Origin of the sequence: Actinomycetospora sp. CA-084318, assembly GCF_050955885.1 — a bacterium.
GTDB lineage: Bacteria > Actinomycetota > Actinomycetes > Mycobacteriales > Pseudonocardiaceae > Actinomycetospora.
This window is the reverse complement of record NZ_CP192098.1, coordinates 1-57233: the sequence shown is the minus strand read 5'-3', so window position 1 is coordinate 57233 and position 57233 is coordinate 1. Positions and strand designations below refer to the sequence as shown.

Here is a 57233-nt window from a genome sequence, read left to right as displayed (position 1 = left end):
GTTCGTCGAGCAGGAGTTCGGGGCCTGGTACGTCCCCGGTGGGCTGCGGCGCATCGTGGAGACCGTGCACGAGCGGTGCCGGGCGCTGGGCGTCGCGGTGCACCTGTCGTCGCCGGTGGACGAGGTGCTCGTCGAGGGCGGCCGCGCGGTGGGGGTGCGGGTGGGCGGCCGCGAGCACCGCGCCGACGCCGTCGTGTGCAACGCCGACGCCACGGTGCTGCACGAGCGGCTGCTGCCGCGCGGGGTGGCCGGGCGGGCGCGCCGACGGCTGCGGCGGATCCCGCCGTCGAGCGCGGGGTTCGTCCTGCTGCTCGGACTGGACGGCCGGTCGGGCGCGGCCGCCCACCGCGTGTTCTTCCCGGCCGACTACGACGCCGAGTTCGACGCCGTCTTCGGCCGTCGGCCCCGGCCCGTCGAGGACCCGACCGTCTACGTCCACGCCCCCGACGACCCGGCGTTGCGTCCCGACGACGCGTCCGAGGGCTGGTTCGTGCTGGTCAACGCGCCGGTGCACGACCCCGCGCGCGGCGTCGACTGGGACGCCCCGGGGCTGCGCGAGGCCTACGCGGAGCGGGTGCTCGACGTGCTCGCCGCCCGGGGCGTCGACGTGCGGCCCCGGCTGCGGTTCGTCGAGGTGCTGACGCCCGCCGACCTGGAGCGCCGCACCGGCTCGCCCGGCGGGGCGATCTACGGCACCGCCTCGCACGGCCCGCGCGCGGCGCTGCGCCGACCCGCCAACGCGGGCCCGCTGCCCGGCCTCCACCTGGTCGGCGGCTCGGCGCACCCCGGCGGCGGCATCCCGCTGGTGCTGATGTCCGCCGAGATCGTCGCGGGGCTCATCGGTCCGGCGGGAACTCCGCCGGGATCGAGCGCCACGTCCCGACGGCGAGCTGCACCAGCCCCACCAGCGCCAGCGCCGCCCACGTCGTCAGGAACGTCGTCCCCCAGCTCCAGCCCGGTCCCGGCACCGTCGGGGCGAGCGCGGCCCCCAGCGCCGGGAGGGCCACCACGATGATCCGCGTCGGCCGCTCGGCCACCGTCACCGCGCCCGCGCCGGGCATGCCCACGGCCTGCGCCCGGGCCCGGGCGTACTCGTGCAGCAGGGTCACCGCCGCGACCGCCGCCGCCCCCGCGACCGGAGCGCCCAGCACGACGAGCACCGCGACCAGCAGGAGGTCCCCGATCCGGTCGCACACCGCGTCGACCACCGCACCCAGCGGGCGGGCCCGCCCGGTCGCGAGCGCCACCGCGCCGTCGAGCCCGTCGAGCACCCCGCCCAGCACCGCCAGCACCCCGGCCAGGGCGACCCAGGGTGCACCTGCCGTCGCGACGAGGAGGGCCCCGGCGAGCACCGCGACCCCGGCGACCGAGAGGACGTCCGGCGGGACCCGCCGGACCGGGCGCACGCACGCCCGGACCAGCCACAGCCAGCCGCGCACCACCGTCGACGGCTCCAGGCCGCCGTGGCGCGCCGACCAGCCGGCGTCCTCCGGGCGCAGCTCCCGTCGACCGGGTCGAGCTCCGCTGCGCTCCGTCTCCCGTCCCTCCCCCATCCGGCCAGCCTGCCACCGGTGGCGGCGGTGACCACCCGACGACGACGCGCCGCGGGTCTCGCGCGGGAGGTCGGCCGCACGTTCCCGGTCAGCGACGTCGCCCTCTGGGCCGCGGGCGCGACCTACTTCGGTGTGATCGGGCTGGTCCCGCTGGCGCTGGCCTCGCTGTGGGCGGTCGGGCGGCTGGTCGGGGGCGACGTGCTCACCGGGGCCATGGAGGCGGCCATCGTCGGCCTGCCGGGCGGCCACGGGACCCCGGAGGCGCTGCGCACCCTCACGGCGACGGCGCTGGCGATGCCGTGGTGGAAGACGCTCGTCGTGCTGTTCCCGGCGAGCCTGTACGGCGAGGGCCTGCGGCGGGCGTTCCGGCAGTTCTCCGACGTCCCGGACCGGCTCACCGGCTGGCGGGGACGGGCCGGGCTGCTCGGCGTGGCCGCCGTGGCCCCGTTCCTCGTGGTCGTCGTGCTCGCGGCCGCGCCCGTCGTCGGGCCGCTCTACGCCGCCGGCGGCTGGTCGCTCGTCTGGGGCGTCGTCATCGCCTTCCACGTGGTCTTCCTGACCGTGTCGCTCGCCCTCGTCGCGCTCTTCCGCTTCGTCGCGCCCGGCCACCTCGGCGCGAAGGCCCTGTTCATCGGCGCGTTCGCGACCGGCTCGGTGCTCGCGGGGTTCCTGCAGGGGTTCGTGGTGTTCCTCGCCATCCCGATCGAGTGGTCGGCGCCCTTCGGCGGCCTCCCGATCGTGGGCGCCGTGTCCGCGCTGGCGCTGTGGCTGTTCCTGCTGCACATCCTCGTGCTCTGCGGCTACCGCGCGACCGTGGTGCTCGACCAGGTCCTCGAGCAGCGCCGCACGGCGTCTGGCCGCGCCCCGGGCGGGGAACCACAGCAGTCATGAAGGCTGCCGTGTACCGCAAGACCGGGTCCGCCGCCGACGTCCTGCACGTCGAGGACCTCGACACCCCCGAGCCGGGGCCCGGCCAGGTCCGGGTCCGCGTCACCCGCTCCGCGATCAACCCGACCGACTGGAAGACCCGTGCGGGCCTGACCGGCGGCGACCCGGACGAGTTCCAGGTCCCGCACCAGGACGGCGCGGGCGTGATCGACGCCGTGGGCGAGGGCGTCGAGGGCCGCGAGGTCGGCCAGCGGGTGTGGACCCACCTGTCGGCGTTCAAGAACCGCTGGGGGACGGCCGCGGAGTACAGCGTCCTGCCCGCCGACCGGGCGATCCCCCTGCCCGACGACGCCTCCGACGACCTGGCGGCCTGCCTCGGCGTGCCCGCCGTGACCGCCGCGCACTGCCTTGGCGGCGATCCGTCGGCGCTCGAGGGGAGGACGGTCCTGGTCGCGGGCGGTGCGGGCGCCGTCGGGCACTTCGCCATCGGCCTCGCGAAGCACGCGGGCGCCCGCGTGGTCGCCACGGTGAGCTCCGAGTCCAAGGGCGAGCGGGCCCGCGCGGCCGGCGCGGACCTCGTCGTGAACTACAAGGAGGACGGGGCGGCGGACAAGGTCCGGGCCTTCGCCGAGCGCGTCGACCGGATCGTCGAGGTCGCCCTGGGCGCCAACCTCGACCTGGATCTCGCCGTCAGCGACAACACCACGATCGCGGTCTACGCCAACGAGCCGAACGATCCGGCGATCCCCGTGCGGCGCCTGATGGTCACGAACACGACGGTGCGGTTCGTACTCCTCTACACCATCACCGCGGCCGATCTCGCCGCCGACGTCGCCTGGGTGCGCGGCGCCGTGGCGGCCGGGGCGCTCACGCCGCTCGAGGTCACCACGTTCTCGCTCGACGACGTCGTCGCAGCTCAGGAGGCGGTGGAGAACGGCGCGGTCGGGAAGGTCATGCTTGTCCCCTGACCCGGGTGGCGGACGCCCCCCGGGAGTCGACCCCCGGGAGGCCGTCCGTGGCCAGCCGTTCCGCACGCTTCGAGGTGCTGCCCGACGTGATGCTCGCGTGGACGCCGTCGGAGAACCCCGACGACGAGGCCGCGTGGATCTCCTCGCCCGCCGCCCGTTTCGACATCGACGGTGACCGCTCCGGCAGCCGCACGTCGTGGAAGCTCGCCGTCTCGCACTCGCGGGAGAAGCGGGTCGGTCCGGGCACCGTCGGGTGGGTGCACGAGTGGGTCGGCCGCGGGCGCATCGCGGCCGTCGTCGTGTTCGACTCGAACCCGTACTCGCGTACCGGCGCCGACAACGAGGCCGAGTGGTACGCCGACGGCATCCTCGGCGTCATCCCGGAGGAGCACCGGGTGCCGGCCGAGACGATCATGGCGCACCCCGACTGGAAGCCGAGCGCGCCGTACATGGGCGCGAAGGGCCGGCAGTTCAAGGACGGCGCCCCCGTGGTGCCCGGCAACGCCGTGATCCTGCGCGAGCTCGTCGACGACGAGACCGCGCGCTGGCTCGGCCTCGACCGGAGCATGGCGCACTAGACCGGACACCCTGTACGTGTGACCTTCCGTCACAGCTACCGGCGGGTTAACGTGCGCAGGTGCGCGACCACCACCACGACGTCCTGGTCATCGGCTCCGGCTTCGGCGGCAGCGTCTCGGCGCTGCGCCTGACCGAGAAGGGTTACCGCGTCGGGGTGCTCGAGGCGGGGCGGCGGTTCAGCCCGGAGACGCTGCCCGCCACGTCCTGGGACGTGCGCAACTTCCTGTGGGCGCCCGCGCTCGGCTGCTACGGGATCCAGCGGATCCACGTCCTGCGCGACGTCGTCGTGCTCGCGGGGGCGGGCGTCGGCGGCGGGTCGCTGAACTACGCCAACACGCTCTACCAGCCGTCGTCCGAGGCGTTCTACCGCGACCCGCAGTGGAACGCGATCACCGACTGGCGCGACGAGCTCGACCCGTTCTACGAGCAGGCCCGCCGGATGCTGGGCGTCGTCACGCAGCCCACGGTGACCCCGTCGGACGAGGTGATGCGCCAGGTCGCGCGCGAGTGGGGCCGCGAGGACACCGTCACCCCGACGCAGGTGGGCGTGTACTTCGGCGAGGGCCCGGGCGTCACGGTGCCCGACCCGTTCTTCGGCGGCGCGGGCCCCGACCGCACCGGCTGCCTCGAGTGCGGCGAGTGCATGACCGGCTGCCGGCACGGGGCGAAGAACACCCTCGACCAGAACTACCTGGGCCTCGCCGAGCGCGCCGGGGCGGTCGTGTACCCGGAGACGACGGTGCTCTCGGTGCGTCCGCTGCCCGACGGCAGCTGGGAGGTCGTGACCCGCCCGACGCGCCGGGGCCGGCGCCGCCGCACGGTGTACACGGCGGACCAGGTGATCCTCTCCGCCGGGACGTGGGGCACGCAGTCGCTCCTGCACCGCCTGCGCGACACCGGCGTGCTACCGGGCGTCTCCGCCCGCCTCGGGCACCTGACGCGCACCAACTCCGAGGCGCTGGTCGGGGCGATGTCCCGCCGGGCGTCGCAGCGGGGCGGGCCGCGCGACTTCACGCAGGGCGTCGCCATCACGTCGTCGTGGCACCCGGACGCCGACACCCACATCGAGCCCTGCCGCTACGGCTACGGCTCGAACGCGATGGGTCTGCTCACCACGCTCATGACCGACGGCGGGGGCCGTGTCCCGCGCGGGCTCAAGATCCTCGGGCAGGCCGTGCGCCATCCCCGACGGTTCGCGCGGTCCTTCGACAAGCGCCGCTGGTCGGAGCGCACGGTCATCGCGCTGGTGATGCAGTCGCTGGACAACTCGATCACGGTGCAGCGCCGCTTCGGCCGCCTCGTCTCCCGGCAGGGCCACGGCACGCCGAACCCGACGTGGATCCCGGCCGCGAACGCCACGACCCGCCGCATGGCCGAGATCATCGACGGCGACCCGGGCGGCACCTGGGGCGAGGCCGTGAACATGCCGATGACCGCCCACTTCATCGGCGGCTGCGCGATCGGGTCGTCGCCGGAGACGGGCGTGATCGACGCCTACCAGCGGCTCTACGGCCACGAGGGGCTGCACGTGGTGGACGGGTCGGCGCTCTCGGCCAACCTCGGGGTGAACCCCTCCCTGACGATCACCGCCCAGGCGGAGCGCGCCATGGCGTTCTGGCCGAACAAGGGCGAGACCGATCCCCGGCCGCCGCTCGGGTCGGCCTACGAGCGGCTCGCCCCGGTCGCGCCGGTGAGCCCCGTGGTCCCCGCGGACGCCCCGGGCGCGCTGCGGACGGTCACGCTGCCCGTGCCGACGGTGCCGCCGCGCACGCCGGTGGCGGGTTCCTGACGACGGGTCGTCGGACGCGAGACTGCGCCCGTGCCCGGTGACGTCCTGCTGCTGTCCAACTCCCGCCCATCCGGCGGCGCGGAGCCGTTCACGCACGCCCGCGAGGTGCTCGCCGAGCACCTCGGCGGGCGGACCGTGTGGTTCGTGCCGTACGCGCAGGCCGACCACGACGCGTACGCCACCTGGGCGGCCGACGCCCTCGGGCTCGACCTGCGACCCCTGCACCGCGAGCCCGACCCGGCCGCCACCGCGGCGACGGCCGACGCCGTGTTCGTCGGCGGCGGGAACACGTTCCGGCTGCTGCACGACGTGCGCCGGCTCGGCATCCTCGACGCCCTGCGGGCCAACGCGGCCTGCCGCTACACCGGCAGCTCGGCCGGCACGAACCTCGCGCAGCCGACGATCATGACGACGAACGACATGCCGATCGTCGACCCCGGCGGCCTCGACGCCGTGGGGCGCGTGCCGTTCCAGGTCAACCCGCACTACCTCGACCCGGACCCCACGAGCTCCCACCAGGGCGAGACCCGGGAGGAACGGATCCGGGAGTTCCACGAGCTGAACACCGTCCCGGTCGTGGGGCTGCGCGAGGGCGCCTGGCTGCACCGCACCGGCGACACCGTGACCCTCGGCGGACACACCGCCCGGCTCTTCCGCCGCGGGGAGGAGCCGCTCGAGCTCGGACCGGGTACCGACCTCTCGTGGCTGATCTCCTCCTGACGAACGTGCTCCCCCGCGGACACGACGCCCCCGTCGACGTCCGCGTCGAGGACGGCAGGATCGCGGAGGTCGGCCCGGACCTGACCGCTCCCGGGGCCACGACGATCGACGGCGGCGCCCGGCCCGTCCTCCCCGGCCTCGTCGAACCGCACCTGCACCTCGACAAGGCGCTGCTCGGGGGCGGCGACGGCACGCTCGCGGGCGCCGTGAGCGCCACCGCCGAGGCCAAACGGCACTTCACGCACGACGACGTCCTGGCCCGCGCCGAGGACGTCCTGCGCCGCGCGGTCCGCCACGGCACCACGGTGATCCGCACCCCGGTCGACATCGACCCCACCGTGGGCCTGACGAGCCTCGACGCCCTGCTCGAGCTCAAGCAGCGGTGGGCGGGCGTCGTCGAGCTGCAGGTCGTCGCGTTCCCGCAGGAGGGCATCGCCGCCCGGCCCGGTACGCACGAGTTGCTGGTCGAGGCCCTGCAGCGGGGTGCCGACGTCGTCGGCGGGTGCAGCTACGCCGAGGACGACGTCGAGGGCTGCCACGAGCACGTCCGCCAGGTGTTCGACCTCGCGGAGCGCTTCGACGTCGACGTGGACGTCCACGCCGACTTCGCCGCGGGGCCGGACGACCCGCGCCACACGCTGGCCACCTTCGTCGCCGACGTGACCGCCGAGCGCGGCTGGGGCGGCCGGACGACGCTCGGGCACGTCACGACGATGGCCGGCCTCACCTCCGACACCCGCCGTCGGATCACGGAGCGGCTCGCGGAGGCCGGTGTCGGGCTCGTCGTGCTGCCGCCCACCGACCTCTACCTGCAGGGCCGGGCGGCCCCGGTGGCCGAGCTGCTCGACGCCGGGGTGGCCACCGCCCTGTCCAGCAACAACGTCCGCAACGCCTTCACCCCGTTCGGCACGGTCGACATGCTCGACGTCACCCTCCTCGCCGCGCACACGCAGCCGTTCGGCACGGCGGAGGGGCTCGACCGGCTGCTCGACCGGGTCACGGCGGGTGCCGCCGCGATGCTGAACCTCGGCGGGGCGAGCGGAGCGACGGGGCACGGCAGACGCAGCCACGACCTGGCCCCGGGGAGCCGCGCCGACCTCGTCGTCCTCGACGCCCCGGGCGCGGACCACCACACGGCGCTCCTCGACCGCGTGCCGCGACGCTACGTGGTCAGTGGCGGACGCCTCGTCGCCGAGACCGTGACGACGGCGACCCTGCAGGCCCCCTGACCCTTGACGATGATGGGGCCATGACCACCGCACCGATCCGCCCCGGAGCAGACGCGGAGCACTCCCTGCTCGCCCAGGAGCTCGCCGGAGCCGTCCGCGGATCGGTCCGCTTCGACACCGCGACCCGCGCGATGTGGTCGGCCGACTCCTCGAACTACCGCCACGTGCCGCTCGGCGTGGTCCAGCCCGTCGACGGCGACGACGTCGAGCGGGCCGTCGAGGTCACCCGCCGGCACGGCGTGCCGCTGCTCCCGCTCGGGGCGCGCACGAGCATCTGCGGGCAGTCGGTCAACGAGGCGGTCGTCGTCGACTTCTCCCGGCACATGCGTCGGGTGCTGGAGATCGACCCGTCGTCGGGAACGGCCCGGGTGCAGCCCGGCACCGTGCTCGACGACCTGCGCGACGCCGGCCGCCCGCACGGCCTGACCTTCGGCCCGGACCCGTCGACCCACAACCGCTGCACGCTCGGCGGGATGATCGGCAACAACGCCTGCGGGTCGCACTCGGTGGCGTGGGGCAAGACCGTCGACAACGTCCGCGCGCTGGACGTCCTGCTCGCCGACGGCACCCGGATGCACGTCGGCGGCCCGATGGACGACGCCGCGATCGACGCCGCAGCCCGCCGCACCGGCAGCGAGGGCCGCGTCTACCGCGACCTCAAGGCGCTCCGGGACCGGACGGCCGACCTGGTCCGCACCGACACGCCGGACCTCACGCGCCGCGTGAGCGGCTACAACGTCGACCAGCTGCTGCCCGAGCACGGGTTCGACCTCGCCAAGGCGCTCGTCGGCACCGAGGGCACCTGCGTGACGATCCTCGAGGCGACCGTCGACATGGTCGCGTCGCCCCCGGTGCGGGCGCTGGCCGTGCTCGGCTTCGAGGACGCGTACGCCGCGGCCGACCACGTGGTGCCGATCCGCGACCACGCACCGCTGACGATCGAGGGCATGGACGTCGGCGTGATCGGCGCCCTGCGCTCCGCCCGGCCCGACGACCGCACCCACGAGGCCCTGCCGCGCGGCAAGGGCTGGCTCTACGTCGAGACCGGCGGCGAGACCCGCGGCGAGGCCCACGAGAAGGCCGAGGCCATCGCCAAGGAGATGTCCTGGGCGACCGTCGACCACAAGGTCGTCAGCGAGCCGAAGGCCATGCGGGCGCTGTGGAAGATCCGCGAGGACGGGTCGGGCATCGTCACCCGCGGCCCGGGCGGCGTCGAGGCGTGGCCGGGCTGGGAGGACGCCGCGGTCCAGCCGGCCAAGTTCGGCTCCTACCTGCGCGAGTTCGACGCCCTGCTCACCGAGCACGGCCGGACCGGCGCGTACTACGGGCACTTCGGGGACGGCTGCGTCCACGTCCGGATCGACTTCCAGCTGCTCACGACGGCGGGTCTGAAGAACTTCCGCGCGTTCCTCGAGGACGCTGCGGACCTCGCCGTGGCGCACGGTGGCTCGCTCTCCGGCGAGCACGGCGACGGGCAGGCGCGCGCCGAGCTGCTCTCGCGGATGTACTCGCCGCCGATGATGGAGGCGTTCTCCGACTTCAAGGCGGCGTGGGACCCGGACGGCCGGATGAACCCGCACCGTGTGGTCGACCCGCCGAAGATCGACGACGACATCCGGGTGTTCATCGGGCAGCCGACGATCCCCACGCGCACGCAGCTCGACTTCATCCACGACGGCGACCCGGAGACGGGCTTCGCGTCGGCCACCCGGCGCTGCATCGGCGTCGCGAAGTGCATCACCGCGAGCGGCGGCGTGATGTGCCCGAGCTACCGGGTCACCGGCGAGGAGAAGCACTCGACGCGCGGCCGGGCGCGGCTGCTGTTCGAGATGGCGTCCGGGCAGACCGTGCCCGACGGGTGGCAGTCGCAGGAGGTGGAGGACGCCCTCGACCTGTGCCTGAGCTGCAAGGGCTGCTCACGCGACTGCCCGGTCGGGGTCGACATGGCGACCTACAAGACCGAGTTCCTCGCCCAGCACTACGCCGGGCGCGCGAAGGACCGGCCGCGCTCGCACTGGTCGATGGGCTGGCTGCCGGCGTGGCTCGCCATCACCTCGAAGGTCCCGGGCGCCCCGCGGATCGCGAACGCCCTGGCGAAGCGCCCGGCCCTGGCGAACCTCGCGAAGAAGGCCGGCGGCATCGCGCCGCAGCGTTCGATCCCGCCGTTCGCGCCCAAGCCGCTGCGGCGGTTGCTGGACGTGAAGCAGCGGGCCGCGCGGCCCGACGTCGGGAAGCGGATCCTCCTGTGGACCGACTCCTTCACCCCCGCCTTCGACCCCGAGCTCGCGATCGACGCGATCCGTGTACTCGAGGCCCTCGGGTACCGCGTGGAACTCCCGCAGAAGACGGTGTGCTGCGGGCTGACGTGGGTGACGACGGGTCAGGTGTCGGTCGCCCGGCGGGTCATCGAGCGGTCGCTGGAGCGGATCCGGCCGTGGCTCGAGGACGGGGTGCCGATCGTCGGCCTGGAGCCCTCGTGCACCGCCGCGCTGCGCAGCGACTCGCTCAAGGTCCTCGGCCGGGAGCACGACCTGGGCCAGGTGGCGTCGCGGTCCATCCGGACCTTTGCCGAGGTGCTGGCCGAGCACACCGACCAGCTGGCGGAGCTGACCGACGGGGCGGAGCGCACGGCCCTCGTCCAGATCCACTGCCACCAGTACGCCGAGCTGGGCACCGACGCCGATCGCGCCGTGATGGCGGCGCTGGGGATCCGGGCCGACGTGCTCGACGAGGGCTGCTGCGGCCTGGCCGGCAACTTCGGGTTCGAGGACGGGCACTACGAGGTCTCGACGGCGTGCGCGGAGCGCGGCCTGATGCCGAAGGTGCGGGAGGCGTCCGCCGACACGACCGTCCTCGCCGACGGCTACTCGTGCCGGACGCAGATCCGGCAGCTGGACAACGCCGGGCACGAGCCGACCCACCTCGCGCGGCTCGCCGCCCGTGCGCTGGGGCTGCGTGACTAGACCCGGGGTGTTCCGGTGGCTGGGCTACGCGTTCGGGGCCCGGCTGCCGGTGGTGTACGGGACCTGGGTGCTGCACGACCTCACGGTGCGCACCTGGTTCCTGCGTCAGCTGGCGCGGACCACGGTGCAGTGCGTGCCGGTCGCGCTGCTCGCGCTGCTGCCCGGGCCGGGGTGGCTGCGGGTGGCGCTGCCGTGCTTCGTGTGGTTCTCGGCGATGTTCATGGCGGCGATCTTCTCGCCGCTGATCCGGGAGAAGCGGCTCTACCAGCACGGCTTCATGCCGGAGATCGTGCTGGGGCGCTCGGACGAGTGATCGGCGCGTCGGCGAGCGGAATGCCGTCGGCGAGCCGCGCGAGCATGCCGTCGAGCTCCTCGACGTAGGTGCGGGTGCCGTCCGCGTGGGCACGGGCGACGGCGGCGAGCCGGGCCCCGCAGACCACGCCGGCGAACAGCACGACGTCCGGGTCGTCGGCCGGGCGCCCGATGCCGCGGGCCACCATGCCGGCGACCTGATCGACGCCGGAGGAGTTCCGCTCGCGCAGGATCGCGGCGATCGCCGGCACCGAGCGGGCGAGCTCCATGCGCACCTCCTCCAGCGCGCGAGCCTCCTCGTCGAGCGAGGCGAACGCGTCCCGCACGATGAGCCGGACCGCTTCCAGCAGCGGCGTCCCGGGCGGGAGTTCGGCCGCCACCCGCTCCATCACGGGGTCGACGTCGTCGAACAGGACGACGTCCTCCTTCGTCGGGAAGTAGCGGAAGAACGTGCTGCGGCTGACGTCGGCCGCGGCCGCGATGTCGTCGACCGTGGTCGCGGCGTACCCGCGGTCCCGGAAGAGGCGCAGCGCGTGCCGCTGCAGCTCCGCCCGCGTCCGCTCCTTCTTCCGCTCCCGCAGACCCATGGCTCGATCATGGCACGAGAATTCTTTTGACACTCAGTCTCAGTTGAGGCGTAGTGTCACGAACATGGACGACGTGATCGTGGTGGGGGCGGGGCCGACCGGACTGACGGCGGCCATCGAGCTGGCGCGGCGGGGGGTGGCCGTCCGGGTGCTCGAGGGGCAGGACGGTCCGCACCGCGGCTCGCGCGGCAAGGGCATGCAGCCGCGCACGCTGGAGCTGCTCGACCAGCTCGGCCTCGCCGACCGACTGGTCTCGCTGGGCAGCTTCGAGCTGCCGTTCCGGAAGCACGCGACCGACGGGTCGACGCTCGACGTCGACCGGTCGCCCGACCTCGTCGGGACGCCCGAGGACCCGACCACCCCGTGGCGGACGTCATTGATCATCCCGCAGTGGCGCACCGAGCAGGTGCTGCGCGAGCGTCTGGCCGAGGAGGGCGTGGAGGTCTCCTACGGGGCGCGGCTCGCGTCGCTCACCCAGGACGACGACGGGGTGGAGCTCGTTCTCGACGACGGGCGCCGGCTCCGGTCGTCGTGGGTGATCGGCGCCGACGGCGGGTCGAGCACGGTGCGCCGCGAGCTCGGCGTCGGGTTCCTCGGCGAGACCCACGAGGAGGTCCGGATGCTCCTCGGCGACGCGGAGATCGACGGACTGGACCGCGACCACTGGCACCTCTGGTCGGCCGAGGAGCCCCTCGTCGGGACCGGCGCCCGGATGGTGGCGCTCTGCCCGCTGCCGGCGACCCCCTTGTGGCAGGTGCAGATCGGCAACACCGACCCGGAGCAGCACGCCACGCCCGCGCTGCTCACCGACATCATCGAGGGCCTCGGACCGCGCGTCCGCGTGCGTCGCGTCGACGTCGCCACGGACTGGCGGCTCAACGTCCGGATGGTCGACGACTACCGGGTGGGCCGCGTGTTCCTCGCCGGGGACGCGGCCCACGTGCACTCCCCGGCGGGCGGGATGGGGATGAACACCGGGATCGCGGACGCGGTGAACCTCGGCTGGAAGCTCGCCGCCGTGGTGCACGGGTCCGATCCCGCGCTGCTGGACACCTACACCGCCGAGCGCCTCCCGGTCGCCGCGCACGTCCTGGGGCTGTCGAACGCGCTGCTCGGGGCGCAGTTCTGGTCGCGGACCGACGAGCAGGTCCACGACACCCGCGGCTTCGCGACCACCTACCGGACCACACCCGTCGTCGGGAACGGGCCCGTGCCCGGTGACCGTGCCCCGGACGCCCCGCTGCGGGACGGCTCGACGCTGTTCCTGCGCCGCCGGGCGGCGGACTGGACGGTGCTGGCGTTCGGGGGCGTGGTCGAGACACCCTTCGACCTGCCGGGCGGGACGGTGCAGGTGCTCGACGCCGACGCGCTCGCGGCCGACGGGACGCTGCGGGAGGCCTACGGGGCGGAGGACGGGACCGTCGTCGTGATCCGCCCGGACGGCTACGTGTGGTCGCGCCGTGCGGCGGCCGTGTCGGTGTGAGACCCGGGCCAGGGGCCGGGCGGAGGCACATCGGCCTGCTCATGGGTGCGGGTGTCGTAGGCGACGAGACCGCGGCGCTCGTAGTTCCGGCGGGCGTGCGGGCCGTCGAGCGTGCAGGTGTGCAGCCAGACGCGGGACACCGGAGGGAGGGCGGGCCAACGCTCGTGGAGCCGCCAGGCCTCGGTGAGGGCGCGGGTCAGCAGGTGACCGCCGAAGCCCCGACCGATCGCGTGCGGGAGGAGACCGAAGGACTCGATCTCGACCTCGGTGCCGCCGTCGGACGGGGCGGCCTGGAGCTCGGCGTACCCGGCCGGGGTGCCGCGGTGGTGGGCCACCCAGGTCTCGCGGCCCTCCTGGGTGATGTGGATGAGCCAGTCGTTCCACGTGAAGCCGAGCTTGTCGGTCCACGACCAGGGGCCGCCGACCGCCGTGTAGAGGAACCGGCTGAACTCCGGTGACGGCTCCTCGGCCCGGACGATCTGCAGCGGCTCGGCCGGTTCGACCGCGGGCCGGAGCTGGTCGGGCGAGGTCTGCTCGAGGTAGGTGGTGGTGACGAGCACCGGGTCACCCCATCACGCGAAGGGGACGCCGCCGGGATCGGGCGGGCAGACCGTGCCCTCGGCCGGCAGGCGCGTGGGGTCGAGGAGGTAGGCGGCGGCCGCGTCGGTGGCGCAGCGGCTGGGCAGGTCGAGCGTCGTGTGGCCGAAGCCGTCGACGACGAGCAGCCGTGCGCTGGCCAGCTGCGTGGCGGTGGCGCGGGCGTTCGCGAGCGGGGTCTCGGGGTCGTACCGGGAGTTCACGACGAGCGCCGGTGCCGGGAGCGCCGCGTGCCACGGGCCGAGGTAGCGGTCGGGGTCGATCGCGGGCCAGTCGACACACGCCGCCGTGTTGAGCGCGACCGGTACCCCGAACAGCGGGTGGGCCGCCTGCTCGCCGGGCAGCAGTGCGGACACCTGTTCGGCGGTCGGGGTGCGGACGTCGGTGCACTGCACGGCGAGGAACGCGGGCGAGTGTGGCGGGGCTCCCGCCGCGGGGTCGGGCACCGGCGGGACGGGGTTCGGGGTCGGGAGGGCCCGCGCCAGGGCCGTCAGGCGACCACCCGACTCCAGCGCCGTGGAGACCCGCTCCGCGAGCTGCGCCGAGGTGCCCGCGCGGGTGGCGGCGCCGATCGCGGCGGCAATGCGGCCGGCGGGATCGGGGTTCGCGGCGCAGCGCGGGCCGGCGGCGGCGCAGGTCGCGACGAAGGCGTCGAGGGCCTCGTCGCGGGCCTGTGCGACCTGGGCCCGGACGTCGACGGGCCGCGTCGGGTCGTCGGTGCCGGCGTTCGCGACGAGGTCGAGGGCCCCGTCGACGACGAGCGCCCGCAGTCGGCCCGGGAACAGGTTCGCGTAGGTGGCACCGAGGTAGGTCCCGTACGAGTAGCCGTAGACGCTGAGGGTGGGCTCGCCGAGGGCCTGGCGCAGGAGGTCGAGGTCACGGGCGGCGTTCGCGGTCGACAGGTGACGCAGGAGCTCACCGGTGCCGGCCAGGCACGCCTGCCCGATCGCGCGGGCGGAGGTCCAGAAGGCGGGGTCGGCGAGGGGTGAGCCGACCGGTTGCGCGGGCGCGCCGTCGTCGGGCCCGCACCGCACCTGGCCGATCCCGCGGGGTTGGAGGGCGAGCACGTCCAGGCGGGCGCGGACCCCGTCGAATCGCCCGACGAGGCGCCGCAGGCTCGACGGTCCGGGGGTGCCGGGCCCGCCGTAGTTCACCGCGACCGTGCCGATCCGCGTGGCCGGGTCGAGGGCCGGCAGGCGCGTGACGTCGAGCGCGATCGTCGGCCCGGTCGGCTTCCGGTAGTCGACGGGCACGGTGAGCGTGGCGCACTGGAACGTGCCGCAGGGACGCCAGTCGAGGCGGGGGACCGCGGCGGCACCGGTGCCGAGGGGCGGTCCGGGGCTCGGTGCGTCTCGTGTCGGTCCGGGCTCGGTCGGTCCCGAGCAGGCGGCCACCACGAGCAGGAGGAGGACCAGCCAGACCCGGGTGCGCATCGGGGGAAGTGGTAGCACGGCGTGGTCGGGGCGGTGGACGATCGGCGGGTGGAACTCGCGCGGTGGCCGGAGCTCGGTGGGCGGGGCGTCCGGCTCCGCGCCTTCGACGAGCGTGACGTGCCCCTGGTGCTGGAGGCGGGCCGCGATCCGCTCGTCCCGCTCATCACGACCGTGCCGCAGGGCGCCGGACGCCCCGAGGCCGTCGGCTGGATCGAGCGGCAGCACCGGCGGTACCTCGACGGCGTCGGTTTCTCGTTCTGCATCGCGCGGGCCTCCGACGACGAGGCCCTCGGCCAGATCGGTTTGTGGCCGCGGCATCCGGACCGTGGCCGGGCGGCGATCGGGTACTGGATCGGCCGGCCACACCGTGGGGCAGGCCTGGTGACGGCCGCTCTCGACCTCCTCAGCCGCTGGGCCGTCACCCTGCCCGGGGTGGCGCGCCTGGAGCTCTACGTGGAGCCGTGGAACGAGGGGTCGTGGCGGGCCGCCGAGCGGGTCGGGTTCGTGCGGGAGGGCCTGATGCGGCGGTGGGAGGTCGTCGGCGGCGAACGCCGGGACATGTTCATGTACTCGCTGCTGTCCGACGAGGTCGGCTAGAAGGGTGGATCGCCGTCGTGGGCGTTCGAGGGCGCGTGGTGCTGTCTCCTCCGTTCGTCGATGTGCCGCAGGGTCTGGTGTTGAGCGTCGGTGAGGTGGCCGTGCTTGTTGGTTCTCGGCCGCCAGGGTCTCCGGGGGCGGGGTTCGCTGCGGGTGTCGGTGATGCCGTGGTCGAAGCGTTCTCGGGCGACCGGTCGCAGGGGCCGGTACGGCTCGGGGCGCACGGTGTGTCGGGTGCCGGTGGGCGCGGTCCACACGAAGGTGCCCGGCGATGTCTGGCGGACCGTCCACCCCGACTCGGGGGCGTGTTTGCGCAGGTGGTCTCCGACGGAGAGGGCGCCGAGGTTGTCGGCCTGGGTCGGGCCGCCGAGGACGTGGTCGTGGGTGTGGTCGATCGCGCAGGCCACGGCGGGCACGGTGCACATCGGGAACCGGCAGGTCCGGTCCCTCGCGTGGACCCAGCGCGTGAGTTCGGCGCCGGGAAACCGGTTTGCTTCTTTGGTGGTTCGGGCGGGATGTTCGTCGGGTGGGCGGGCGCGTTCGATTGCCAGCGCTCGTTGGACGCGGCGGGCGAGTTCGGCCCAGATCCCGACGAGCGGCTGCTGGTCGAGGGTGTCGATGTCGGTGGTGTGGGCGGTGAGCTCGACGACCTGCCGCCGATATCTCGGGTCCGCGCCGGGTTGCTGGGGTGGGCGGACGAGCAGGACGTGTTCGAGTTGCCCGTGTTCGTCGTGGAGCAGGACGCGGAAGTGGGCGGTGGTGCGGGTCCAGACGGCGTGGTGGGCGTCCCAGCCGGTGACGGTGCCGACGCGCAGCTGGCCGTGGGCGCGGTCGAGCCCGAGCGCGCACGCCAGGGTGGTGCGGGTGGTGGCGGGGGTGAACATCAACCCGCGGTCGGTCCACCGCGCCGCCGGCGACGGTGGCGGCTGTCCCGGTATTCGGGGGTCGGGGGTGTTGTGGGGTGGTGGGTCGGGTTCGGGATCCCCGGGCTGCCACCCTGACGGGGGTTCGGTCGTCGAGCGAGTCGCCTCGGTTGCGGCGGGGTCGTCGGTGGAGCCGTGAGGGCTTTCTCGCCCCGCCTGCGGGTCAACACCTGCCGAAAGCGCGTCGCGGCGACCGCTCGACGCGCTCACGCCCGCCCCGCTGTCCCCAGTGGGACCGCCGCCACGCGAGGGGCCGCCGTCCGAGGGGCCGCCGTCGGGAAGGTCGTCGAGGTCCAGCGGCCCGTCCGAGCCGTCCGAGCCCTCCGAACCGTCCGAGCCGTCGGAGCGGTGCGGGAAGTCGGGGTCGGCGTCGTCCACGCCCCGGTCGTTCAGGCCCTGGTCGTTCAGGCCCTGGTCGTCCGGGCCCTCGTCGTCCGGGCCCTCATCGTTTGGGCCCTTGTCGTCCGGGCCCTCATCGTTCGAGCCCTTGTCGTCCGGGCCCTCGGGGGCGTCGTCCGGGCCGCCGTCGGAGCCGTCGTCGGAGCCGTCCGGGCCGTCGGGGTCGCTGCCGTCAGGGTCGCCGTCGTCGGGTGGGGCGGGTGGGGGCATGAGGTCGTGGACGACCTGCTCGAGGACGGCGAGGTCACCCTCCCCGGCCGGGCAGCCATGCAGCAGCCGCAGATACACCTGCGCCTGCACCTTCCCCGCCCCGATCGTCGCGCCGGCGGCCTTCAACTGTTCGAGGGCGACCTCGGCGATCGCGACGATCCGCTCGAACGCCGGCACCGCCATCCCAGGCTCCAAGTCCAGGCCGTGGATCTCCATCGCCCCCGACGGCGCCGTCCGCGTCGACACCCGCGACCGGGCCACCGCCGCCGCACGCCGGTTCTCCGCCCCCAACGGGTCCACATCGACCACCGCGGCCGCGACCCGCTGCGCCAGCTCCCACAACCCCAGCTTCGGCGCCTGCTCGATCAACGCGTCGACCACCACCGCCGCTTGGGCGTCGGTGACATCGCGCAGCCCCGAGACGAACACCGACACCTTGGCCTGCTCCAACCGGCCCTCGCGCATCGCCTCACCGAGGCGCGGCAGCCGTTCCAGCGCACCCTGCGCGGTCTCCAGGCGGGAGGAGGCCATCGTCACCGACCACCCCAACCGAGCGGCGATCACCCGCGGATCCGGCTCCGGCCAGCGCTCCACGGTGTCCGCGCGAGCCCGGGCGGTCTCGAGCATCCAGCAGGAGCGGCGCCACTCGTCGTGGGTCAACCGCGCCTGCCACGCCACCAGACCGGCCTCACACTCCTGCCCGGGCAGGTCCCGCGGGTCGGCCCAGGACACCGCCGGCAGCGGGGTGTCGAACACCCCGCCACCACCCTCGTGTCCCGCCTCCACCGCCATGATGTCGGGTGGCCCGGGGGAATCTCACCCCCGGGCTCCCACAGATCCCGGCGTGACAATCTCTTGTCACCGGGCTCTTGCCATCTTGTTCATCGGGCCGGAGGAACGCTGGCGACCCATTTCCAGTGCGCGAACAGGCGGGGATACCTTCCGATGATCCCCAGCCAGCACCGGACGGCCGCCTTCTGCGCTCGCAGTCGTTTGTATTTCTTGCGGATCCATCGCACCAGGTAGGCGTTGATGCGGGCGAACAGGCCATACAGCGCGGAGCGGTAGAACGCCCCGTAGTACTGCATCCATCCTCGCACCATCGGATTCACCCAGTGCGCGAGTTCGGAGAAACTCAGGCGTATGTGCCGGTGCAGTCGCCAGGACCGCACCTGCGCACTGATCCGTGTGAGGGCAGCCTTGCTGATCGCGGGAAGGAACCCAGAGAAGGTCCGCCCGCCGCGACCTTTGGCTTCGCGTTGACGGAAGGTGAACCCCAGGAACGTGAACGACGTATGCTCCGCGGAGCGACGCCGGTTCCCGTCCTGGCAGTAAACGATCCGTGTCTTGTCGGGATGCAGACGCAACCCGACCTGTTCCATGCGCTCGCCGATCGCCGCGACCATTGTCTCGGCTTGCTCGCGGCTCGTGCAGTGCACGACCGCGTCATCGACGTAGCGCTCGAAGGAGATACCGGGAAAGGCCCGGTCCATCCACGTGTCGAACGCGTAGTGCAGGAACATGTTCGCGAGCACCGGTGACACCGGCGACCCTTGCGGCGTTCCACGGTCGCGAGCGACGAGGTCACCGTCACGAGTCTGAATGGGTGCTTGCAGCCAACGCGTGACATACAGGACGACCCATCGCTGGTCGGTGTGCGCCTCGACCGCCTTGATGACGAGGTCCCACGGGACGCTGTCGAAGAACTTCTGGATGTCCAGATCGATCACCCAGTCGGTCTTCCAGCAGCGCTTCCTGCAGGTCTCGACCGCATCGAGGGCCGAGCGGCGCGGGCGGTAGCCGTAGGAGTCCGGGTGGAAGATCGGTTCGACCGACTTCTCCAGCCTCCGTGCCACCACAGTTTGCGCCACCCGGTCCGCCACGGTCGGAATACCCAGGACCCGTGTCCCGTCGCCGTGAGCTTTCGGGATTTCCACCGCCAGCACCGGCGAAGGTAGATAGCTACCCGAGGACATCCGATTCCAGATCTTGTAGAGGTTTCCCCGCAGATCCTTCTCGAACTCCTCGACCGAGCAGCCATCCACCCCCGCTGCACCCTTATTGGATCGCACCTGCTCCCAGGCCTGTTGCACCTCCCACTTCGAAATGACGAACGACTTGCCCGAGGACTTCAGTTCGCTCACTGCGATTCCTCCCGGCTAGATTCCGGTTGATCGAACGAACAAACCACAGATGGCCCGACCCCTTCGCTCCACTCCCACCGCGTCAAGCAGGAGATTCACAGCTACTACGAGTCGGTCCGCCGGCGCCCACCGCATCGGTACTCAGTCCCTCCCGGTTTCAGTCGGTCGGGATTCTCCCTCTCGCCACCGCAGAGATGGCAGTATCGGTGCACGCCTTCCCACGTTCCCCACCGGAGCAGCAGACCGGGCTCACGCCGCCTACATGCCGGGCACCGACTGGCCAATAAACGGGCTCCCGCCAGCCTCATCCCAGGATTGTTCGAACGTCCCGGTTCTGATGCCATCCACACTAATTACGACACTTCACAGGCTACGACGCAGCGTCTTCCCGATCCCCACCTGACACCTCACACGGTGCCTTTTCCCACATCGCTCACCACGACAGTCTTCAGCTAACGCAGCAGTGGGCGGTTTGGAGCCTCCCCCGTAGGTCGACTCCGAAGGGCCACAACCTTCATCTCCGATGGAGCAACACAAGAAACAGGACTCCGCCTACATCAGAGCCTCCTTCTTGTGCGCGTGGCACACCCGAACTGTAGTTCGAACCCCCGACATCTAGCGTCGGTGGCAGCTCCAGGAGGTCTGGGGTGAGGTTCGCGGTACGGGTGTCTACGGCTGGCCCCGACTGGATCGGCAGTCCTCTGTACTGATCGTCGAGGCGCCCGTGCCGCGGCCGTGTCAGGCCGGGGCCTTGTTGGGAACGCGGAGCCGCGCTGCGGACTCCTACTCAGATGTCCGGGTCGAAGCCTGCTGCGGTCGCGGAGTCACCGGGACCCGAGGAGACGACGAGGAAGGAGAGCCCGTGCGCGAGCTCCGGCTGGGTATCGACGTGGCATGCCGGGAGGCCCACCGCGCGGCGCTGGCCGATGAGACCGGCGCGCTGCTGTGGACCAACCGCCGCTTCCAGACCGGCAGCGAGGATCTCGAGACGCTCTGGAGAACGGTCGAGGCGGTCCGCGCCGACCAGGGTGACGTGCCGGTCGTGGTCGTGATGGAACCGACCCGCAACGCGTGGGTGGCGCTGGCGGCCTGGCTACGTCATCGGGGCGCGCAGGTGCGACTGGTCCCCCCGGAACAGTCCGCGGACTTGCGGAAGTACTACAACAAGCACGCCAAGACCGATCGGCTCGACTGCGAACTGCTGGCTCGAATACCGCTGCTGCACCCCGACGGGTTGGTCGAGACCCCCGGACTGGGACCGGCTGAGGGGTTGCGCCGCACCGTCGGCCGTCGCGCCGGCCTGGTCGCGCGACGCACCGCCTCGCTGCAGCGTCTCGACGCGCTACTCGAGCTACTCGGACCCGCCTGGACCGCCGCTCTGGGCACCGACCCGGGGAAAGCGGCCTGCAGCGTGCTCGAGCGCTACAGCGATCCGCACGCCCTGCTCAGACTGGGGCGGGCCCGGCTGACTCGGCTGCTGATCCGCACCAGCCGCGGGGCCTGGCGCGAGGACAAGGCCGATGCCCTGCTCGCCGCCGCCCGCGCGACGCTGTCGCTCTGGCCCGAGGGCGCCATCGACTTCGCCGAACTCGCCGAAGACATCGCCGCCGAGACCCGCCTGCTGCGCGGACTCGACGACGAGATCGACCACGTCGACGACCGGATCGCCGCGGCCTACCAGGACGCTGATCCCACCGGCATCCTCGCCTCGGTCCCCGGACTCGGTCCGGTCCTGGCCGCCGCGATCCTGGGCCGCCTCGGCGACCCCAACCGCTTCCGTGACCTGGCCGCGGTCCGCGCCTACACCGGACTGGTCCCCAAGATCAGTCAGTCCGGCACCTCCGAGACCCACCAGGGCCCCACCAAGGCCGGCGATCACGTCCTGCGCTGGTCGCTGTTCATCGCCGCCGACCACGCCCGAAAGACCGACCCCGGCCTCGCCGCCCGCTACCAGCGGCTACGCGACCGCGGCAAACACCACAACAGCGCACTCTGCACCCTGGCCGCGGTCCTGGTGACCCGCATCGCCGCATGCTGGCGCAGCGGCGAGCACTACCGCCTCCGCGACCTCGACGGCCGCGAGATCACCGAACCCGAGGGCCGGGCGCTGGCCAGCAGGATCAACACCGAAGCCACCCGCGCCCGGACCACGACAGGGACGGGCCGGCGAAGCAAGGAGTCGCACAGCGCTCCATCGACCGGCCCGTCAGCGACGCACTCTACGACCCACCCCGCGGCTTGACGTCCCTTAGGAACTCAGTCACGGGCGGCCATCAACCGCCGGAACCGCCGACAAACACCGCGAGAGGCACACGAGGCAGGAATCCGAGGCCCAGAACCTGCCCCACGTCACCCTCGCGCGCCCGAGACAGGCCAGAACGGCCTACATCACGAAACGGTCACGGTCAGGCCAGGTTCCGCAGCTCCGGCCAGGCCTCCGCCCACGGACGGGACGGCGTGCAGACGGCGAGCAGCACCCGGTCGTTCACCGGCGAGACCTCCGGCCCCACGTACATCGGCAGCGGCACGAGCCGCCGGCAGAACCCCGGGGCCCACTTCACGTCGCCCACGAGCAACGCGTCGGCCGACCCCGGCGGCACGTCGAAGTATCCGAACCCGCGGTGCGTCGAGTAGACCGGCGTCGGCAACCCGTACCGCGGGCCCTCGTGCTCCAGCGCGCTCGCGTACCAGTACGAGTAGGCCATCACCACCGTCCCGGGCGGCAGGGCGTGCCACTGCCGCGAGACCCCGGCCGCGAAGTCCGACCACCCGATCTGGCCCATCGTCTCGAACTCGGTCGGCGCCCGCCACGACGCCGGCCCGAACGGCAGCACCCACAGCACCGTGAGGACGGCGGACACGACGACCGCCGCCGGGTGGACCGCCCAACGCCACCACACCCGACGTCGGGAACGGGGCAGCGAGCAGAACGCGACCGCACCTGCCGCGATGAGCACCGCGTAGAGACCGGACAGGTAGTAGGGGCGGCCCCCGGCCGCCAGCAGCGCCGCCGTGACCACCAGGGACGCCCAGCCGAGCGACCGCCACGCGCGCAGCGGCGGGTACCGCAGCAGCGCCCACCCCCCGAGCAGCACCAGCACGGCACCCGGGGCGAGCCCCGCGTAGTAGAGGGCACGCGGCAGGAACTCCCAGCGGTCGCCGAACAGCGACGACTCCCCGGCGACGACCGAGCCCATCCGCAGCTGCGGCCAGCCGTGGCCGGCCTGCCAGACGAGGGTGGGGATCGTCGACGCCGCTGCCAGCCCCGTCCCCACCCACAGCAGCGGCCGCCGGAACAACCGCCGCGGTCCGGACACCGCGACCCCGACGACGAGGCCGCCGAGCAGCACGACGATCAGCACCTTGTCGAACAGGGCCACCGCGACGACGAGCCCGAGGGCGAGCAGCAGCCGGTCGTCGGCGACGCCGTCGCGCTCCTGGCGCAGCCACCGGGCGAGCAGCCAGAGCACCACGGCCCAGCACACGGGGTCGACGGTGGACGTCGCGAGCAGGTGGCCGGTCGCGAGCAGGTAGGGGCTGATCGCGGTGACCGCACAGGCCAGCACCTGCGCCCGACGACCGCCCCCGAACTCCCGGGCGATCAGCGCGGCGACCACGGTGCCGAACGCGGTCAGCAGCGTCGCCGGGAGACGCAGGACGACGAGGTTGCCGGGGGCCAGGTGGTCGAGCCCGGCGGCGAGCAGCGGGAGCAGCGGCGGCTGGTCGGCGTACCCGGCGCTCGGTCGCGCTCCCGCGGAGAGGAAGTAGTACTCGTCGCCGAACCACCCGTAGCGGGCCGACACCGCGGCGAGCAGCACCGCGACCCCCGCGGCGATCGCGAGGACCGGACCACGCGCGAACGGGACGACCGCCGGACGGACCGTGAGCGGCGGCAGGTCCAGGCCGCGGGCGGGCGTCGTCGTCATCCCGCCTCCATCGGTCCCCTCGCGTGTCCGGGCGAAGGTAGCGGGTGGCCGACCTGGGACACTGACCGACCGTGGAGCTCACGCACAGCTGGTCGCGGGCGGTGCCGGACAGCTCACTCGGCGTGCTCGCGGGGCTCTCCGCGCGCTACGAGCTGCGGGAGACCCGCAACGCCGCCGCCATCCTCGCCGCGACCGCGCCCGAGGAGTTCACCGAGCTCTGCACCGTGCTGTCGACCTTCGCCCTCACGACCGTCGACCTGATCGAGGCCGGCGGCAACGAGTCCAAGCTGGCCGCCCGCCTCAACGCCGACTTCCGTGGGCGGGGGTGGCGGGAGGGTCGCGTGGACACGGTCGTGCGCTCGGTGCTCCAGGTCCAGCCGTGGGCCCCGGCCGGCGAGCACGAGGTCGTCGAGCGCACGGACGAGGTCCGCAACGAGGGCTACAAGGTCGACAACGTGAAGGGGCGGGTCGCGCTCGACGTCGAGTGGAACGCCAAGGACGGCAACCTCGACCGCGACATCGGCGCCTACCGCAGCCTCTACGACGCGGGCCTGATCGACGGCGCGGTGCTGCTCACCCGCACCCACGACGACCTGCGCGACCTCGCCCGGCGCCTCTCCCGCGCCGCGGGCCAGTCCGACGAGCAGATCCGCAGCCGCTTCTCGACGTCGACGACCACGCACCTGGGCAAGCTGGAGTCGCGCATGACCCGCGGGGACGCCGGGGGCTGCCCGCTGCTCGCGGTCGCCGTCAGCGCCCGCTGCTTCGTTCCCGACGATCGCTCGGCGCGGGTCGCGTGGCCCGGTCACCGCGAGGAGCAGCCGGTGCTCGAGGGGTGGTCGGGATGAGCCCGCACGACGACGGGCCGGGACTGTCGGACCCCCTCGCTAGCGTGCCCCCCGTGACCGCCCCGCCGCTCGACCCGCCGCCCACGCCCCTGCGCCGCCCCCGGGCCGACCCGCTGCGCGCCGACGTGACGCCGGTGGAGTCGGTGCCGCTGCCGACGGTCGAGGGCGGCTGGCCCTGCGTGCTGGCCGACCCGCCGTGGCGGTTCACCAACCGCACCGGGAAGGTCGCGCCGGAGCACCGCCGGCTCGACCGCTACGACACGATGACCGCCCCCGAGATCGCGGCGCTCCCCGTGGCCGACGTGGTCGCCGCGAACGCGCACCTCTACCTCTGGGTGCCGAACGCACTGCTCCCCGAGGGGCTCGCGGTGATGCAGGGCTGGGGCTTCCGCTACGTCTCCAACCTGGTGTGGGCGAAACGGCGCAAGGACGGGGGGCCCGACGGTCGTGGTGTCGGCTTCTACTTCCGCAACGTCACCGAGCTGATCCTCTTCGGGGTGCGGGGCTCGATGCGCACCCTCCCGCCGGCCCGCCGCCAGGTGAACATGATCGAGACCGTGAAGCGGGAGCACTCCCGCAAGCCCGACGAGGCCTACGACCTGATCGAGGAGTGCTCGCCCGGGCCCTACCTCGAGATGTTCGCCCGCTACCCGCGGCCGGGATGGACGGTGTGGGGCGCGGAGTCGGCCGAGGACGTCACCCCGCGCGGGCGGCAGTACCCGGCGTACCGCTCGACCGTGGAGCCGCCGACCTGACCCCGCACTTGACAGAGAACTGACACAGCGTCACCCCAACGCGCTAAGGGTGACCACGGTGCGTCGTTCGGACGCCAATTCCGACCGCTTGGCCGCTCTGTGTCGGCAAATCATGGCGCTCATCGGCCACTCTCGGTGAGAATATCCGGCATGACGAAGACCCCCGACCTGGCGCGCAACCAGCGGGTGACCGGCGCCGAGCGAGACAAGCTGGGCAGCGAACTGCTGAAGCGCTATCAGAAGGGCGCGAGCATCCGCGAGATCTGTGCCGACACCGGCTACAGCATCGGGCGCGTCCGCCGCCTGCTCGTGGACGCCGGCGTCGAGTTCCGCGGCCGCGGCGGGACGCACGGGCGCGCGCGCAAGAAGGCCGACTAGACGCTCAGCGGCGCAGTCGGGTGAGCAGGTTGAAGCCGTACTTCAGCCCGACGTCGAGCCGCGAGCCGTCCGCCGGCAGCAGCCCGAGCTGACGCGCGAACTGCATCTGGTCGAAGATCACGAAGTTCGACACGATCTTCCCGCCGCGCACGGTGAAGTGGTCGACACCGTCGAGGTCGAGGCGCGCGCCGGTCGGTTCCACGCCCTCGAGCGCCGCACCGGTGTGGGTCCCGGTGAGGGTCCAGCGCACGAAGACCTCCTCGCCCTCCTCGACCATGGCCTGCATCGTCAGGGTCACGTCCGGGACGGCCGCGAACAGCGCCTCGAAGTACCCCTCGATCTCGGCCGCGCCGCGGTAGGTCGCGGTGGGCATGCGCTCGCGGGTCTCGTCGGTCCACACGGCGCGCAGCGGCGCGGCGGTGTGGGTGTTGAGCACGTCGAAGGTCCAGCGCACGATCTCGCCCGGGGTGGCGTCGGCGCCGGGCGGCGTGGGGGCGGGCGGACCCGCGCTGCGCGACATGGCAGCGAACCTAGAGCGCGGCGGGTCCCGGCGCGCGACGGCCGGGAGGGGTGCCCCGGTCGCGGATCGGGCACCTGCGCGCCCATGAGCTCCCAGACCCTCGCCCAGTGGGTGTCCGCGATCGGCAGCGCCGGTTCGCTCCTCGGCTTCGCCGCCTACGTCTGGATCATGCTGCTCAACCGCAAGGACTCGGTCGAGGTGCGCCAGGAGCAGCAGGCCCAGGGCGTCACGGCGTGGCTCGACGACGGCGGGCGGCACGACCGGGACGAGGATTACGTGCTCTGCGTGCACAACGGTGGGGACTCGCCGGTGTTCAACGTGCGCTGCCTGTTCTCGCTGCCCTCCAGCGACGACCAGCACGCGGTGGAGCTCGCCCTGCTCCCGCCGCGGCACGACGCGGTGCGCTCGCTGCCGTTCGGGGCCGACGAGGTCTCGCGCGAGGAGCTCTACTCGGCGCCCGCCGTGCCGGAGATGCGCTTCACCGACTCGCACGGCACGCACTGGGGTCGGGACGGGCACGGGCAGCTGCACCGGGTGGAGAGCCGCGGCGTGCGGCGGCGCCCGGAGCACCGGTCGGGCGAGGACACCGGCCGCGACGACTCGGACTGGGAGTCCGCCCACCGGGAGCGGGCGGGCGCGTCCCGCTCGACCTGACCTGGTCGAGTTCTAGTCCGCGGGCAGGTACACCGAGCACGCGTCGAACACGGCCTCGGACACCTCGTCGCCCGCGCAGTCCCGGGCCGGGCGCCGCGCCACGGTGGGGTCGCCGCGGACGAGCCGGTCGAACGCCTCCGCGACGTCGACCAGGTACCGCGGCTCCGCCACCCCGCGGCCGAAGTGCGACATCGCGACCAGCGCCACGTCGGGACCGAGTTCGGCCAGCCGGGCGGTCGAGGCGGCGAAGGCCTCGAGGTCGCACTCCGGCGCCTGTGCGTAGATCGGTCCGGTGTTCACGGTGTCGCCGGCGAACAGCACGCCGTCGCGGTCGTCGAGCAGGCAGAGCGAGTCCGGGCTGTGGCCGGGCGTGTGGAGCACGGTCAGCGTGCGGTCCCCGAGGTCCAGGACCTGGCCGTCGGCCAGCGGCTCGGGGTCGGGTCCCGACGGTGGGCCGGGGTCGACCCAGCGCTCGAGGCCGTCCGGGAGCGGGCGCGGATCGGAGTCGGCGGAGAGCAGGTGGAGGTACCGCCGGTCGAGCTCCCGGTAGGCCACCGCGGCGTCGAGCACCTCCTGCATCCAGCCGAGGTAGGACGCGCGCTCGGTGGCGTTCCCACAGGTCGTCGGGACCGGATGGGCCAGGACGCGCGGGAACTCGCCGTTGCCGCCGACGTGGTCGAAGTGCCGGTGGGTGTTCACCACGTCCACCGGCAGCGGGCACACGGACTCGACCACCGGTCGGATCGGCGCGACCCCGAGCCCGGTGTCGACGAGCACGGCGCGGTCGCGGCCCGCGACCAGCCAGGAGTTGACGTGGGAGGGCTCGGCGACCAGCCAGACGTCCCGCGCGGCCGGGCGGACGTGGAACCAGGCCGAGCTCACAGCTCGGTGAGGATCCGGGGCCCGTCCGGGGTGATCGCCACCGTGTGCTCGACGTGGGCGGCGCGGCTGCCGTCGGCGGTGCGCAGGGTCCAGCCGTCGGGGTCGTGGCGGTAGTCGTCCTCGCCGCCGCGGTGCAGCATCGGCTCGATCGCGATGACCAGACCGGGCTGCAGGGTCATCCCCTTGCCCCGGCGGCCCTCGTTCGGGACGTGCGGCTGCTCGTGCATCGCCCGTCCGATCCCGTGGCCGCCGTGGTCGGCGAGCATGCCGTAGCCCGCGGGCCGGGCGACCCCGGCGATCGCGGCCCCGACGTCACCGAGGGTGTTGCCCTTCCGGGCCGCCGCGATCCCGGCGTACAGCGCGCGCTCGGTGGTGTCGATGAGGGCGAGGTCGCCCGGGTCGGCGGTGCCGACCACGTAGCTCACGGCGGCGTCCCCGCACCAGCCCTCGACGAAGGCCCCGATGTCGATGCTGACCAGGTCGCCGTCGGCCAGGCGGTAGGAGCCCGGGATCGCGTGGACCACCGCGTCGTTGACGCTCGCGCAGATGACGCCCGGGTAGGGCGAGGGCGCGAACCGCGGGTGGTAGTCGAGGAACGCGGGCTTCGCGCCGTGGTCGTTCATCACGTCGTGCGCGACCGTGTCGAGCTCGGAGAGCGTCACGCCCGGCGCGCTCGCCCGCCGCACCGCGTCGAGGCAGCGCGCCACGACCCGCCCGGCCTCGCGCATCAGCTCGATCTCGGCGGGCTTCTTCAGCTCGATGGTCACGCGTCGTCTCACCGACGCGACAGTAGCCCGCGCTCCCGACCCCGGCTCGAATCACAGCCATGTCGTTCGTCCACAGTGTGGATGGAGCCTGTGGATCGAATGACACGGGTGTCATTCGGTCCCCACTGTGGACAACCCCTGGGGACAACTCCTGTGATGGGCGCCCCCGTTCGGCACCGACCGGCGCCGGGGACCCGGCCCGCATGGGTCGCTTCACCGGCAAGGTCGTCATCGTCACGGGCGGGGGCTCCGGGATCGGGGCGGCCGCCGCGCACCGGTTCGCCGCCGACGGCGCCACCGTCGTCGTGGCCGGGCGGTCGCAGGACAAGCTCGACGAGACCGTCGCCGACGCACCCGCGGGGTCGACGGTCGTCGCGAAGGCCTGCGACACCTCCGACGAGGAGGCGATCACCCACCTCGTCGACGAGGTCGCCCGCGAGCACGGTCGGCTGGACACGCTCGTCAACAACGCCGCCATCGCCCGCCCGGGCACCGTGTCCGACCTGGACGCGCAGACCTGGCGCGAGGTCATGGCCACCGACGTCGACGGCGTCTTCTACGCCTCGAAGGCCGCGGTCGACCACCTGAAGGCGACCCGCGGCAGCATCGTCAACGTGGGCTCCGTGTCGGGCCTCGGCGGCGACTGGGGCATGGCCGCCTACAACGCGGCGAAGGGCGCGGTGGTCAACCTGACCAACGCCATGGCCCTCGACCACGGCCCGGACGGCGTGCGGGTCAACGCCGTCCACCCCTCGCTCACCGCGACGGACATGAGCGAGGGGATCCGGTCCGACGACGAGGTGATGGACAAGTTCCGCGACCGGATCCCGTTCGGTCGCCCGGCCGAGCCGGCCGAGGTCGGCGACGTCATCGCCTTCCTGGCCAGCGACGACGCCCGCTTCGTCTCGGGCGCGCACGTGCCGGTCGACGGCGGGCTCGGCGCCTCCAACGGCCAGCCCCGGATGTGACCGGACCGGCGACCGACTAGGACGACACCTTCTGCTCGCCCGGGGCGAGCCAGACGTACTCGTCCGGGTCGATCCGCTCGGTCGCCTTCTCGTACTCGACCATGTAGCCCGGCCAGTTCGTGATGATCCGGCCGGACTCGTCGCGGTACCAGGAGTCGCACGCCTGCCAGGCCGTGCCCTCGAAGCGGGACTGCACCTCGGCGTCGGAGGCCGCCTCGACGTCGGGGCGCACCTCCGCCGCCGCGGCACCCCGGCGGTCGGCCTCCTGCAGCGCCGTCCGCACGTACCGCGCCTGCGACTCCAGGTAGACGATGATCGACCCGCCCGAGGTGTTCGTGTTCGGGCCGTACATCACGAACAGGTTCGGGAATCCCGGCACCGTCATCCCGAGATGAGCGTGCGGACCGTCCGCCCACTCGTCGCGCAGCGACCGCCCCTCCCGGCCGTGGACCTCCATGGGGAACATGAAGCTCGTCGTCCGGAAGCCCGTGCCCCAGATGATCGTGTCGACCTCGTGCAGCCGGCCGTCCTTCGTGCGGACGCCCGACGGCTCGATCCGCTCGACGGAGTCGGTGACCACCTCGACGTTGTCCCGCTGCAGCGCCGGGAGCCAGTACGAGCTGAACAGCACCCGCTTGCACCCGAAGGTGTAGTCCGGCCAGACCTTGCGGCGCACCTCCGGGTCGCGCAGCTGGTGCCGCATGAAGATCTGCGACTTCAGCCGCAGCACCGGCCCGACCGTGCGCGGGTGCCGGATCGACGCGGTCAGCGACTCCAGGTAGAGCCGCTTGAGGCCCCACCGGCGCAGCCGCTGCACGCCCGGGACCTTGATCAGCCGCTGCACCGACCGCGGGTAGGGCATGTTCTTCCGCGGCAGGAACCAGTTCCCGGTGCGCTGGAAGACCGACATCTTCCCGACGACGGGGGCGATGGCGGGCACGAACTGCACGGCGCTCGCGCCGGTGCCGATCACGGCGACCTTCCGGCCCGTGAGGTCGTGGTCGTGGTCCCACTGCGCGGAGTGGAACTCGGTGCCGGCGAAGTCCTCCCGGCCCGGGATGCCCGGGATCGACGGCTGGGCGAGCTGGCCGGTCGCGATGACGACGGCGTCGGCGGTGTACTCGTCGCCCTGCTCGGTCTCGACGCGCCACAGCGTCGCCTCGTCGTCCCACCGGCAGGCCGTGACCTTCGTGTCCGGCCGCACGAGGTGGTCCACGGAGTGCTCCCGGGCCACGGTGCGCAGGTACTCGAGGATCTCCGACTGCGGCGAGCACAGCCGCGACCACGACCGGCGCTGCGCGAAGGAGTACGAGTACAGGTGGCTCGGCACGTCGCACGCCGCGCCCGGGTAGGTGTTCGCGAGCCACGTGCCGCCGATGCCGGGAGCGGCGTCGAGGATCGTGACGTCGGTGTAGCCGTGCGCCCGCAGTTCGATGGCCGCCCCGATACCACCGAACCCCGCTCCGATGATCACCACGCGCCTGGTCATGGCGGGAACCTACCCTGGGAGTCATGGCTGACGGTTTGTTGGTTTTCGACGGCCGGTGCGGGTTCTGCACCCGCAGCGTCGGCTGGGTGCGGGCGTTGGACCGCCGGGGCCGGATCGAGATCCGCCCCTACCAGGAGCCGGGCGTGCCCGAGTCGATCGGCACCGACGCCGCGACCTGCGCCGACGCCGTGCAGTGGCGCGGACCCGACGGTGTCCGCCGCGAGGGGGCGGCCGCCGTCAACGCCGTGCTCGACACCGTGAGCGGGACGCGGATTCCCTCGACCGTGTACCGGGCCACGTCCGGCGTGCAGGAGCGGGTGTACCAGTGGGTCGCCGACCACCGGGGCCGGTTCCCCGGCATGACGCCCTGGTGCGAGTCGCACCCCTCGGAGTGCGCCGGTTAGGTCGCGAGCGCCCGCTGCACCTGGCCCGCCACCGACATCAGCAGGGCGTCCCGGCCCGGCGCCGCCGCGAGCTGCACGGCCCGCGGCAGACGCAGCCCGGTGTCCACGGGCAGCGTGACCGCGGGCTGCCCGGTGTGGTTGTACAGCGGCGTGTACCCGTAGAAGCGGCCCATCGAGGTCAGCGTCGCCAGCCCGTTGCGCTCGGGCGGACCCCAGCGGTCGACCTCGGGGGCGGCCCCCCGCATCGTCGGCGAGAGCAGCACGTCGACGTCGCCGAGCTGGTCGAGCAGCCGGTCCGCGAGGCGGCGGCCGTGGGCCACCGCGGCCGCCACCGCGGGTTCCGGGAGGAGGGAACCGGCCCGGACGAGATCCCGGATGCGCGGCTCGAGCCGCTCCGGGTGGTCCGCGCCGGCCGCGGCGTCGGCCAGCCCGCGCAGCATCCGAGTGACGACGGCGAGCGCGGCGGCCTGCGCGCGGTCGGGCCGCATCCGCACGGGGACGACCCGGTGCCCCGCGTCGGCGAGCCGGTCGGCCGCGAGCCGGACCGCGCCCGCGACGTGCGGGTCGAGCGCGACCGGCGGCGCCAGCGGCAACGGATCGACCAGCACCCCGACCCGCAGGCGGCCGGGCTCGACGTCCAGGGCCGCCCGCAACGAGGTGCCGAACGATCCAACGGCGTCGTAGAAGGTGGCCGCGAGCGCGAGGGCCCGCGTGAGGCACCCGGGCGTCGCGAGTCCGCGCCACCCGCCCGCTCCGGGCATCGTGCCGGTCGTCGGCTTGAACCCGGGCAACCCGCAGCAGGCGGCGGGGATGCGGATCGAGCCGGCGCCGTCGCTCGCGGTGGCGAGGTCGACCACCCCGGCCGCGACCGCGGCGGCCGACCCGCCCGACGAGCCACCGGGGGTGTGCCCGAGGGCGAGCGGGTTGCGGGTGACGCCGTGGGCGGCCGAGTCGGTGACGCCGAAGGCCGCGAGCTCGGGCAGCGTGGTGCGCCCGATCGGCACCATCCCGGCCCGGCGGATCGCCGCCGTGAACGCGTCGTCGGCCGCACCCGTCGTCGTGAAGGCACGGCTGCCCCAGCCGGTCACCTCGCCGGCGACCGTGACGTCGTCCTTGAGCGCGATCGGCAGCCCGTGCAGCGGTCCCTCCCCCGGGGTCGGGACCGGCGGCTCCCCGACGATCGAGACGAACGCGTTCAGCGTCGACCGGGTCTCGTGGGCGCGGCGGATCGCGTCACGGACCGGTTCCGACGACGAGGGGGCGGACACGGGCGGCACGCTAGCGGCATCATCGCCGGCGTGTTCCGCCTCGCCCGCGTGCCCCCGACGCTGCACGGCACCGTGCGGCGGCTGGTGGCGTTCGACGAGGAGTCGGCGGTCGTCGTCCGGCGACGTCAGGCCCCGACCTCGACCTGCACGCTGGTCGTCGGGCTGGCCGACCCACTGCGGGTCGACGGGGTGGACCGCACGGCGTTCGTCGGCGGGCTCACCGTCGCGTCCGCGATCACCGAGTTCGCCGGCCACCAGGCGGGCGTGCAGGCCGACCTCACGCCGGTCGGCACGCTCCGGCTGTTCGGGGTCGCGCTCGAGGGGCTGGTCGGGCTCGACGCGCTCGGCACGGACCTCGCCGAGCTGCCCGAGCGCCTGGCGGACCTGCCGTCGTGGTCGGACCGGCTCGCCGCGGTGGTCGCGGTGCTCGAGAGCCGGCTCGCGACGACGGGTCGCGGACCCGACCCCGAGGTCGCCCGGGCCTGGGGCCGGCTGGAGCGCTCCGCAGGCCGGCACCCGGTCGCGGCGCTCGCGGACGACGTCGGGTGGAGCCGCCGGCACCTCACCCGCCGCTTCACCGCCCAGATCGGCCTCTCCCCCACGACGGCGGGCCGCGTCCTGCGGTTCCGGCGGGCGGCGGACCTGCTGGTGCCCCCGGCGGGCACGAGCGTCCCCGCCACGGCGATCGCGGACGTCGCGGCGGCCTGCGGGTTCGCCGACCACGCCCACCTCGACCGCGAGTTCGCGGCCCTCGCGGGCTGCTCGCCCACCGCGTACCGGGCGGCGTGGAGCACGGTGGCCGTCGATCCCACGGACGTCGTGCACGGGTAGAGGTCCCCGACGTCCAAGACACCGTGGGGACCCGCGCCCCACCATCGTCGGCATGATCTGTACGACGCTGCGGTCCGACGACGTCCTCGCCCTCGCGCACTGGCTCACCGGGACCCTCGGCCTCACGCCGGGGTACGTCGGGGCCGACCACGCGGAGCTCTTCTGGCACGGCGGGGCCGTGCTCCTCGGCCCGCGCCGCCCGGACGACCCGTGGGACACCGGGCGGGCCGTGACCTACCTGGTGCTCGACGACCCGGACGCCCACCACGCCCGGGTGGTCGCCGCCGGCGGCGAGATCGTGCAGGAGCTGACCGACCAGGACTACGGCTCGCGGGAGTTCGCGGTCCTCGACGCGGAGGGCAACCGGTGGTCGTTCGGGACGTATCGCCCGACCGAGCCGGTGTCGGATGGGACGAACCGGGCATACTGACCGTGTGAGGTGGAGGAGCACGCCCGTCCTGGTGGCGGTGGCGGTCGTCCTCGTCCTGGCGGCCGCGGTCGTGGAGTTCGCCCTGCTCCGCCAGGCGTCGACCGGCCCCGCGCCCGTCTCCGCCACGCTCGTGGTGCCGGTCGAGGCCGGTCCGGCGACTCCCCGTCCGGCGCCCGTGACCGGGTGTGACCTGGCTAACATCGCACCATGGGCATCCACCTCAACCCCTACCTGCACTTCGACGACTCCGCCCGATCGGCGATGGAGTTCTACCGGGACGTCCTCGGCGGCACGCTGAACGTGATGACCTTCGGCGACATGGGCACCGAGGGCGTCGAGGCCACCAAGGTCATGCACGCCCAGCTCGAGACCGAGCAGGGCATCACGCTGATGGCGTCCGACACCCCGTCCGGCATGGACCGGCCGTCCGGGTCCTCGGTCTCGGTGAGCCTGTCCGGCGATCAGGGGGACGCGCTGCGCGGGTACTTCGAGAAGCTCTCCGCCGACGGCACCGTGTCGGTCCCGCTCGAGAAGCAGATGTGGGGCGACGAGTTCGGCCAGTGCACCGACCGGTTCGGGGTGACCTGGCTGGTGAACATCGCGCAGCCGCAGGGCTGAGGCCCGTCGCGACTGGTGTGATGGGGGCGTGAACGACGCCGAGGCGACGCGGCCCGTGGCGCGGGGGGCGATCCTCCCGCTCTACGCGGCCGGGTTCGTCACCGCCTTCGGCTCGCACGGCATCGCCGCGAACCTCGGGTTCACCGGCGACCTGGGCGAGCAGCTCGTCACCCTCGGCATCCTGCTGGCGCTCTACGACGGCGCCGAGATCGTGCTCAAGCCGGTGTTCGGGGCGCTCGCGGACCGGGTCGGCCTCCGGCCGGTCCTGCTCGGCGGGCTGTTCGGCTTCGCGCTGGCGTCGGCGGCGTTCGTGCTGGTCGGCAACCCTGCACTGCTCGGGCTCGCCCGCTTCGCGCAGGGCGCGGCGGCGGCCGCGTTCTCCCCGTCGGCCGGAGCGCTGATCGGCCGGATCGCGCCCACCACCGGCCAGGGCCGGGCCTTCGGCGGGTACGGCGCCTGGAAGGGCCTCGGGTACACGGCGGGTCCCCTGCTCGGCGGGGTGCTGATCGCGGCCGGCGGCTACCCGCTGCTGTTCACGGTGCTCACCGTCGTCGCGGTCGCGGTGTTCGTCTGGACCGTGATCGTCGTGCCCGACCCGCCGCCCCTGCCGCGCCGCCGCCAGGGGCTCGGGCAGGCGCTGCGCGGCCTCGCGGACCCCGGGTTCCTGCCCCCGACGCTGGCCCTGGCCGCCAGTGCCGCCGCCCTGTCCTGCGGCGTCGGCTTCCTGCCGCTGGTCGGTGCGGCCGACGGTCTCTCCCCGGTCGCGACCGGGGCGGCGGTGTCGGTGCTCGCCGTGGTCGCGGCCGTGAGCCAGCCCCTCGTCGGTCGCGTCCGGGACGCGGGCCGGCTGCCCGACCGGACCGCGCTCGTCGTCGGGACGCTGATCACCGCGATCGGGCTGGCGGTCCCCGCCGTGGTGGGGCACCTCGTCGGGCTGCTCGTGGCGGCCGCGGTCATCGGGGTCGGCACGGCCGTGATCACCCCGGTCGCGTTCGCGGTGCTCGCGGCGTGGAGCCCCCCGGAGCGCATCGGGCAGACGATGGGCTCGGCGGAGATCGGCCGGGAGATCGGCGAGGCCGGCGGCCCCTTCCTCACCGGCGTGCTCGCGGCCGCGTTCGGCCTCGGCGGCGGGTTCCTGGGGATCGCGGTGCTGGTCGCGCTCACCGCCCTCGGCGGCCTGCGCGTCCGCCGCCGCCCCGCCTGATGGCCCGCTCCGACTCCGGCGAGTCGCTGCTCGAGCGGGTCGTGCGCATCCTCGAGTGCTTCACCCCCGAGGTGCCCGCGCTCGCCGTCACCGAGATCGCGCGGCGCGCCGACCTCCCGTCCACCACCGCGTCGCGGCTGGTCGCGGACCTCGTCGGGCACGGCCTGCTCGTGCGCGACGAGGGCCGGGTGCGGATCGGCACGCGCCTCTGGGAGCTCGGGGCCCGGGCGTCGTCCACGCTGTCGCTGCGCGAGACCGCGATGCCCGTGCTCGAGGACCTGCACCGCGCGATCGGCCAGCACGCCCAGGTCGGGGTGCTCGACGGCGACGAGGTGCTGTTCGTCGAGCGTCTCTCGGCGGAGCGGGCGGTGATCAACCTGACCCGCATCGCGGCCCGGCTCCCGCTGCACGCCTCGTCGTCGGGCCTGGTGCTGCTCGCGTTCGGCTCGACGACGCTGCAGGAGCGGGTGCTCGCCCGGCCGCTCGTCGGTTTCACGCGGAACACGATCACCGACCCGACGGTGCTGCGCGCCCGCCTGGCGGAGATCCGGGACCGCGGGGTGGCCCTCTGTCCCGGCTACATCCACCTGGACGCGACCGGGGTGGCCGTCCCCGTCCGCGACGCCGGCGGGCACGTGGTGGCGGCGGTGTCGGTGGTGGTGCCCAACGACGGCGAGGCGGCCCGGACGGTGCCCGCCCTCACCGAGGCGGCCCGGCGCATCCGGGCGCGGCTGACGTCCTGACACTGGCCGCCCGTTGAACGGGCAGGCCCTACCGTCGCCGGGGGTCGGTTCCGCACGCTGACGGGCATGACCTCGCTGGTGGTGACCGCCAAGGACGTCGTCGCCGACGGCGTCGTCGCCCTGACCCTCGCGCGCCCGGACGGCGGGCGGCTGCCGGACTGGACCCCCGGTGCGCACGTGGACCTCACGCTCGCCTCCGGGGCGACCCGGCAGTACTCGCTGTGCGGGGACCGGTGGGACCCGTCGTCGTACCGGGTGGCGGTGCTGCGCGAGCCGGACGGCCGCGGCGGCTCGCAGTACGTGCACGACGTGCTGCGTCCCGGCGACACCGTCGGGCTCGGCGGGCCGCGCAACCACTTCCCGCTCGTCCCCGCCCCGCGCCACCGGTTCGTGGCGGGCGGCATCGGGGTCACCCCGCTACTGCCGATGATCGCGGCGGCGCAGGTGCTCGGCGCGGACTGGTCGCTGCTCTACGGCGGCCGCCGACGGGCGTCGATGGCGTTCCTCGACGAGCTGCCGGCCGACCGGACCACCGTGGTGCCGCAGGACGAGGCCGGCCTGCTGCCCCTCGCGTCGTGGCTCGGGACGGTCGACGACGACACCGTCGTGTACGCCTGCGGACCCGGCCCGCTGCTCGACGCCGTCGCCGGGCTCGTCCCCACCGACCGGCTGCGCACCGAGCGGTTCACCGCCACGGAGGTCGCCGCCCCCGTGCGCGACGAGCCCTTCACCGTCGAGCTCGCCCGCAGCGGGACGACGCTGACCGTGGACGCCTCGGTGTCCGTGCTGGAGGCGATGCGGCGGGCCGGCGCGACGACGCTGTCCTCCTGCGAGCGCGGCACCTGCGGGACGTGCGAGACGACCGTCCTCGCCGGTGTCCCCGAGCACCGCGACCAGGTCCTCGCCGACCACGAGCGGGCCGCGGGCGACTGCATGCTGCCCTGCGTCTCGCGCGCCGCCTCCGACCACCTCGTCCTGGACCTCTAGGAGCGCCCGTGACCGCCGCGACCGTCCCCGTCACCGACGTCGACCCGTTCTCCGTCGAGGTCCTCACCGACCCGCTGCCGTTCCAGGCCGCCCTGCGCGACGCCGGCCCGGTCCAGTACCTCGCGGCCCACGACCTCTACGCGATGGGCCGCTACGCCGAGGTCCGTGCGGCCCTGACCGACTGGCAGCGGTTCTGCTCGTCGGCCGGCGTCGGGCTGTCGAACTTCCGCCGCGAGAAGCCCTGGCGGCCCCCGTCCTTGCTGCTCGAGGCCGACCCGCCGCACCACGACGCCCCCCGGCGCGTGCTGTCGGCGATCCTGGGTCCGCGGGCGCTGCGGCGGTGGCGCGACCGGTGGTTCGCGGCGGCCGTCGAGCACGTCGACGCGCTGCTCGGGACCGGGGGCGGCCCCGTCGAGGTCGACGGCATGGCCGCGCTCGCCGAAGCCTTCCCGCTGCGGGTCTTCCCCGACGCGGTGGGCATCGCCCGCGAGGGCCGCGAGCACCTGCTGCCCTACGGCGAGTACCTGTTCAACGCGTTCGGGCCGCACAACGAGCTGGTGGCGGCCGGCGCGGTCGAGGCCGGGGAGCACGCCGCGTGGGTCAACGCGCAGTGCGCCCGGGAGGCACTCGCCGACGAGGGCTTCGGCGCCGACATCTGGGCCGCCGCCGACCGCGGCGACCTCAGCCCCGAGCAGGCCCCGCTCGTGGTCCGCTCGTTGCTCTCGGCCGGCGTGGACACCACGGTGCACGGGCTCGGCTGGGTGCTGCACGGGCTCGCCACGCACCCCGACCAGTGGACGCGCTACCGCTCCGAGCCGTCCCGACGACGCGTGTGCTTCGACGAGGCGGTGCGTTGGGGTTCCCCGGTGCAGACGTTCTTCCGCACCGCGGAGGTCGACGTGCCGATCGGGGACACGGTCGTGCCGGAGGGCTCGAAGATCCTGATGTACCTGGGCTCGGCGAACTACGACCCGCGCCACTGGAACGCTCCCGAGCGCTTCGACCTGCATCGGGACCCGTCGGGCCACGTCGGCTTCGGGTTCGGCCTGCACCAGTGCGTGGGTCAGCACGTCGCCCGGCTCGAGGCCGACGCCCTGCTCGCCGCCCTGGCCGAGCGGGTGGAGCGCATCGAGCCCGCCGGCGACCCGGTGCGCCGGGCGAACAACACGATGCGGGAGTGGGCGTCCCTGCCGCTGCGTCTGCACCCGCGCTGAGCACTTCCGGTGCAAGCAATGCGTCACTGCTTGCACCCAGTGCCAGGAACGCCGCACCGTCGGACGGCAAACTTTCTGAGCGATCGCTCCAGTAGTCTGGTCGGCGTGTGGATCTGGCTGGCGGTGGCGATCGCCGCGGAGGTGGCGGGGACGATCTCGCTGAAGCTCTCGGAGGGGTTCAGCCGGTTCGTGCCGTCGGTCGTCGTGGTCGTCGGCTACGTGGTCGCCTTCTACTCGCTCTCCCAGGCGCTCTCCCGGGGCCTGCCGGTGGGCGTCGCCTACGGCATCTGGGCCGCGACCGGCGTCGCCGCCATCGCGGTCATCGGCGCACTGTTCCTCGGCGAGTCGCTGACCTGGGTGCAGGCCGGTGGCATCGGGCTCGTGATCGCGGGCGTCCTGGCGCTGGAGCTCGGCGGGTCGCACGGTGCCTGACGCGATCACCGACGGCCGACGGCGCCGGGGAGCCACCCGTCGTCGGGAACTCCTCGACGCCACGCTGCGGGTGATCGCGCGGGACGGTCCGGCCGGGGTCACGCAGCGACGGGTCGCCGACGAGGCGGGTGTGCCGCCGAGCGCGGTGCTCTACCACTTCACCTCGGTGGACGACCTGCTCGTGAGCACGCTGGTCGAGGTCAACGACCGCTACGTCGCCGCCCTCGAGGCGGTGCCGACGTCCGAGGCGCTCGCCGCCGTGATCGCCGGCTCGGACCGTTCGACGCTGATCGCGGAGTACGACCTGTTCCTGCTCGCGGCCCGCCGCGACGACCTGCGGGGCGAGGTCGACCGGTGGGAGGCCTGCCTGGCCGCGCTCGCGACCCGCCTGGGCGCGCCCGCGCCCGACCTGTTCGTGGCCGCGGTCAACGGGCTGTGGCTGCAGGGCGCCCTGGCCGTTCCCGACGAGGCCGCGGTGCTGCGCGTGCTCCGCGCGGCCGTGGGGTGGAGACAAGGGGAATCGAACCCCTAACCCCCGCCTTGCAAAGGCGGTGCTCTGCCAATTGAGCTATGTCCCCGTGTGAGCAGGGTCTAGGACGCGCGGGTCGCCTCGCGCCAGACCTCCGCCGCCGGCCGCTCCTGCTGCTTGCGCCGCACGAGGTGAGCCACCCCGAACGCCGCCGCAACGAGCACGACCAGCTTCTTCACGCCACCCACGCTAGCAGCCCCCACCGACCCCCGTTCTGCGATAGGACTCGGAACCGACGACGACGTCGACCGCTCGAGGAGGGCTCATGGCGCACGCCTACGTGGTGGGCACGTTCGACACGAAGGGCGACGAGCTGCGCTACGTCGCCGACGCGATCCGGGCCGCGGGGCACGAGGTGACGACGGTCGACGTCGGGACCTCCGACCCGGAGGCACGCCGGGCGGACGTCACGCCCGCCGACGTCGCCGACCGGAGCGCGTTCACCGGCGACCGCGGCACCTCGGTCTCCGCCATGGCCGACGCGCTGGAGCGCTGGCTGCCGGAGCGGCACCCGGACGGGGTGATCGGCCTGGGCGGGTCGGGCGGGACGGCGCTGATCACCCCCGCCCTGCAGCGGCTGCCGGTCGGCGTGCCGAAGATCGTCGTGTCGACGGTGGCCTCGGGCAACACCGCGCCGTACGTGGGCTCCGCCGACATCACGCTGATGTACTCGGTCACCGACGTCGCGGGGCTCAACCGGATCAGCCGCGTCGTGCTGTCCAACGCTGCGCACGCCCTCGCCGGCGCCCTGTCCGCGCCCCCGGTCGAGGCGGTGGACCGGCCCGCGCTCGGCCTGACGATGTTCGGGGTCACCACGCCGTGTGTCACGGCGGTGACCGAGCAGGTGTCCGACGTCTACGACTGCCTCGTCTTCCACGCCACGGGGACCGGCGGGCGGGCGATGGAGAAGCTCGTCGACGACGGGTTGGTCACCGCGGTCGTCGACGTGTCGACCACCGAGATCGCCGACCTCGTCGCCGGCGGCATCATGGCCGCGACCGAGGACCGGCTCGGCGCGATCGCCCGGCGCGGGGTCCCGTGGGTCGGCAGCGTCGGGGCGCTCGACATGGTCAACTTCGGGGCACCCGACACCGTGCCGGAGCGCTACCACGGCCGGACCCTCTACGAGCACAACGCCCAGGTGACCCTCATGCGCACGACCCCCGACGAGTGCCGGGCCGCCGCCCGCTTCCTCGCGGCAGGACTCAACGCCTGCGAGGGCCCGGTGCGCCTGGTCCTCCCGACGGCGGGTGTCTCGGCCCTCGACGTCGCCGGCGGTCCGTTCGCCGACCCCGCCGCGACCGAGGCCCTGCTCGAGACACTGCGGGCGGACCTGCACCAGACCGATCGGCGCCGCCTGGTGGAGACCGATCTGCACGTGAACGACCCGGCGTTCGCGACGACGCTGGTGGAGAACCTGCGCGAGGTGGGAGAACGGTGACGAGTCGCTCGGAGATCCTGGAACGGCTGCGCGAGAAGGTCGATCGGGGCGAACCGATCGTCGGCGGCGGCGCCGGCACCGGTTTGTCGGCCCGCTGTGAAGAGGCGGGCGGTATCGACCTCATCGTCATCTACAACTCGGGGCGCTATCGGATGGCGGGCCGCGGGTCACTGGCCGGACTGCTCGCGTACGGCAACGCGAACGAGATCGTGGTGGAGATGGCGGCCGAGGTGCTGCCGGTGGTGGAGCACACCCCCGTACTCGCGGGCGTGAACGGCACCGACCCGTTCCTGCTCCGCGACCGATTCCTGCGCGAACTCGCCGACCTCGGCTTCGCGGGAATCCAGAACTTCCCCACCGTCGGACTCATCGACGGCACCTTCCGCGCCAATCTCGAGGAGACCGGGATGGGGTTCGCCCACGAGGTGGACCTGGTCGCGGCCGCCCGGGCGCACGACCTGCTGACCACGCCCTACGTGTTCTCCGCCGACGACGCCCGCGCGATGACCCGCGCCGGGGCCGACGTGATCGTGTGCCACATGGGCCTGACCACGGGCGGGTCGATCGGCGCCGAGACCGCGAAGACGCTCGACGACTGCGTCGCGCTCACCGACGAATGGGCGGCCGCGGCCCGCGAGATCCGGGACGACGTCCTCGTGCTCGTGCACGGCGGTCCCGTCTCGGCCCCCGCCGATGCCGCGTACGTGCTCGAGCGGGCGTCGACCTGCCACGGTTTCTACGGGGCGAGCAGCATGGAACGGCTGCCCACCGAGGAGGCACTGACCGCCCGCACCCGCGAATTCACACAGCTGCGACTGAAGTCGTGACGTGTCCTCGGACTCATTTCTCCCGACACCGACGGGTGATCCCGCCCCCGGTGCTCGCACTTCGGCGAATTCTTGCTAACGTGAATGGCATCGGGAGAGATTCCGATGCAATTCCCCCCTGAGCGAGGAGTACCGCCAGATGGCCCAGAAGACCGTCGTCACGTTGGTCGACGACCTCACCGGTGAGGAGTCCGAGGACATCACCACCGTCGAGTTCGCACTCGACGGCGTGACCTACGAGATCGACCTCGACGACAAGAACAGCGCCGAACTGCGGGACACGCTCGCGCAGTACGTCGCCGCGGCCCGACGGACCGGGGGACGTCGCGCCGCCGGCGGTGCACGCCGCCGCTCCGGGGGCGCCGGCACCGGCACGCCGCGGGCCACCTCGCCCGGTGGCTACGACCGTGAGACGTCGAAGCAGATCCGCGAGTGGGCCCGGACCGAGGGCTTCGAGGTGTCCGACCGCGGGCGCGTCCCGAACAACGTCGTGGAGGCCTGGGAGGCCCGCGGCAAGAACGGCACCACGGCCGCCGCGTTCTCGGGCTGACGTACCCACCGACGACGAAGGGCCCCGGAGCGCGGCTCCGGGGCCCTTCCGTGTCGTGGGGGTGGGCCCAGCTGGATTTGAACCAGCGACCTCGTCGTTATCAGCGACGCGCTCTAACCAACTGAGCTATGGGCCCGAACAGGGACGAGGTTACCGGAGGGTGTCCGGTCACCCCGTCACCGGGGTCGGGATCAGTCGCGCTCGGAGAGCGTGACCTCGATGCCGCCGGCCACGTCGGCCGAGATGTTGTAGATGAACGCCGAGACGCTCGCGAGGGCGGTGAACAGGATCGTGTTCACCACGCCGACGATGGCCGCCACCCCGAACACGCCGCCCGCCGTGATGAGCTGCCCGCCGCCGCCACCGGCGTCCGACGTGAGGTCCTGGTACGTGCCGTTCAGCTGCGCCCAGACGCCCATGCCGTCGAGGACGGCGTAGAGCACGCCGACCGCGAACATCCACACGAAGAACAGCGCCACCCCGAGCACGAGCGCGAGCTTGAGCACCGACCACGGGTCGAAGCGCTTGACCTGCAGGCTCGCCCGCCGCGGCACCTTGCCGCGCACCGGCCGGGCGCTCGGCAGGTCGTCGTCCTCGAACGAGTCGAAGTCGGGCTCCGGCTCGGACCGTCCGCCCGACCGCATCCCGAGCTGCTCGGGGGAGAGCTGGTTGGTCGGGGCGTCGATGAGCGCGGTCGACGACCGTGCACCCGGCCCGCCCTGACCCGCGCCCTGACCCGGACCGCCCGGGCGGGGCGTCCCGGCCGCCGGGGTGCCGGGCCCGCCCGTGGGCAGCGGACCCGTCGCCGGGCGCCGGTCCGGGGACGGGGCGTCGCCGCGGGACTCCTCGTCCCGACCGGCGGCGGCCGGTTCCGCGGGGCCGGGAGCACCGGACGCACCGGCGCCCGGCGCCGAGGAGCCCGACGACCCGCGGGCGCCCGCCCGCTGCCACGGCGGCGGCGGACCGCCCGCGGTCGGCGAGCCCGACCCGGACCCGCCCGCGGCGGGCCCGTCGCCGGTCGCGCTCGTGACGACCGTGTCCTCGGCGTCGCCGCTCGCGGCGGACGGGCCGCGTCCGCCCTTGCTCTCGTCCGGTGTGCTCACGTGGCTCGTTCCGTCGTCAGGGGCTTCGGGGCGGGTCCGGGTACGGCCCCGCTCCTCACAGCAGCGTGTCGGGCGCCTGGTCCGGGCCGCCGGCGTCGGGGTCGGTGGCGTTCTCGGCGTTGCGCGCCACGGCGAGCAGCGTCGCGTTCTCACCGAGGTTCATCAGGCGGACGCCCTTGGTCTGGCGGCCCGCCTTGCGGACCTCCTTCGCGGTGGTCCGGATGACGCCGCCGCTCGAGGTGATGGCGTACAGCTCGTCCTCCAGCTCCACGATCAGGGCGCCGACCAGGGTGCCGCGCCGCCGGTCGTACTGCAGCGTCAGCACGCCCTTCCCGCCGCGGCCCTGGACCGGGTAGTCCTCGATCGGCGTGCGCTTCGCGTACCCGCCGCCCGTCGCGACCAGCAGGAACGTGCCGTCACGGACCACGCCGATCGACAGCAGCTCGTCGCCGGAGTTGAACCGCATGCCCATGACGCCGGAGGTCGCGCGGCCCATCGGACGCAGCACCTCGTCGGTGGCCGAGAAGCGGATCGACTGGCCCTCGGCGGAGACCAGCAGCAGGTCGTCGTCGCCGGAGCAGAGCACGGCGCCGACGAGCTCGTCGTTGTCCCGCAGGTTGATGCCGATGAGGCCGCCGGACCGGTTGGAGTCGAAGTCGGAGAGCTTCGACTTCTTCACCAGCCCGCTCTTCGTGGCGAGCACCAGGTAGGGCGCGGCCTCGTAGTCGGTGATCTGCATGACCTGGGCGATCTGCTCCTCGGGCTGGAACGCGAGGAGGTTCGCGACGTGCTGGCCGCGGGCGTTGCGGGTGGCCTCGGGCAGCTCGTAGGCCTTCGCCCGGTACACCCGGCCCTTGTTGGTGAAGAACAGCAGCCAGTCGTGCGTGGAGCAGACGAAGAAGTGGGCGACGATGTCGTCCTGCTTGAGCGTCGCGCCCTGCACGCCCCGGCCGCCGCGCTTCTGCGCGCGGTAGAGGTCCGTCTTGGTGCGCTTCGCGTAGCCGGTCCGCGTGATGGTGACGACGACGTCCTCGACCGCGATGAGGTCCTCGTCGGCGACCTCGCCGTCGTAGCCCAGGAGGCGGGTCCGCCGGTCGTCGCCGTGCTTCTCCACGATCTCGCCGAGCTCGTCGCGGACGATCTGCCGCTGGCGCTCGGGCCGGTCGAGGATGTCCTGCAGGTCGCGGATCGTCTCCTCGATCTCGGCCAGCTCGTCGATGATCTTCTGACGCTCGAGGGCGGCGAGGCGCCGCAGCTGCATGTCCAGGATCGCCTGGGCCTGGATGTCGTCGACGTCGAGGAGCTCCATCAGGCCCGTGCGGGCGATGTCGACGGTCTCCGAGCTGCGGATGAGCGCGATGACCTCGTCCAGCGCGTCCAGCGCCTTGACGAGACCGCGCAGGATGTGGGCCCGCTCCTCGGCCTTGCGCAGGCGGTAGCGGGTCCGCCGGACGATGACGTCGATCTGGTGGCGGATCCAGTGCCGGATCAGCTGGTCGAGGCGCAGCGTGCGCGGGACGCCGTCGACGATCGTCAGCATGTTCACGCCGAAGCTGAACTGCAGCTGCGAGTGCTTGTAGAGGTTGTTCAGCACCACCTTGGCCACGGCGTCGCGGCGCAGGGTGATGACGATGCGCCGGCCCACCCGGTCCGACGACTCGTCGTTGATCTCGGCGATCCCGGTGACCCGGCCCTCGCGGACCATCGTCGCGATCGACTCGATGAGGTTGTCCGGGTTGACCTGGTAGGGCAGCTCGGTGACGACGAGGGTGGTGCGGCCCTTCGTGTCCTCCTCGACCTCCACCACGGCGCGCATCCGGATGGAGCCGCGGCCGGTGCGGTAGGCGGACTCGATGCCGTCCTTGCCGACGATGAGACCCGACGTCGGGAAGTCCGGGCCCTTGATGCGCTCCATGAGCGCCGCGAGGGTCTCCTCCTCGGAGGCCTCCGGGTGGTCGAGCGCCCAGGTGGCGCCGTCGGCGACCTCGCGCAGGTTGTGCGGCGGGATGTTGGTCGCCATGCCGACCGCGATGCCGGCCGAGCCGTTGACCAGGAGGTTCGGGAAGCGACCGGGCAGGACCGCCGGCTCCTGGGTCCGACCGTCGTAGTTGTCGACGAAGTCGACGGTCTCCTCGTCGATGTCCTGCAGCATCGCCATGGCGAGCGGCGTCAGGCGGCACTCCGTGTACCGCATCGCGGCCGCCGGGTCGTTGCCCGGCGAGCCGAAGTTGCCCTGGCCGTCGATCAGCGGGTACCGCATCGACCATGGCTGCGCGAGGCGCACGAGGGCGTCGTAGATCGCCGAGTCGCCGTGCGGGTGGTAGTTGCCCATCACGTCGCCGACGACGCGGGCGCACTTCACGTAGCTGCGGTCCGGGCGGAAGCCGGAGTCGTACATCGAGTAGAGGACGCGGCGGTGCACCGGCTTGAGGCCGTCCTCCACCAGCGGCAGCGCGCGCCCCACGATCACGCTCATGGCGTAGTCGATGTAGGAGCGCTGCATCTCCTGCTGGATGTCGACCGGTTCGATCCGGTCGCCGGAACCCGGAGGCAGCGTCGTCTCGGTCACGCGGTGTCCACTCCACTCCTGGGCGCCCCCGGGGCGCGGCCGGTCACCGCGTCGAACACGTCAGGGGCGTGCCCGTCCGCCGGACACCGACACGCCGGGCCCGACACCCCCCGATTCTACCGGGGGTCCCGACGATCTCGTGGGCACCCCGCGCAGGTCAGGTGCGGTTCCCACCCTCGGGGGTGGGTCAGGACCGGACCGTCGTCGACCCGGCGTCGGGGGCGGAGACCAGGTCGCGACTGAGCGTCTCCGACATGGCCCACGAACAGACCAGCGAGACCAGCGCCATGCCCGCCACGTAGGCGGCCACCGACATCAGGCTGCCGGTCCAGAGCACGAGCAGGCCGCAGATCGCGGGCGCGATGCCGCCGAGGATGGAGGCGAGCTGGTAGGCCAGCGACGCGCCGCTGTAGCGCAGGTGCGTCGGGAACTGCTCGGCGAAGTAGGCCGACTGCGGGCCGTAGACCGCGCTGCGACAGGCCTGCACGACGAGGCCGCCCAGGATGAACAGCCCGATGTTGCCGGTACCGACGAGCAGGAAGTACGGGACGGCCGCGACCACCAGGACCGCCATGCCGACGAGGAACAGCGGCCGGCGCCCGACCCGGTCGGAGAGCAGCCCGAGCAGCAGGATCATCGGGATGTCGGAGGCGGACAGGAAGGTGTTGGCGCCGAGGATCGTCGAGCGCTCGTAGCCCAGCTCGGTGGTGGCGTAGGAGACCAGCCAGACCGAGCTCACGTAGAACGTCGCGTTCGTGGCCAGGAAGGACCCGGCGGCGAGCAGGATGATCCGCGGGTGCTCCCGCAGCACCTCGAGCACCGGGAGCCGGCTCGCCTCGCGGCGCTCCGCGTCGGCCCGGAACACCGGGCTCTCCGCGACGGTCACCCGGATCCACATCCCGACCAGGATCAGCAGGGCGCTCGCGAGGAACGGGATCCGCCAGCCCCACGCCTGGAACGCCGCGTCGCTCACCGTCAGGTCGAGGATCAGGAAGGACCCGGTGCCGAGGACGAGGCCGAGCGGGACGCCGACCTGCGGCCAGCTGCCGTAGAAGCCACGGCGGTGGTCGGGGGCGTTCTCCACGGCCATGAGCGCCGCGCCGCCCCACTCGCCGCCGACGCCCAGGCCCTGGCAGAAGCGCAGTGCGACCAGCAGCACCGGGGCCAGGACACCGATCGTCGCGTAGCCGGGGAGCAGGCCGATGCCCACCGTCGCCGCGCCCATGAGCAGCAGCGAGTAGACGAGCATGGGCTTGCGACCGACCCGGTCCCCGAAGTGCGCGAACAGCGCCCCGCCGATGGGCCGGGCGACGAAGCCCGACGCGAAGGTGCCCAGCGCCGCGATCGTGCCCAGGGCGGGGTCGATCGAGGGGAAGAAGACCTTGTTGAAGACCAGCGCCGCGGCGGTCCCGTAGATGAAGAAGTCGAACCACTCGATCGTCGTCCCGACGAGGCTGGCCGCGGCCACCCTGCGCGGGACCCGGAGTGCGGGACCGGCCATCACTGCCTCCCGGGGGCTGTGGGTCGGCCTACGGTGAGGGTTCGGTCAAGGGCCGGTCAAGACCCGTTCCGTCGGGAGGAAGAGGACGTTGCGCCGGCCGTCGTCCGGACGGCGGGTGACCCAGGCGCCCGCCCAGGTGCGCGGGGTGTAGTCGAGCGCGGCGAGGTCGTCGACCACCTCGGCCACCGACGTGCCGAAGCGGGCGAGGTGGCGGTCCTCGAGCTCGAGCATGAGGACCGGTCGGAAGCTCTCCAGCGTCTTGCCCGCGCCCGCCAGCAGGCTCGCCTCGGCCCCCTCGATGTCGACCTTCACGAGGTCGAGGCGGTCGAGCTGCAGGTCGGCGACCAGCTCGTCGAGCGTCGACACCGTCACCGGGACCTCGTCGTGGCGGGCGAACTCCGCGTTCGAGCCCAGCCCGTCCGCACCCGTCGTCAGGAAGGCACGGCCGTGCACCGGGAGCCGGTGGCGCCGGGGCACCGACAGCGCGCCGACGCCGGCGGCCGCGCCGAGTGCGCCGCGGTGCACGGTGACGTGCCCCGCGCCCAGCAGCGCCCGTTCCGCGTCGACGAGGCGGGCGAGGCCGGGCTGCGGCTCGACGGCGTGCACGTGGCCGGTCGGGCCGACTAGCCCGGCGAGGGTCCAGGTGTACAGGCCGAACTCCGCGCCGACGTCGACGCAGACCGACCCGGGCCCGACGAACTCCGCGAGTCCGGTGACCTCGTCCTCGAGGAACCATGCGTGCGGTGCCGCCGTCCGCAGCAGCCGGCTCAGCCCTGCGGTGGTGTCCACTGCGCCGCGCCCTCCCGTCCGACGCGTCCGACCGGACGCGTCGAGGGGAGGGTAGCGACCACCGTTTCCCGTGGAACCTCGACGTGTCGGGTCAGACGTCGAGGAAGCGCACGTCCTTGGCGTTGCGGGTGATGAACGAGCGCCGGGACTCGACGTCCTCGCCCATGAGCACGCTGAACAGCTCGTCGGCGGTCGCCGCGTCGTCCAGCGTCACCTGCATCATCAGCCGGGTCTCAGGATCCATCGTGGTCTCCCAGAGCTCCTTGGCGTTCATCTCGCCGAGGCCCTTGTACCGCTGGATGCCCTCGTCCTTGTTGATCTTCTTGCCGGCCGCCCGGCCCGCCTCGAGCAGCGCGTCGCGCTCGCGGTCGGAGTAGGCGAACTCCGGCTCGGCGTTCCGGCCGCCCCACTTGATCTTGTACAGCGGCGGCATGGCGAGGAACACGTGGCCGTTCTCGATCAGCGGGCGCATGAAGCGGAACAGCAGCGTGAGCAGCAGCGTCCGGATGTGCTGGCCGTCGACGTCGGCGTCGGCCATCAGCACGATCTTGTGGTAACGCAGCTTCGCGAGGTCGAACTCGTCGTGGATGCCCGTGCCGAGCGCCGTGATGATCGACTGGACCTCGTTGTTCTTGAGGACGCGGTCGATCCGGGCCTTCTCGACGTTGATGATCTTGCCGCGGATCGGCAGGATCGCCTGGAACATCGAGTCGCGACCGGACTTCGCGGAGCCGCCCGCCGAGTCGCCCTCGACGATGTAGACCTCGCTGCGCGACGGGTCGTTCGAGCGGCAGTCGGCGAGCTTGCCGGGCAGGCCGCCGAGGTCGCCGGCGGTCTTGCGCCGCACGAGCTCACGGGCCTTGCGGGCCGCCATACGCGCCTGCGCCGAGCCGACGGCCTTGTTGATGATCGTCTTGGCGTCGGCCGGGTTGCGCTCGAACCAGTCGGCCAGGTGCTCGTTGCAGACCCGCTGCACGAACGACTTCACCTCGGTGTTGCCGAGCTTGGTCTTGGTCTGGCCCTCGAACTGGGGCTCGGCGACCTTGACCGAGACGATCGCGGCGAGACCCTCGCGGATGTCGTCGCCGGTGAGCGCCGGGTCCTTCTCCTTGATGAGCTTCTTGTCGCGCGCGTAGCGGTTGACCGTGGTGGTCAGCGCGGAGCGGAAGCCCTCCTCGTGGGTCCCGCCCTCGGTCGTGTTGATCGTGTTGCAGAAGGTGTAGACCGACTCCGAGTAGCCGGAGTTCCACTGCATCGCGACCTCGACCTGGTGGCCGGTGCCCTCCGCGGTGAAGCCCACCGGCTTCTTGTGGATCGGGTCCTTGGAGTTGTTGATGAAGGCGACGAAGTCCTCGAGGCCACCCGGGTAGTGGAAGGTCCGCTCCTTGACCTTCGCGACGTAACCCTCGGCGTCGGGCGCGTCGTCGAGGTCGGAGCCCTCCCCGTCCGTCTCCGGCTTGCGCTCGTCGCGCAGGTTGATGGTCAGCCCCTTGTTGAGGAAGGCCATCTCCTGCAGGCGCCGCGAGATCGTCTCGAGGTTGTAGGTCGTCGTCTCGAAGATGTTCGGGTCGGCCCAGAACGTGATCGTGGTCCCGGTCTTCTTCGTCTTCCCGGCCTCGGTGAGCTTCCCGGGGATCGAGTGCTCGTAGTGCTGGGTCCAGATCTGGCCGTCACGGTGGATCTCGACGTCGAGCGCGGTGGAGAGCGCGTTCACGACGGAGACGCCGACCCCGTGCAGGCCGCCGGAGACCGCGTACGACTTGTCGTCGAACTTGCCGCCCGCGTGCAGCACCGTCAGCACGACCTCGACGGCCGGCTTCTTCTCGACCGGGTGCGTGTCGACCGGGATGCCGCGGCCGTCGTCGGTGACCGAGATGCCGCCGTCGGCCAGCATCGCCACCGTGACCGACGAGGCGTAGCCCGCCATCGCCTCGTCGACGGCGTTGTCCACGACCTCCCAGATCAGGTGGTGCAGACCGCGCTCGCCGGTGGACCCGATGTACATGCCGGGCCGCTTGCGGACCGCCTCGAGCCCCTCGAGGACGGTGATGGACGACGCGCTGTACTCGTTGTTCTTCTTCGCGGCAGCCACGGGCCTCGGTGTCTCCCTACCCTCGACGACCGGCACGACTCGTGGCGGTCGCCTCCAGTCTACTGGGCCACCCCCGCGGGAAGGGGCCGGATGGCATGTTGAGCGCGTCGCAGAGCGCCTGGCGCCACCGGGGGAGGGTGCGGACGGCGGGTCGGGCGCCCGTCGGGCGTCTGGGCGCGGTCAACGGGCGCTGAGACGGACGACCCGGGCTCAGCCGTACGTGTCGCGGGGCCCCCGGCCGGACACGTGCCGCGGGCCGCGGCGCCAGCTGGGCGCCGTCGGGCCGTGGATGCGCATGCCGGTGACGACGCCGGGCCCGAGGCCGGCCGCGATGCGGCCGAGGAGCTGACGCTGCAGCAGGCGCAGCTGGGTCGCCCACGCCGTCGAGTCGGCCTGCACGGTCAGCTCCCCGTCGCGGAGCGCGGTCGGGGTCGCGTGCTCGGCCACCTCCGGTCCGACCAGCTCGGCCCACCGCCCGAAGACCGAGCCGTTCGCGAGCCGGGGCGCCCAGCCGCGCTGGGTGGACAGCCGGGAGGCGAGGCGGCCGAGGGTCTGCGGGTCACGGTCGTCCGAGCCCGGGCCGGACCAGCGGCGCCGACGACGACGGGTGGCCTCGCCCGCGTCGCGGGTCGTCGTCCGCCGGGGCCGGCCGCGCGTCACGCCACGCTCGGCCTGCTGCGCGCGGGCCGCCTCCAGGGCGGCACGGGCGATGTCGGCGCCGCGGGGGCGGTCGGGGTCCGACCCGTGTGGGTCGGTCTCCACGGACTCGATGGGCTCGTCGCGACGAGCACCCTCCGTGGCCGTGCCTGCTCCGGCCGGGGCGCGGCCGGGCCCGAGACGGGCGGGCGGCAGGACGACCGGTCCCGCTCCGGGATCGGGGGTGTGGACGCCGGGGCCCGCCACGTCGAGCAGGCCCTGCAGGTCATCCGCCGGATCCGGGCGGCGCGGCCGTCGGCGGGACCGCCCGGAGGCCGAGTTGTCCACAGCATCCACAGGTCTGTCCCCAGGTTCGCGGCCTTCTTCACCGATTCGGCTCACCAGGAACCACCCCGATCCTCCGTCACGACGCGACACCATCACTGACCGTGCCCGCGTCGATCACGTAGCGTGCTCCACTCAGGACGGACGGGACGTCGTCGTCCACCGCCGCCGTCACGAGGACCTGCTCCGCCCGGGCGGCCGTCCGGGCGAGGGCGTCCCGGCGCCGGGCGTCGAGCTCGGCGAACACGTCGTCGAGCACGAGGATCGGCTCGGAGCCCTCCTCGCGCAGCAGCTCGAACCCGCCCAGGCGCAGCGCCAGGGCGAGCGCCCAGGACTCGCCGTGGCTGGCGTAGCCCTTCGCGGGTCCCTCGCCCAGGCTCAGCTCCAGCTCGTCGCGGTGCGGGCCGACCAGGCACACCCCGCGCTCGATCTCCTGGTCCCGGCGACGCCCGATCTCCTCGAGCAGCGCGACCTCGACCTCCGCGGCGAGCGCGGCGTGGGCGGCGCCGCCGGTGACGTCGTCCTGCCCCGGGGGGTCGCCCGCCGCGGCCGTGCCGGCGAGCTCGTCGACCGCCGCGACCCGCGACCGGTACCGCGCGCCGACCGGGACCGACTCGGGGGCCACGGCCGCGTAGGCCGCCGTCACGTGCGGGGCCAGGGCCGCCGTGAGCTGGATGCGCCCGGCGGTCAGGGCCGCGCCGGCACGGGCGAGGTGGGCGTCCCAGACCTCGAGTGTGCCCGCCTCCCGGGCCCCGCGCGCCGACCGCGCGGACTTCAGCAGCGCCGAGCGCTGGCGGAGCACCTTGTCGTAGTCCGCCCGCACCCCGGCCCACCGTGGGGCGCGGGCCACGAGCAGCTCGTCGAGGAACCCCCGGCGCTCGCCGGGATCGCCCCGCACGAGAGCGAGGTCCTCCGGGGCGAACACCACCGTCCGGACGATGCCGAGGATCTCCCGCGCCCGGGGCACCGGCGAACGGTTCACGCGGGCGCGGTTGGCCTTGCCGGGCTGGATCTCGACCTGGACGGTCAGCTCCCGCCCGCCGTTGACCACGGTGGCCCGGACCTGGGCGGTGGCGGCGCCGCGACGGACGAGCGGGGCGTCCGAGGACACGCGGTGCGAGCCGAGCGTGGCGAGGTAGCCGACGGCCTCCACGAGGTTCGTCTTGCCCTGGCCGTTCGCCCCGACCAGGACCGACACCCCCGGGGCGAACGTCAGGTCCGCCTGCGCCCACGACCGGAAGTCGGTGACCGACAACTCGCGCACGTACATCGGTCCTCCTCCCGTCGCCGCGCCCGCCCGACGCGGTCCTAGCCGCCGGTCGGCGGCTCGTTCGCCGCCTCGCCCGCCTTGTGCACCGCGTGGCCCCCGAACTGGGCGCGCAGGGCCGCGACGGCCTTCATCGCCGGCGAGTCGACCTGGCGGGAGGCGAAGCGGGCGAACAGCGCCGCCGAGATCACCGGCAGCGGCACCGCGTGCACGATCGCCTCGTCGACCGTCCAGCGGCCCTCGCCGGAGTCCTCGGCGTACCCGGTGATCCGGTCCAGGTGCGGGTCGGCCTCCAGGGCGCGGACCATGAGGTCGAGCAGCCAGCTGCGCACCACCGTGCCGCGGCTCCAGGCCTTCATCACGGCGCCGACGTCGGTGACCGGGCCGCCGGCGTTGAGCAGCTCGTAGCCCTCGGCGTAGGCCTGCATGAGGCCGTACTCGACGCCGTTGTGCACCATCTTCGCGTAGTGCCCGGCGCCGACGGGCCCGGCGTGCGCGAAGCCCTCCTCGCGGGGTCCCTCCGGGCGCAGCGCGTCGAACACCGGCATGAGCCGCTCGATGTCCTCGTCGGACCCGCCCGCCATCAGGCCGTAGCCCTCCGTGCGGCCCCAGATGCCGCCGGAGACGCCGCAGTCCGCGTAGTGGACGCCGGTGCGACCGAGCCGCTCCGCGTGCACCGCGTCGTCGGTGAAGCGGCTGTTGCCGCCGTCGACCACGAGGTCACCGGACTCCAGCAGCCCGGCGAGACTCTCGACCGTGGAGTGGGTCGGGTCGCCCGAGGGCACCATCAGCCACACCGTGCGGGGCGCGGCGAGCGCCCCGACCAGCTCCTCGAGGGACTGCACGTCCCCGGAGCCGTCGTTCGCGTACCCGACGACCTCGTGCCCGGCGGCACGGAGCCGCTCGGCCATGTTGCCGCCCATCCGACCGAGCCCGACCATTCCCAGCTGCACCGCGATCCGCTCCCTGTCTCGGCGTGGGGGCGAGCCCTGCTGCGTCTCCCCCGGCGTGGCCGCCCGCGTCTCCTACCCCGGATCGTCGCCCGCGGATCACGGGCCGGCGGATCAGCCGGGCAGGCGGACCGGCATCAGCAGGTAGAGGTAACCCGGGCGCGGCTCCGGCAACGCGGCGTCCGTCCCGGGGCCGGGCTCCGGCGTGGTGGCGCCCCCGCCGCCGGTGTCCTCCGCCGCGTCGTCCGCGCCGCCCTCACCCGGGGCGGACGCAGGCCGCAGCAGGGCGGGCCGGCTGGGCGTGGTGAACGACAGGTGGGCGTGGTCCGCGCCGAGCGCACCGAGCCCGTCGAGCAGGTAGCCGGGGTTGAAGGCGATGGTGAGCGGCTCGCCGGCGAACGAGCACGGCAGCTGCTCCTCGGCGCTGCCCTCGTCGTCACCGCCGGCCGTCAGGCGCAGCGAGCCCTCGTCGAACTCGAGGCGGACCTGGGTGCCGCGCTCCGCGACGAGCGAGACGCGCTTGATCGCGTCGACCAGCGGGCCGATCTCGATCACCGCCGCCGAGGTGTGCTCCTTCGGGAGCAGCTGCCGGTAGCGGGGGAACTCGGCGTCGAGCAGGCGCGTGGTGGAGCGCCGGCCGCCGCCGGAGAGGCCGAGCAGCCCGTCGCCACGGCCCAGGGCGAGCTCGATCGTGCCGCCGGCCGAGGTCAGCGTCTTCGCCGCCTCGGACAGGGTGCGGGCCGGCGCGAGGATCGCGGTGGGCTCGCCGTGGGCCGACGCCGGGTTCTCGCCGGGCTCCCAGGTGAACTCACGGACCGCGAGCCGGAAGCGGTCGGTGGCCGCCATCGTCAGCGCGGATCCGTCGATCTCGACCCGGATGCCGGTGAGCATGGGCAGCGTGTCGTCGCGGCCGGCGGCGACCGCCACCTGGGACACGGCGCGGGCGAAGACGTCCGGCGCGAGCTCGCCGACCACCGGGGGCATCTCGGGCAGCTGCGGGTAGTCCTCGGCGGACATGGTGGGCAGGCTGAACCGGGCGTTGCCGCAGGTGAGCGAGGCGCGCGGGCCGTCGACGGTCAGGTCGACCGGATGCGGCGGCAGGGAGCGCGTGATGTCGGCGAGCAGCCGCCCGGACACGAGGGCCCGGCCACCGTCGCCGATCATCGCCGGCACCTCGACGCGGGCCGAGACCTCGTAGTCGAACCCCGAGACGGTGAGCGTGCCGTCGTCCGACGCGTCGAGCAGGACCCCGCCGAGGACCGGCACCGGGGCCCGGCTGGGCAGGCTCCGGGCGACGAAGGCCACCGCGTCGGCGAAGGCGTCGCGCTCCACGCGGAACTTCATCGGTGCTCTCCCGTCGTCGTGACCGGCGGATCCGGGCAGGTCGTCACGGTAGAGCCTGCCAGGGGGGTCCGACACTCCGGCCCTGTGCAGGGTCGGACGGTGCGCTCGGTCCCCAACCCCTGTTCTTGAGGAGTTCTCTTCAAGAGAGAGAACAGGAGTGACAGTAGGTCCTGTGGGCGCTGTGGAGCACCGCCGTCGACGCAGGTCGAACGCGCCGGACGGGTGTGGAGCGACGCGGTGGGTGGATGCCCGGATCCGGGGACGGATCGGCGTGTCAGGTGGACGGAGGTCGGGCACCCCCGGCCGCGCACCGCTCCGTCCACCCCTCGGGGCCGCCTGTCCACAGACTTGTCCCCAGCTGTGGGTCGATCGGGAGTCGAACGATCGCGCAGTGCGACGGCGCCGCGATGAGCGGTGATCCACCCGCGGGCGCCGGGCGAGCGGTGGCGCCGTTCGGGCCCGACGTTCGCCCGTACTTGGGCCGGATGTCCGATTTATGCTCACACAGCGTGCGATTCCGGGCAGGCGCGTGCGCGCAGCGTGCCCGCGGGTGCCGCTCGCGGTGACGATGCCCGGGGCGCGCGCGTCGAGCGGGCAGGCGCGCCGCGCCGACCGCGACCACCACCCGACCGGGGGACGGAGACACGGTCCCGCCGTGCGGACGTCGAGGCCCACCCGATCGGCGCACGGACCGGGCCGGTCGGTCGGCCGTGAGATCGACGTGAGGCAGGTTCACGGGCCCGGCGGGATGCCTGGTGTGCACCTCGAGGGACGCGGGTGCGTGGGGCTCCCGGCACGCTGCCGCGAGGGTGACGTGAGGCAGGCCCACGGCGCCGCGAGGCTGCCTGGTGTGCACCTCGACGGGCGCGGGCCGCGCGGGCACCCGAGCCGGCCGCGCCCGCCGTCGGGAAGGGGTCAGCTCCGGGCGCGCTGCTTGATGCGCGCGGTGAGCTCCTGGACCTGCTCGTAGGTCCGGCGGCGCTCCGCCATCTCCTTGCGGATCTTCTTGTCCGCGTGCATGACCGTGGTGTGGTCGCGGTTGCCGAACATCTGCCCGATGCGGGGCAGCGAGAGGTCGGTGAGCTCGCGGCAGAGGTACATCGCGATCTGCCGGGCGAGCGCGAGGGCCTTCGTCTTGCCCGGGCCCGTGAGGTCGTCGATCGACACGGCGTAGAACTCCGCCGTCACCGCCATGATCGTGGGCGCGGTGATCTCGGACTGCCGCGAGTCGGGGATGAGGTCGCGCAGCACGATCTCGGCCAGTTGCAGGTCGATCGGCTGGCGGTTCAGCGACGCGAACGCCGTCACGCGGATCAGTGCGCCCTCGAGCTCGCGGATGTTGCGCTCGATGCGGTCCGCGATGAACTCCAGGACCTCCGGCGGGGCGGCCATCCGCTCGCCGGCCGCCTTCTTGCGCAGGATCGCGATCCGCGTCTCGAGCTCGGGCGGCTGGATGTCGGTGATCAGGCCCCACTCGAACCGCGTGCGCAGCCGGTCCTCGAGGGTCTCCAGCCGCTTCGGCGGCCGGTCGGAGGAGACGACGATCTGCTTGTTCGCGTTGTGGAGGGTGTTGAAGGTGTGGAAGAACTCCTCCTGGGTCCCCTCCTTGCCCTCGAGGAACTGGATGTCGTCCACGAGCAGGACGTCGACGTCCCGGTAGCGCCGCTGGAACGCGACCTTGCGGTCGTCGCGCAGCGAGTTGATGAAGTCGTTCGTGAACTCCTCGGTCGACACGTACCGCACCCGCATGCCGGAGAACAGGCGCTGCGCGTAGTGCCCCACGGCGTGCAGCAGGTGGGTCTTGCCGAGCCCGGAGTCGCCCCACACGAACAGCGGGTTGTAGGCGCGGGCCGGCGCCTCGGCGACCGCGACCGCCGCGGCGTGGGCGAAGCGGTTCGAGGCCCCGATGACGAACGTGTCGAAGAGGTACTTCTCGTTGAGCCGGGTCTGGGACCGGGGGGCGCCCCGGGCGCCGTCGGACGGCACCTCCGGCTCCGGACGACCCGGGGCGCCGGACCGACCGGGCGGGCTCCAGATCTCGTGGACGGCGGCGAGGCCGTCGCGGACCTCGTCGACCTCCTCCTCGGGGTGGGAACGGTCGGGGTTGTTCGTCACCCGACCGACGCCCGCGGCGGCCGCGATCGCGTCGGCCCGGTGGGAGCGCTCCCCGGTGAGGTAGCCGGTGTCGGGACCGCCGTCGTCGTAGGCGGGCCGGGTGTAGTCCTCGCCGGCGTAGGGCTCGGCGGACGCGGCCGACAGCCGCGGCAGGGGCGAGGTCTCCGGGCCCGCGCCGTGGTCGCCCCCGGACCGGGCGCTGTGGTCGACGCGGACGGCGAGCTGCACCGGCCGACCGATGCGTCGGGAGAGGGCGTCGACGATCGGGTCGCGCAGGACCCGCTCGATGGCCTCCTTGGCGAACTCGCTCGGGGCGGCGAGCAGCGCGGTGTCGTCGAGCAGCCCGAGCGGGCGGGTCACGCGGATCCACGCCCGCTGCTGCGCCGAGAGCGGCGGCCGGTCGGCGGGGTCGGCGGACGGCGTAGTGAGCTCGGCGACGACGCGGGCCCAGGTCTCGTCGAGATCGGAGAGCTGGTCCGTCAT

General features: G+C 73.4%; 52 protein-coding genes, 2 tRNA genes and 1 pseudogene (1 of these 55 running past the window's edge). 30 read left to right on the top strand and 25 right to left on the bottom strand.

All coding sequences use genetic code 11. The annotated features are described in order from the left end of the window. Positions 1-1015: the 3' portion of a phytoene desaturase family protein gene (locus tag ACQPYX_RS00275; protein WP_433800918.1), read on the top strand. The gene continues 617 nt to the left of window position 1, outside the view; 1015 of the gene's 1632 nt are visible here — the last part of the coding sequence; the start codon falls outside the window, past its left edge; its stop codon occupies positions 1013-1015. On the opposite strand, the pseudogene ACQPYX_RS00270 reads toward ACQPYX_RS00275, so the two are convergent. After that, positions 999-1553, bottom strand: a pseudogene (locus ACQPYX_RS00270) (CDP-alcohol phosphatidyltransferase family protein); the annotation flags it as partial. The gene ACQPYX_RS00275 and the pseudogene ACQPYX_RS00270 overlap by 17 nt on opposite strands. Positions 1554-1571: 18 nt before the next feature. Between ACQPYX_RS00270 and ACQPYX_RS00265 the strand changes: the two are divergent. Genes ACQPYX_RS00265 through ACQPYX_RS00230 form a run of 8 tightly spaced genes read left to right on the top strand, consistent with a single transcriptional unit; the run spans position 1572 to position 11002 of the window. After that, positions 1572-2444: a YhjD/YihY/BrkB family envelope integrity protein gene (locus tag ACQPYX_RS00265; RefSeq protein ID WP_433800917.1), complete on the top strand. Its 873-nt coding sequence runs from the start codon at positions 1572-1574 to the stop codon at positions 2442-2444. After that, positions 2441-3409: an NADPH:quinone reductase gene (locus ACQPYX_RS00260; protein WP_433800916.1), complete on the top strand. Its 969-nt coding sequence runs from the start codon at positions 2441-2443 to the stop codon at positions 3407-3409. Before ACQPYX_RS00265 ends, ACQPYX_RS00260 begins: the two co-directional genes overlap by 4 nt. Positions 3410-3456: 47 nt before the next feature. Beyond that, complete coding sequence (locus tag ACQPYX_RS00255) at positions 3457-3987, top strand: hypothetical protein (RefSeq protein WP_433800915.1); 531 nt, start codon at positions 3457-3459, stop codon at positions 3985-3987. A 59-nt stretch (positions 3988-4046) separates the two neighbouring features. Beyond that, positions 4047-5777, top strand: a complete 1731-nt coding sequence (locus tag ACQPYX_RS00250) for a GMC oxidoreductase (protein WP_433800914.1) — start codon at positions 4047-4049, stop codon at positions 5775-5777. Between the two features lie 30 nt (positions 5778-5807). Then, entirely contained in the window at positions 5808-6497 is a 690-nt protein-coding gene (gene pepE, locus ACQPYX_RS00245) for a dipeptidase PepE (protein ID WP_433800913.1), read from the top strand. Continuing rightward, positions 6479-7726 (top strand): amidohydrolase family protein, encoded by a 1248-nt coding sequence (locus ACQPYX_RS00240; protein WP_433800912.1) that lies wholly within the window; start codon positions 6479-6481, stop codon positions 7724-7726. Before pepE ends, ACQPYX_RS00240 begins: the two co-directional genes overlap by 19 nt. A 20-nt stretch (positions 7727-7746) precedes the next feature. Next, on the top strand, positions 7747-10689 hold the full coding sequence (locus tag ACQPYX_RS00235; protein ID WP_433800911.1) for an FAD-binding and (Fe-S)-binding domain-containing protein: 2943 nt from the start codon (positions 7747-7749) through the stop codon (positions 10687-10689). After that, positions 10682-11002: a DUF5313 family protein gene (locus tag ACQPYX_RS00230; protein WP_433800910.1), complete on the top strand. Its 321-nt coding sequence runs from the start codon at positions 10682-10684 to the stop codon at positions 11000-11002. Before ACQPYX_RS00235 ends, ACQPYX_RS00230 begins: the two co-directional genes overlap by 8 nt. Here ACQPYX_RS00230 and ACQPYX_RS00225 read toward each other — a convergent pair. Then, entirely contained in the window at positions 10965-11588 is a 624-nt protein-coding gene (locus ACQPYX_RS00225; protein WP_433800909.1) for a TetR family transcriptional regulator, read from the bottom strand. The two genes, ACQPYX_RS00230 and ACQPYX_RS00225, sit on opposite strands and share 38 nt — an antisense overlap. Positions 11589-11652: 64 nt before the next feature. Between ACQPYX_RS00225 and ACQPYX_RS00220 the strand changes: the two genes are divergently transcribed. After that, the gene (locus tag ACQPYX_RS00220) at positions 11653-13071 is read left to right on the top strand and encodes an FAD-dependent oxidoreductase (protein WP_433800908.1); all 1419 of its coding nucleotides are present in this window, start codon (positions 11653-11655) and stop codon (positions 13069-13071) included. Here ACQPYX_RS00220 and ACQPYX_RS00215 read toward each other — a convergent pair. Together ACQPYX_RS00215 and ACQPYX_RS00210 are read right to left on the bottom strand one after the other, a co-directional pair. Beyond that, a complete protein-coding gene (locus tag ACQPYX_RS00215) occupies positions 13032-13631 on the bottom strand; it encodes a GNAT family N-acetyltransferase (RefSeq protein WP_433800907.1) in 600 nt (199 codons plus the stop codon). The genes ACQPYX_RS00220 and ACQPYX_RS00215 overlap by 40 nt on opposite strands. A gap of 12 nt (positions 13632-13643) precedes the next feature. Then, positions 13644-15101 carry an alpha/beta hydrolase gene (locus ACQPYX_RS00210; RefSeq protein WP_433800906.1) on the bottom strand — a complete coding sequence of 486 codons (1458 nt, stop codon included), beginning with the start codon at positions 15099-15101 and terminating at the stop codon, positions 13644-13646. Between the two features lie 48 nt (positions 15102-15149). Between ACQPYX_RS00210 and ACQPYX_RS00205 the strand changes: the two genes are divergently transcribed. After that, positions 15150-15698 carry a GNAT family N-acetyltransferase gene (locus ACQPYX_RS00205; RefSeq protein WP_433800905.1) on the top strand — a complete coding sequence of 183 codons (549 nt, stop codon included), beginning with the start codon at positions 15150-15152 and terminating at the stop codon, positions 15696-15698. Here the strand turns inward: ACQPYX_RS00205 and ACQPYX_RS00200 are convergent. Both ACQPYX_RS00200 and ltrA read right to left on the bottom strand, forming a co-directional pair. Next, a complete protein-coding gene (locus tag ACQPYX_RS00200; protein ID WP_433800904.1) occupies positions 15695-18016 on the bottom strand; it encodes a DUF222 domain-containing protein in 2322 nt (773 codons plus the stop codon). The two genes, ACQPYX_RS00205 and ACQPYX_RS00200, sit on opposite strands and share 4 nt — an antisense overlap. A 95-nt stretch (positions 18017-18111) precedes the next feature. Then, positions 18112-19374, bottom strand: a complete 1263-nt coding sequence (gene ltrA / locus ACQPYX_RS00195; RefSeq protein WP_433798656.1) for a group II intron reverse transcriptase/maturase — start codon at positions 19372-19374, stop codon at positions 18112-18114. A gap of 862 nt (positions 19375-20236) precedes the next feature. Between ltrA and ACQPYX_RS00190 the strand changes: the two genes are divergently transcribed. After that, positions 20237-21616 carry an IS110 family transposase gene (locus ACQPYX_RS00190; protein ID WP_433799693.1) on the top strand — a complete coding sequence of 460 codons (1380 nt, stop codon included), beginning with the start codon at positions 20237-20239 and terminating at the stop codon, positions 21614-21616. Between the two features lie 163 nt (positions 21617-21779). Here the strand turns inward: ACQPYX_RS00190 and ACQPYX_RS00185 are convergent, their stop codons facing one another. Continuing rightward, complete coding sequence (locus ACQPYX_RS00185) at positions 21780-23300, bottom strand: glycosyltransferase family 39 protein (RefSeq protein WP_433800903.1); 1521 nt, start codon at positions 23298-23300, stop codon at positions 21780-21782. 71 nt (positions 23301-23371) lie between these two features. Here ACQPYX_RS00185 and ACQPYX_RS00180 point away from each other — a divergent pair, with 71 nt between their 5' ends. The 3 genes from ACQPYX_RS00180 (at position 23372) to ACQPYX_RS00170 (ending at position 25281) form a co-directional block, all read left to right on the top strand. After that, the gene (locus tag ACQPYX_RS00180; RefSeq protein WP_433800902.1) at positions 23372-24148 is read left to right on the top strand and encodes a BglII/BstYI family type II restriction endonuclease; all 777 of its coding nucleotides are present in this window, start codon (positions 23372-23374) and stop codon (positions 24146-24148) included. A gap of 53 nt (positions 24149-24201) precedes the next feature. Then, the gene (locus tag ACQPYX_RS00175; RefSeq protein ID WP_433800901.1) at positions 24202-24903 is read left to right on the top strand and encodes an MT-A70 family methyltransferase; all 702 of its coding nucleotides are present in this window, start codon (positions 24202-24204) and stop codon (positions 24901-24903) included. A gap of 150 nt (positions 24904-25053) precedes the next feature. Next, positions 25054-25281, top strand: coding sequence for a helix-turn-helix domain-containing protein (locus tag ACQPYX_RS00170; protein ID WP_433800900.1), 228 nt, complete (start codon positions 25054-25056; stop codon positions 25279-25281). A gap of 4 nt (positions 25282-25285) precedes the next feature. On the opposite strand, the gene ACQPYX_RS00165 is transcribed toward ACQPYX_RS00170, so the two are convergent. Beyond that, complete coding sequence (locus tag ACQPYX_RS00165; protein ID WP_433800899.1) at positions 25286-25801, bottom strand: ester cyclase; 516 nt, start codon at positions 25799-25801, stop codon at positions 25286-25288. Positions 25802-25885: 84 nt separating this feature from the next. Here ACQPYX_RS00165 and ACQPYX_RS00160 point away from each other — a divergent pair, with 84 nt between their 5' ends. Beyond that, positions 25886-26455 carry a hypothetical protein gene (locus tag ACQPYX_RS00160; RefSeq protein WP_433800898.1) on the top strand — a complete coding sequence of 190 codons (570 nt, stop codon included), beginning with the start codon at positions 25886-25888 and terminating at the stop codon, positions 26453-26455. 12 nt (positions 26456-26467) lie between these two features. Here the strand turns inward: ACQPYX_RS00160 and ACQPYX_RS00155 are convergent, their stop codons facing one another. Further along, the gene (locus ACQPYX_RS00155) at positions 26468-27337 is read right to left on the bottom strand and encodes an MBL fold metallo-hydrolase (protein ID WP_433800897.1); all 870 of its coding nucleotides are present in this window, start codon (positions 27335-27337) and stop codon (positions 26468-26470) included. Beyond that, positions 27334-28116: a type I methionyl aminopeptidase gene (map, locus tag ACQPYX_RS00150; RefSeq protein ID WP_433800896.1), complete on the bottom strand. Its 783-nt coding sequence runs from the start codon at positions 28114-28116 to the stop codon at positions 27334-27336. The genes ACQPYX_RS00155 and map overlap by 4 nt, the downstream gene beginning before the upstream one ends. A 191-nt stretch (positions 28117-28307) precedes the next feature. Here map and ACQPYX_RS00145 point away from each other — a divergent pair, with 191 nt between their 5' ends. Further along, a complete protein-coding gene (locus ACQPYX_RS00145) occupies positions 28308-29072 on the top strand; it encodes an SDR family NAD(P)-dependent oxidoreductase (protein ID WP_433800895.1) in 765 nt (254 codons plus the stop codon). Between the two features lie 16 nt (positions 29073-29088). On the opposite strand, the gene ACQPYX_RS00140 is transcribed toward ACQPYX_RS00145, so the two are convergent. Further along, positions 29089-30561 carry a flavin-containing monooxygenase gene (locus tag ACQPYX_RS00140; protein ID WP_433800894.1) on the bottom strand — a complete coding sequence of 491 codons (1473 nt, stop codon included), beginning with the start codon at positions 30559-30561 and terminating at the stop codon, positions 29089-29091. Positions 30562-30584: 23 nt separating this feature from the next. On the opposite strand from ACQPYX_RS00140, the gene ACQPYX_RS00135 reads away from it, so the two are divergent. After that, positions 30585-30965, top strand: coding sequence for a thiol-disulfide oxidoreductase DCC family protein (locus tag ACQPYX_RS00135; protein WP_433800893.1), 381 nt, complete (start codon positions 30585-30587; stop codon positions 30963-30965). Here the strand turns inward: ACQPYX_RS00135 and ACQPYX_RS00130 are convergent. Beyond that, positions 30962-32233 carry an amidase gene (locus ACQPYX_RS00130; protein ID WP_433800892.1) on the bottom strand — a complete coding sequence of 424 codons (1272 nt, stop codon included), beginning with the start codon at positions 32231-32233 and terminating at the stop codon, positions 30962-30964. The two genes, ACQPYX_RS00135 and ACQPYX_RS00130, sit on opposite strands and share 4 nt — an antisense overlap. Before the next feature lie 30 nt (positions 32234-32263). Here ACQPYX_RS00130 and ACQPYX_RS00125 point away from each other — a divergent pair, with 30 nt between their 5' ends. The 9 genes from ACQPYX_RS00125 to ACQPYX_RS00085 all read left to right on the top strand — a co-directional run bounded on the left by ACQPYX_RS00125 (position 32264) and on the right by ACQPYX_RS00085 (position 39224). Further along, positions 32264-33064: a helix-turn-helix domain-containing protein gene (locus ACQPYX_RS00125; protein WP_433800891.1), complete on the top strand. Its 801-nt coding sequence runs from the start codon at positions 32264-32266 to the stop codon at positions 33062-33064. Positions 33065-33116: 52 nt separating this feature from the next. Beyond that, positions 33117-33494, top strand: coding sequence for a VOC family protein (locus ACQPYX_RS00120; protein WP_433800890.1), 378 nt, complete (start codon positions 33117-33119; stop codon positions 33492-33494). Between the two features lie 207 nt (positions 33495-33701). Continuing rightward, entirely contained in the window at positions 33702-34112 is a 411-nt protein-coding gene (locus ACQPYX_RS00115; RefSeq protein ID WP_433800889.1) for a VOC family protein, read from the top strand. 28 nt (positions 34113-34140) lie between these two features. Continuing rightward, complete coding sequence (locus tag ACQPYX_RS00110; RefSeq protein ID WP_433800888.1) at positions 34141-35316, top strand: MFS transporter; 1176 nt, start codon at positions 34141-34143, stop codon at positions 35314-35316. Further along, a complete protein-coding gene (locus tag ACQPYX_RS00105; protein ID WP_433800887.1) occupies positions 35316-36059 on the top strand; it encodes an IclR family transcriptional regulator in 744 nt (247 codons plus the stop codon). The genes ACQPYX_RS00110 and ACQPYX_RS00105 overlap by 1 nt, the downstream gene beginning before the upstream one ends. Positions 36060-36125: 66 nt before the next feature. Then, positions 36126-37046 carry a PDR/VanB family oxidoreductase gene (locus ACQPYX_RS00100; RefSeq protein WP_433800886.1) on the top strand — a complete coding sequence of 307 codons (921 nt, stop codon included), beginning with the start codon at positions 36126-36128 and terminating at the stop codon, positions 37044-37046. An 8-nt stretch (positions 37047-37054) separates the two neighbouring features. After that, positions 37055-38260, top strand: a complete 1206-nt coding sequence (locus ACQPYX_RS00095) for a cytochrome P450 (RefSeq protein ID WP_433800885.1) — start codon at positions 37055-37057, stop codon at positions 38258-38260. Positions 38261-38365: 105 nt separating this feature from the next. Further along, positions 38366-38692, top strand: a complete 327-nt coding sequence (locus tag ACQPYX_RS00090; protein WP_433800884.1) for a DMT family transporter — start codon at positions 38366-38368, stop codon at positions 38690-38692. Continuing rightward, positions 38685-39224 carry a TetR/AcrR family transcriptional regulator gene (locus tag ACQPYX_RS00085; protein ID WP_433800883.1) on the top strand — a complete coding sequence of 180 codons (540 nt, stop codon included), beginning with the start codon at positions 38685-38687 and terminating at the stop codon, positions 39222-39224. The genes ACQPYX_RS00090 and ACQPYX_RS00085 overlap by 8 nt, the downstream gene beginning before the upstream one ends. Here the strand turns inward: ACQPYX_RS00085 and ACQPYX_RS00080 are convergent. Together ACQPYX_RS00080 and ACQPYX_RS00075 are read right to left on the bottom strand one after the other, a co-directional pair. After that, positions 39198-39270 (bottom strand) — tRNA-Ala (locus ACQPYX_RS00080). The genes ACQPYX_RS00085 and ACQPYX_RS00080 overlap by 27 nt on opposite strands. A gap of 13 nt (positions 39271-39283) precedes the next feature. Then, entirely contained in the window at positions 39284-39400 is a 117-nt protein-coding gene (locus tag ACQPYX_RS00075) for a DLW-39 family protein (protein WP_230750319.1), read from the bottom strand. Positions 39401-39486: 86 nt separating this feature from the next. Here ACQPYX_RS00075 and ACQPYX_RS00070 point away from each other — a divergent pair, with 86 nt between their 5' ends. From ACQPYX_RS00070 to ACQPYX_RS00060, 3 genes are all read left to right on the top strand, one after another. After that, positions 39487-40662 carry a Tm-1-like ATP-binding domain-containing protein gene (locus ACQPYX_RS00070; protein ID WP_433800882.1) on the top strand — a complete coding sequence of 392 codons (1176 nt, stop codon included), beginning with the start codon at positions 39487-39489 and terminating at the stop codon, positions 40660-40662. Further along, on the top strand, positions 40659-41489 hold the full coding sequence (locus ACQPYX_RS00065; protein WP_433800881.1) for a phosphoenolpyruvate hydrolase family protein: 831 nt from the start codon (positions 40659-40661) through the stop codon (positions 41487-41489). The genes ACQPYX_RS00070 and ACQPYX_RS00065 overlap by 4 nt, the downstream gene beginning before the upstream one ends. A 139-nt stretch (positions 41490-41628) precedes the next feature. Then, positions 41629-42039 carry a histone-like nucleoid-structuring protein Lsr2 gene (locus tag ACQPYX_RS00060; RefSeq protein ID WP_433800880.1) on the top strand — a complete coding sequence of 137 codons (411 nt, stop codon included), beginning with the start codon at positions 41629-41631 and terminating at the stop codon, positions 42037-42039. 62 nt (positions 42040-42101) lie between these two features. Here ACQPYX_RS00060 and ACQPYX_RS00055 read toward each other — a convergent pair. The 11 genes from ACQPYX_RS00055 to dnaA form a co-directional block, all read right to left on the bottom strand. Then, positions 42102-42175, bottom strand: a tRNA-Ile gene (locus tag ACQPYX_RS00055). Between the two features lie 55 nt (positions 42176-42230). After that, entirely contained in the window at positions 42231-43142 is a 912-nt protein-coding gene (locus ACQPYX_RS00050; RefSeq protein WP_433800879.1) for a DUF3566 domain-containing protein, read from the bottom strand. A 55-nt stretch (positions 43143-43197) separates the two neighbouring features. Further along, positions 43198-45711 (bottom strand): DNA gyrase subunit A, encoded by a 2514-nt coding sequence (gene gyrA / locus ACQPYX_RS00045; RefSeq protein WP_433800878.1) that lies wholly within the window; start codon positions 45709-45711, stop codon positions 43198-43200. A 187-nt stretch (positions 45712-45898) separates the two neighbouring features. Next, positions 45899-47212 (bottom strand): MFS transporter, encoded by a 1314-nt coding sequence (locus tag ACQPYX_RS00040; RefSeq protein ID WP_433800877.1) that lies wholly within the window; start codon positions 47210-47212, stop codon positions 45899-45901. 45 nt (positions 47213-47257) lie between these two features. Further along, positions 47258-48001, bottom strand: a complete 744-nt coding sequence (locus ACQPYX_RS00035) for an FkbM family methyltransferase (protein WP_433800876.1) — start codon at positions 47999-48001, stop codon at positions 47258-47260. A gap of 91 nt (positions 48002-48092) precedes the next feature. Then, positions 48093-50093 carry a DNA topoisomerase (ATP-hydrolyzing) subunit B gene (gene gyrB / locus ACQPYX_RS00030; RefSeq protein ID WP_433800875.1) on the bottom strand — a complete coding sequence of 667 codons (2001 nt, stop codon included), beginning with the start codon at positions 50091-50093 and terminating at the stop codon, positions 48093-48095. Between the two features lie 210 nt (positions 50094-50303). Continuing rightward, positions 50304-50855 (bottom strand): DciA family protein, encoded by a 552-nt coding sequence (locus tag ACQPYX_RS00025; RefSeq protein WP_433803841.1) that lies wholly within the window; start codon positions 50853-50855, stop codon positions 50304-50306. 298 nt (positions 50856-51153) lie between these two features. Then, a complete protein-coding gene (gene recF, locus ACQPYX_RS00020) occupies positions 51154-52344 on the bottom strand; it encodes a DNA replication/repair protein RecF (protein ID WP_433800874.1) in 1191 nt (396 codons plus the stop codon). Positions 52345-52382: 38 nt separating this feature from the next. Then, entirely contained in the window at positions 52383-53294 is a 912-nt protein-coding gene (gene gnd / locus ACQPYX_RS00015) for a phosphogluconate dehydrogenase (NAD(+)-dependent, decarboxylating) (RefSeq protein WP_433800873.1), read from the bottom strand. A 111-nt stretch (positions 53295-53405) separates the two neighbouring features. Then, positions 53406-54635, bottom strand: a complete 1230-nt coding sequence (dnaN, locus tag ACQPYX_RS00010; RefSeq protein WP_433800872.1) for a DNA polymerase III subunit beta — start codon at positions 54633-54635, stop codon at positions 53406-53408. Positions 54636-55550: 915 nt separating this feature from the next. Further along, positions 55551-57233, bottom strand: coding sequence for a chromosomal replication initiator protein DnaA (gene dnaA, locus ACQPYX_RS00005; RefSeq protein ID WP_433800871.1), 1683 nt, complete (start codon positions 57231-57233; stop codon positions 55551-55553).

What these genes read in the sequence shown, in the direction of transcription:
- ACQPYX_RS00260 (WP_433800916.1), top strand. Translation starts at nt 2,441, where the DNA reads ATGAAGGCTGCCGTGTACCGCAAGACCGGGTCCGCCGCCGACGTCCTG.
- ACQPYX_RS00235 (WP_433800911.1), top strand. Translation starts at nt 7,747, where the DNA reads ATGACCACCGCACCGATCCGCCCCGGAGCAGACGCGGAGCACTCCCTG.
- ACQPYX_RS00225 (WP_433800909.1), bottom strand. Translation starts at nt 11,588, where the DNA reads ATGGGTCTGCGGGAGCGGAAGAAGGAGCGGACGCGGGCGGAGCTGCAG.
- ACQPYX_RS00220 (WP_433800908.1), top strand. Translation starts at nt 11,653, where the DNA reads ATGGACGACGTGATCGTGGTGGGGGCGGGGCCGACCGGACTGACGGCG.
- ACQPYX_RS00210 (WP_433800906.1), bottom strand. Translation starts at nt 15,101, where the DNA reads ATGCGCACCCGGGTCTGGCTGGTCCTCCTCCTGCTCGTGGTGGCCGCC.
- ACQPYX_RS00185 (WP_433800903.1), bottom strand. Translation starts at nt 23,300, where the DNA reads ATGACGACGACGCCCGCCCGCGGCCTGGACCTGCCGCCGCTCACGGTC.
- ACQPYX_RS00170 (WP_433800900.1), top strand. Translation starts at nt 25,054, where the DNA reads ATGACGAAGACCCCCGACCTGGCGCGCAACCAGCGGGTGACCGGCGCC.
- ACQPYX_RS00165 (WP_433800899.1), bottom strand. Translation starts at nt 25,801, where the DNA reads ATGTCGCGCAGCGCGGGTCCGCCCGCCCCCACGCCGCCCGGCGCCGAC.
- ACQPYX_RS00160 (WP_433800898.1), top strand. Translation starts at nt 25,886, where the DNA reads ATGAGCTCCCAGACCCTCGCCCAGTGGGTGTCCGCGATCGGCAGCGCC.
- ACQPYX_RS00145 (WP_433800895.1), top strand. Translation starts at nt 28,308, where the DNA reads ATGGGTCGCTTCACCGGCAAGGTCGTCATCGTCACGGGCGGGGGCTCC.
- ACQPYX_RS00140 (WP_433800894.1), bottom strand. Translation starts at nt 30,561, where the DNA reads ATGACCAGGCGCGTGGTGATCATCGGAGCGGGGTTCGGTGGTATCGGG.
- ACQPYX_RS00135 (WP_433800893.1), top strand. Translation starts at nt 30,585, where the DNA reads ATGGCTGACGGTTTGTTGGTTTTCGACGGCCGGTGCGGGTTCTGCACC.
- ACQPYX_RS00120 (WP_433800890.1), top strand. Translation starts at nt 33,117, where the DNA reads ATGATCTGTACGACGCTGCGGTCCGACGACGTCCTCGCCCTCGCGCAC.
- ACQPYX_RS00115 (WP_433800889.1), top strand. Translation starts at nt 33,702, where the DNA reads ATGGGCATCCACCTCAACCCCTACCTGCACTTCGACGACTCCGCCCGA.
- ACQPYX_RS00105 (WP_433800887.1), top strand. Translation starts at nt 35,316, where the DNA reads ATGGCCCGCTCCGACTCCGGCGAGTCGCTGCTCGAGCGGGTCGTGCGC.
- ACQPYX_RS00100 (WP_433800886.1), top strand. Translation starts at nt 36,126, where the DNA reads ATGACCTCGCTGGTGGTGACCGCCAAGGACGTCGTCGCCGACGGCGTC.
- ACQPYX_RS00070 (WP_433800882.1), top strand. Translation starts at nt 39,487, where the DNA reads ATGGCGCACGCCTACGTGGTGGGCACGTTCGACACGAAGGGCGACGAG.
- ACQPYX_RS00060 (WP_433800880.1), top strand. Translation starts at nt 41,629, where the DNA reads ATGGCCCAGAAGACCGTCGTCACGTTGGTCGACGACCTCACCGGTGAG.
- ACQPYX_RS00040 (WP_433800877.1), bottom strand. Translation starts at nt 47,212, where the DNA reads ATGGCCGGTCCCGCACTCCGGGTCCCGCGCAGGGTGGCCGCGGCCAGC.
- recF (WP_433800874.1), bottom strand. Translation starts at nt 52,344, where the DNA reads ATGTACGTGCGCGAGTTGTCGGTCACCGACTTCCGGTCGTGGGCGCAG.
- dnaN (WP_433800872.1), bottom strand. Translation starts at nt 54,635, where the DNA reads ATGAAGTTCCGCGTGGAGCGCGACGCCTTCGCCGACGCGGTGGCCTTC.
- dnaA (WP_433800871.1), bottom strand. Translation starts at nt 57,233, where the DNA reads ATGACGGACCAGCTCTCCGATCTCGACGAGACCTGGGCCCGCGTCGTC.